A 56,534-nucleotide genomic window follows, 5' to 3' on the forward strand; every position below is an offset into this window, starting at 1 on the left:
AGCAATCGAACGAGACGTTCAAGCAATCGAACGACACAATCAAGCAATCGAACGAGACGTTCAAGCAATCGAACGACACAATCAAGCAATCGAACGACACGATCGAGCAGTCGCTGACCTTGATCGGCAATTGGCAGAACAAAGGGAATTAGGCAGAGAGACCGACGCCAGGTTGGCCGCTCTCAGGATAATCGTAGAGCGCCAAATCAGCGATCATCAATAGCACCGGCACTCGAATCGACCTAAGATCACCGACTTGAAATCGCGAATCAGCCTGTCAGTTGATTTGCGTCTCGCTTCCCGTGCTTTGCTCGCGCGGTGGGAAGCTATCAAACGCTATTTGGAGGTTGCTTGAGAAAAATCCTCACCGTCAACTGTCTGCTTCTAATTTTAATCCTTCACGTTCCCTCCCCCGCCATCGCAGCCGGGCGAGTCGACATCATCATCCGCGGCGGGACCGTCGTGACGATGGACGGGTCATCGCGCGTGATAGAGAACGGCGCCGTTGCGGTCAAAGGCGAGCGCATCGTCGCCGTGGGGACCGCTGCGGAGGTCGCCGCGAAGTATGCGCCAGCTCGCATTATCAACGCCGCGGGCAGGGTTGTTATGCCGGGCTTGATCAACACCCACACTCACGTGCCGATGGTGTTGTTCCGGGGCATAGCCGACGATCTTGTCCTGATGGAGTGGCTGCAGAAGTACATCTTCCCCGCCGAAGCGAAGAACGTCGATGAGCAATTCGTTCGCTGGGGCACACGGCTCGGGTGCCTCGAGATGATTCAAGGCGGGACCACGACTTACGTCGATATGTACTACTTCGAAGACGCGATCGCCGATGAGACAGCCCGCGCGGGAATGAGAGCGGTGCTTGGCGAAACGCTTATTGACTTTCCCGCGCCCGACAACAAGACCTGGGATGCGGGCATGGCATACATGGAAAAGTTCGCAACGAATTGGAAAGGTCACGCGCTGATTACTCCGGCGATTGCTCCGCACGCGGCGTACACGGTGTCAACCGATCACCTGAAGCAAGCACATTCGTTCTCGGAGCGGTTCGGGATTCCGCTGCTCATTCACGCTGCTGAAGACCCCGCCGAGGTCAAAACGATTCAGGAACGGTACGGCTCAAGCTCAGTTGCTTATCTGGAGCGGATAGGCTTGCTAGATGAGCGAGTGATCGCAGCGCACATGATTTGGCCGACTAGTGACGATATCGGCACGCTCGCGAAGCGGAGGGTAGGGGTTGCGCACTGTCCGCAGTCAAACATGAAACTGGCGGGGGGAGCCGCTCCTGTGCCACAGATGCTCAAAGCGGGAGTAGCGGTCGGGCTTGGAACTGACGGCGCGGCTTCCAACAACGACTTGAGTTTGTGGGAGGAGATGGACACGGCGGCGAAACTTCACAAGTTGACTTCAAAGGACCCGACGGTGATCAACGCCCGCGAGGCGCTCGAGATGGCGACCATACGCGGCGCGCGAGCGATTCATCAGGACAAGGAAATCGGGTCGCTGGAGTCCGGCAAGCGAGCTGACATAATAATCGTCGGGATGTACAGCGCTCACCAGACTCCGCTGTACAACATCTACTCGCAGCTCGTGTACGCGACTAAGGCCTCGGATGTTGAAACGGTAATGATTAACGGCAGGGTCGTGATGCAGAATCGCCGGGTGTTGACCATCGATGAACGCTCGGTGCGGGTGAAGGCCAACGAGTATCGCGACCGAATCCGAAAGAGCGTGGCTGCTCAGTAGTTCGAGACGCCAAGTCAACGGTAAACGCAGGTATCCTGGGATCAACTAGGATGTTGGGCCTATAATGTAGCGGGCCGAACCGAGGAGGATTACCTTATGGAATACCCGGTGATCGTCGAGCAGAAAAACTGTGTTTGGCGAGCTGTGATTCCTGCGCTCTCTGATCTCAGCGCCGAAGGCGCATCCTATGATGAGGCCGTCCAAAAGGCCCGGCAAGCGGCTGAGGCTTTTCTTTCGAAAGTCAGGATCACGACTATTGAATTGAATGAGCCGAATCCAGAATTGCGACGCGGCAGTCCAAAGTCAGTGCTGAAGGCATTAGGAAAGTTCAATGGTGATGAAGAAGCGATGCGACGGCACATCGAGGAAATCTATTCCGAACGAAGACGGCAGCGTGAAGAAGCCGAGCGCGAAGCTGAATAGGCTCACTTGATGAAGCTCTATGTGCTGGACACAGACATAGCCGGCTTCGTGCAGCATGAGCACCCGACTGTCCTCTCTCGTATCAACGCTTTGCCCGATGCCGATACTCTTGCGACCACCATCATTACGATTGCCGCCATCACGCTCTCGGTCAATGGCATTCTGGTCACACGGAATGTGGTGGATTTCGAGCGCATTCCCGCTCTGCGGGTTGAAGACTGGACGCAGTGATCAGAGGTCGTCTGCAAACAAGCTAGAGATGGAAAGGAAGCGTCAGGAATACTTTCCCGGCCTTACTCAGAGAACGCCGGCTCTCCAGTCCATCGGCTCACAGCCCTAGCTTCGGCCAGAGCTGATCGATTCTTCGCTTTACCTCTTCGCTCATCCTGATCTCTTTCGGCCACGGGCGATCGAAGCCTTCTGACTTCCACTTGCGCGTTCCATCAATTCCCATCTTCGAGCCGAAGTTGGGCAGCCGCGCCGAGTGGTCCAGTTGATCGACCGGGCCGAGCATGAATTGAATGTCACGCTCCGGATCGATGTTGTTCAACACTCGCCAGGCGACTTCGTTCAGGTCGCGCACGTTCGTGTCGTTGTCCACCACGACGATGCACTTGGTGAACATCGCCTGAGGCAGCGACCAGATTCCATTCATGATCTTGCGCGCGTGACCCGGATAATCTTTGCGAATCGACACGATCATCAGGTTGTGAAACACGCCCGCGAAAGGCATGTGATAATCGGCAACCTCGGGGAACTGACGCTGCATCAAGGGCAGATAGATTCGCTCGATGGCTTCACCCATCCAGCAATCTTCCTGAGGCGGCTTGCCGACGATGATCGTCTGATAGATCGGTTTCTTGCGATGCGTGATACAGGTGACGTGAAAGACCGGAAATTCGTCTTCAAGTGAGTAGTAGCCGGTGTGATCGCCAAAGGGCCCTTCGGTCCTCAGCTCTTCGGTGTCAACGTAGCCTTCCAGCACTATCTCGGCGTTAGCCGGGACCTCGACGTCGACGGTCTCGCAGCGGACCATCTCGACCGGCTTCTCGCGCAAGAAGCCGGCAATCATCATTTCATCCAGGTCCTCGGGCAGCGGCATGATCGCCGCGAACACAGTCACCGGATCGGCTCCTATGGCCACTCCTACTTCGAGCCGCCCTCCGCCGCCGCGTTTCAGGTTTCGAAAGTGTTGCGCGCCGTGCTTGTGAATCTGCCAATGCATGCCGGTGGTCTTCTCGTCGTAGACTTGCATGCGATACATCCCGCAGTTGCGCTTGCCGGTCTCCGGGTTCTTGGTGAACACCAGCGGCATCGTGATGTACCGCCCGCCGTCTTCGGGCCAACACTTGATGATCGGAAGGTCGAACAGCGAGAACTTCCCTTCCCTAAGTACGCGCTCTTTACACGGCCCGTCTTTGACTATCTTGGGAAACATCTTTGCGAGATCGGCGAGGCGCGGGATCATCTTGATCTTCTCGATCAGCCCTTGAGGCGACTTCACGTCGGTGAGTTCCGTGATGCGCTCGGTTATCTCGCCGTAGCCGGTCACGCCCAGGGCGATCATCATCCGCTCGCGGCTGCCAAGCGCATTTATGAGCACGGGGATCGAATGGCCGCGAACGTTTTCGAATAACAACGCGGGACCGCCCTGTTTGGAAACGCGGTCGGTGATCTCGGCTATTTCAAGATCGGTGTCGACCTCCGCGCGTATGCGCTTAAGGTGACCGCGCTTTTCGAGAATGGAGATGAATTCTCTCAGGTCTTCGATCGGCATAGATTAACAGTTCCGGCTGGGTTGGAATTGCAGAGCGTAACACGCGAACTGTGGGAAGACAAATTCTGCAAGTGTGAGCAAGCAGGGTGAAATCAAACGAGAGACTCTGACTGAAATCTCACCTCAAGGCGAGTCACGGCTTATACGAGCGATCGAAGGTTTTGCGTCAGGGCTGTCTCCCGTTTGTGTCAGCTATCACAGAGCATTGATGAAAACATCGGCTGTACTATATAGTCTCCGACCGCTCCTGTTCCGACTGTAGTGACTATCGACCGAAGGGAGGATCGAATGATGCAAATCAGTGAACACGGCCTCGAACTGCTGAAACAATGGGAAGGCTTTGAGCTCAAGCTCTACAAAGACTCAGCCGGGCTGCCGACAATCGGTGTTGGTCACCTCCTTACTAAGTCCGAGCTGACATCCGGTAAGATTCTGATCGATGGTTTGCCGGTACAATACTCCGGCGGTTTGACCGACCAGCAGGCGCTTGATCTGCTGAGTCAAGACGTCAAGCCCGCGGAACAAGCTGTTAACACCGGCGCCAAGGTAGCTCTCACTCAGAACCAGTTTGATGCGCTCGTTTCATTTACCTTCAACGTTGGAGTCGGAGCTTTCACGGGCAGTACTCTTTTGAAAGTGCTCAACCAGAGCCAGTACGCCGGAGTGCCGGATCAATTGCGTCGCTGGACTCGATCTGGCGGCCAGGTCGTGCAAGGGTTGGTCAACCGCAGAGAAAATGAAATCAAACTCTGGAACGGTCAGATCTAACCCGGCCGCTTGATGAGGTTCTTCGTGAACCAATCATTGACCTGAGTTGCTGTGCGAGGAGCGCTATGAATAAGGGAATGGCAGGCTTCACAATCAAGAGTCACTTTGATGGCCGCGACCCGGTTGTTCGGGATATTTACGACCGGGTGGTGAAGTCATTGAAACGGCTCGGTCCCCTCACCGAAGACCCGAAGAAGACTTCCATTCACATTGTGAATCGCACAGCGTTAGCAGGAGTGGCGACCAGAAAAGGCCACCTCGTTCTAACCATCAAGAGTGATCGAAGAATCGCAAGCCCGCGCATCCACAAGTCGGAGCAGACGTCGGCCAGCCGGTTTCATCATGAGGTCAAGCTCAAATCTCCAACGGAAGTAGATGACGAGCTGGTGGGCTGGCTCGAAGCCGCCTACGCACTGAGCGCCTAGAGATCAACAACCCGAATGGAATCGTCTTGCGCAATCGGGCAAACCTGACTGACAATTCTTTAAGCCGCGAGCCCAGAGCTTCATAAAAGACTGACGAAGGATTCTACTACGCTTGACGTATATCGAGAGGAATCTATGAAAAGACTAACCACAGCATTCTTTTTGCAGGCAGTGTTGCTTGTCGCAACGCTCGCGCCTATAACGCTGGCGCAAAATGGTCACAGGCAGCCTCCACTCGCCAGGAAGGCGCCGCACGCGACCGAGATTCACGGCTACACGCTTAAGGATGATTACTTCTGGCTTCGCGAGAAGAAGAATCCCGAAGTCATCAAGTATCTCGAGGCAGAAAACGCCTATACCGAAGAGGTGATGAAACCAACGAAGGAGTTTCAAGAAGCGCTTTACAAAGAGATCCTCGGCCACATCAAGCAGACCGATTTGAGCGTGCCGTCGCGCATCGGCGAGTATTACTACTATTCGCGAACGCAAGAGGGCAAACAGTATCCGTATCAGTGCCGCAAGAAACGCAGCCTGGAAGCCAAGGAAGAAGTCTTGCTCGACCTGAACAAGCTGGCCGAAGGTCACTCGTTCCTCGGGCTCGGCGGATTCCGGGTCAGCGACGACGGCAATTTGTTAGCCTACTCGACAGACACGACCGGCTATCGCCAACACACGCTTCACGTAAAAGACCTGCGCACCAGTCAAACGTTGAGCGAGAACATCGAACGCACCGGCTCGATCGTGTGGGCGAATGACAACAAGACCCTCTTCTATACAACTGAGGACGACGTTTCAAAGCGTTCGGATAAGTTCTGGCGGCACGTGGTCGGCAGCGACAAAAACGACTTGCTCTACGAAGAGAAGGATGAGCTGTTCGACGTCGGCGCCGGCCGCTCGCTCGACAAGAAAGTCATCTTCCTGGGTTCGTACGCGAAGACTTCGAGAGAGATTCGCTACTTGCCCGCCGACAATCCCACAGGTGAGCTCAAAATAGTTCTTCCGCGTCAGGACGGTCACGAATACGACGTCGATCACTACAACGGGCAGTTCTACATCACAACCAATAAGGATGCGAAGAACTTCCGTGTTGTCACCGCGCCCATCAACGATCCGTCCGAGAAGAATTGGAAGCCGTTCATAGCGCATAACCCGAAAGTGAAGATCGACGGCCTGGCTACTTTTGCCAATCACCTGGTTGTGTCCGAGAAGGAAGGCGGTCTCAACTACCTGCGCGTGATTGACATGAAGACCAGGCAATCGCATCGCATAACAACCGACGAAGCAGATTACGCGCTGTTCTTAGCCGGCAATCCTGAGTTCAACACAACCACCGTACGCTTTAACTATCAATCGATGGTGACGCCGTCCTCGGTGTACGACTACGATTTGAACACGCGGCAACGCAAGCTCCTCAAGCAGCAGGAAGTGTTGGGCGGCTACGACGCGAAGAATTACGAAGCCAGGCGCATATGGGGAGTCGCGCGCGACGGCACGAAGGTGCCGATGTCGCTGGTCAACAAAAAAGGTGTGAAGTTCGATGGCTCGGCGCCGATGCTGCTCTACGCTTACGGTTCTTACGGCGCGTCGATGGCTCCGACGTTTTCATCGAGCCGGCTGGCCCTGCTCGATAGGGGAGTAATCTTCGCCCAGGCATACATTCGCGGCGGCGGCGAGCTCGGCGAAGAGTGGCGCGAACAGGGCCGAATGATGAAGAAGCTGAACACGTTTTATGACTTCATCGACTGCGCCGATTACCTGGTGAAGAACAAGTACACGTCGGCTAACAGGTTAGTGATTCAGGGCGGCAGCGCCGGTGGATTGCTGATGGGCGCAGTCGTGAACATGCGGCCGGATTTGTTTAAGGCAGTCGTGGCGCAAGTGCCCTTCGTCGACGTGATGAACACGATGCTCGACGCTACGTTGCCGCTTACCACCAGCGAGTACACAGAATGGGGCAATCCCAACCAGAAGGCCGCGTTCGACTACATGATAAAGTACTCGCCCTATGACAACATTGCGGCTAAGAACTACCCGGCGATGTTGGTGCACGTCTCGCTCAACGACAGCCAGGTGCCGTATTGGGAAGGCACGAAGTTCCTGGCGAAATTGCGCGCAACTAAAACGGATAAGAATCCGCTTTTGCTGAAGGCTAATATGGGCGCGGGTCACGGCGGTGCGTCGGGCCGCTACGATGCGTTGCGTGAGACGGCTTTCACCTATTCGTTCATGCTCTGGCAAATGGGCATCACCAAGTAGACAAGCTCGGTAGGTAGCGTGCTAGGGCGCCCATCTCTGGGCGCCTTTTTCTTTTCGTAATTCTCCTCCCCACGAATTCCGGTTTTGTAAAAAGGCTCTTTTAACGGCAACAACGCGAACACCCTCCCGGCCTGCCGCTTCGATTTAGCTCCCTTTCTCCTCTTGACGCTTGGTCAGACTAGGATAAGATTCTCACTCGTTGGGAGAAGACAAGGCCGCTTGTCGGTGTTAGACCGGCACCATCCAAAACATAGATCCGAGAACTGGATTCATGACAGACCGACAAACCAGGTTTGACGCGAAGACCGATATCGACTTTCTGATTATCGGCGCGGGCGCCGCGGGCGGAATAGTCGCCAAGGAATTATCCACAGCGGGATTTCGCGTGGTCGTGCTCGAACAAGGACCGTACATGAAAGAGCCGGAGTTCGAACATGACGAGCTGAAATACATGCGGCGACACGCGATCACCAACGACTACGCTCGCCAACCCAACACATTTCGCAAAACCGAAAAAGAGAAAGCCACGCTGCAGCCCGCCTTGACCTATGGCCGCATGGTCGGCGGCGGCACGGTGCACTTCACGGCGAACTTCTGGCGCTTTCATGAAATTGATTTCGTCGAGCGCAGCCTCTTGGGACCGATAGCCGGAACGGCGTTCGCCGACTGGCCGATCACCTACGCCGAGCTCGAGCCGTATTATACGAAGGCCGAGTGGGAGCTGGGCATATCGGGACTCGCGGGAGCGAGTCCGTTTGATCCGCCTCGCTCGAAGCCCTATCCTCTTCCTCCGCTTCCGATCAAGTCCTCCGGCGTGCTTGCCGAGCGAGGCGCGAGGAAGCTTGGATGGCACGCTTTCCCGGCGCCTATGGCTGTGATCTCCCAACCGTATCGCGGCCGCAGCGCTTGCCTGCACTGTGGCTTCTGCGAGCACTTCGGCTGTGAAGTAAGAGCCAAGTCGTCGACGCTGGCGACCGTGATCCGGGAAGCAGAGGAAACGGGTCGTTGCGAAATTCGCCCAAACAGCTACGTGCGAAAGATCGAAACCAACAAGTCGGGGCTAGTCATCGGTGTGATCTATTACGATGAAACCGGCCGCGAAACCTTTCAGAGCGCCCGGTCAGTTGTGCTCTGCGCAAATGGAGCCGAGACTCCGCGCCTGCTGCTCTTGTCGAAGACATCTCTATTCCGGCGCGGTCTCGCGAATTCGAGCGGCAAAGTTGGAAAGTATCTGATGTTCAACGGCCATGCTTCAGCCTCGGCGTTGTTCGAGCACCCGCTAAACGAATTCAAGAGCGTCGCGGTGAGTAGAGTCATTCACGACTTTTATGACAGCGATCCCAAGCGCGGGTTCTACGGGGGCGGCGGAATGGACATGCGATTCGTCTCTTACCCGGTCGGTTTTCCTCTTCGAAATCTGCCACCCGACGCACCCACGTGGGGTCGCGAGTACAAGGCGCTGCTCAAGGAGCACTACACCCGCACCGTGAATGCCGTTGGCCACACGACTTCTCTGCCGGTAGAAACAAACAGCATCTCCCTCGATCCGCGCGAGAAAGATGCATGGGGACTCCCCGCGGTGCGCGTCACCTACAAAGACCATGCGGAAGACATGAAAACGATGCGGTTCTTCCAGGACCGCTGCAAGGAACTTCTGGATGCGGCCGGAGCACGGAAACTGTGGAGCCGCCCGGTGAGAGAACAGTCGTTTGGATTTCACTTGCTGGGCACGTGCCGGATGGGCAATGACCCGAGAAGCTCGGTCGTCGACAAGTATCATCGCGCGCACGACGTGCCTAATCTTTTCATATGTGATGGAAGCAGCTTTGTGACCTCAGGCCGCGGGCAGCCGACGTGCACGATACAGGCGCTCGCCTACCGCGCATCGGACCACATCATCCGCATGGCCAGGAACGGCGAGATTAAGTCGGCTCTCTGAGCGATGCGATTAGCTCTAACGGTCGCTGCGAATGTATGACCCCAGACCAAGACGGACCAATCCACATGGTTTACGAAGAACGCCTTCGCGCTCGTCGTCAACCTGGTGGTTACGGTCCTTACAACAAAAGGAGACTACATGAAGAGTATTCGATCATTTGCCACCATCGCAGTTGTTATGTTTGGGTTGGTTCTCAACGTTGAAGCCGGGCAGAAGAAAGAACAACCAAAGACCGGCCCGGCGCAGTCAACCGGGACTTCGGTCGAGTATTCGAGTGCAGCCGGCAGTTCAAGCCGCCCGTTGTCTGAGTTTGTTCGCGTGGGCAACGTGATTTATCTATCAGGAAAGCTCGGCACCGATAGCACCGGCAAACTGGCGGCCGGAGGCATCGCCCCGGAAACAAAGCAGACTCTCGAGAATATTCGAAGCGTGCTCGAGAAGAACGGCTCCTCAATGGACCAGGTCTTCAAATGCACCGTGATGCTCGCTGACATGAAGGAGTGGGGAGAGATGAATTCGGTCTACACCACGTTTTTCAAGAAAGAACGGATGCCGGCGCGCAGCGCATTTGGGACCAGCGGCCTCGCGCTAAACGCGCGCGTTGAGATTGAATGTATCGCACTAATGAAATAACCCGGGAGCGCGGCTGCGTGTGCAGTCGCCAAGCGCCGTCACGAAGTCAGAGCGAAGACAATCGAGACTAAGTCTCCCGCGACACATCTACCAGCGCGTGCGATGGGTCGCCGAGCTTTATCTTGATGCTGCAGTGTTGGTCGACCGCTTCGCAATCTTGTTGATCGTTTCGCTTAGTTTGATGATGCCTTCCAGATCACGACTGGCTTTCAGTCGAAGCGCAGCGTCGTTGGCCGAACTAAGGCGAAAGACAGGGCTGCCAAGGAAGCCATTAATCAAGCGGCTCAGTTCGGGCAGCATCGACGCGAGATGATCAGGATTCTCATCGTATCTAATCTTCTCGCCCTTATCGGCAACCTGAAGAAGCGGAACATTGTACTTGATTCGAGTTGCGCGATTCTTCAGATCGGCTGTCGCGTCGGAGAGAGTCTTATAGTCTAGCGAAGGCGCTGATGAGAGGGCGGCGATCTTCTCGACGTTGATCGAGTGCAGCTTTTCGAAGTCTTCGCTCAACTGAGTCTCCCGTCTCCTGCGGACGAATGCAGCCTGGGCCTCGTCATCAGGGACCGCTATCAGACCCAATTCGCGAGCTCGCTGGTTAATCGCCTCGACCATCGCCCGGGCCTTTGGCCTCTCCGCCGGGTCAACAGCCCTGTTAGACGGCTGCTGCTGTTGAGCGAGAATTGATTGTGCCCCGACAAGAACGACAAGAGCGACGAGAGCGGCGACGAGAACCGTAGCGGCGTACGCTTTTCTGGGCTCCTTCATTGTGGCAGCCTCCGGAACTAAAAGATGTGCAGCGAGTATAAACGGTGTTATGTAACTTCTCAATGACGTTCATGACATTTTGGCGCCCGAAAGACTTAGGAGCCGCTCGGCGATGCTCTCGTTCGGTCCACGGGTTCGCGGACTCACCCGTGGCTTTGTTCCGCCATCCCTCCGGGGTTCACTCCACCTTCTGCCCTTGACCAGCAACATCGACCTCGAACCATCGGGCGTTGTATTCTAAGAAACATCCCCACTGAAAAGGAGAGGCATTCGATATGCGATCCGCGAAGATCACCCTAAGCATCCTCAGCACTCTTGGCGTCTGCGCCCTGGCGCAACCAACTCCTTCAAAGGCGCCTACTCAAAACAAACGCATCGTGATTGCTGCGAGCGCCCTGCTCGATGGCCAGGGCCGCGTGCTCCGCAACACTCGCATCGTGATCGAGGGCTCAAAGATTGTCGCAGTTGACCCAAAGGCCGGCCCCGTAGACTACGACCTGCGTGGGCTGACCGTGTTGCCGGGCTGGATTGACGCGCACGTGCACATTACCTGGAGCTTCGGCAAGGATGGGAAAAATGCGGGCGCGGGAGAAACAACACAGGAGGCCGCGTATCGAGCAGCCTCGAATGCATGGGTGACGCTGATGGCGGGCTTCACGACGGTCCAAAGCGTGGGCTCGCCCGCCGACATTCCACTGCGCGATGCCATCGCGAAAGGCGCACTCCCCGGCCCGCGCATCCTCACGGCCGTCGAGCCGCTCTCCGGGCGAGGCGAGCAGACCGGCTCACCGGATGAAATCCGCGCATACGTGCGGAAACAAAAAGAAGCAGGCGCTGACCTGATCAAAATCTTCGCGTCGCAGAGCATTCGCCAGGGCGGTGGGATGACGCTCTCGCAGGAGCAATTGAACGCGGCCTGCGATGAAGCGAAGAAGCAGGGCCTGCGCACGCTCGTGCACGCTTACAAAGGTGCTGTCCGTGCCGCAACTCTTGCCGGGTGCACAGAGATTGAGCACGGTACTCTGGCCACCGACGACGATCTGAAATTGATGGTCGAGAAGGGAACCTACCTGGATCCGCACTGTAGGCTCGTGATCGAGAACTACTTGCTGAACAAGGAAAAGTATCTCGGCACACCCGGCTACACCGAAGAGGGTTTTGCGGCGATGGAGAAGATCCTGCCGATGAACCATGATCTGGTGCGACGCGCGGTGAAAACTCCGGGACTGAAAATTGTCTTCGGCACCGACGCCGTAGCGGGCGCGCACGGGCGCAACGCTGAGGAGTTCATAGACCGCGTACGCGACGGTGGAATCGACCCAATGGCGGCGATGGTCTCGGCGAACTCGCTCGGGGCGGAAGCGCTTGGGATGGCGGATCAGATCGGCTCGATCGCGTCGGGCCTGCAGGCGGACATCATTGCGCTCGATGGTGATCCGTTGAAAGACATCACGGCCGTTCGGCGCGTGGTATTTGTGATGAAGGGCGGCATTGTTTACAAGAACGCCGCGCGCGGGAAGACACATTGATGCTCGGTGATATGGAAGCTGAACTCTGTTGGCGGCCCAAGCGTGAGCCGCGTCGTTCATCATCTAGACCGTCGTTCTTCCTTCACGAGCCGGACCTCCAGTTTGTATCCTAACGCCCTGGCATATCGCCGGAGCGTGGCGATCGATGGAGAATGCTTTGGTGCGGCGGATTCCAGGCGGGCGATCGCCGACTGCGTTGTACCGACGCGCGCGGCGACTTCCGCCTGCGAAAGGCCCGATTCGGCCCTTGCCTTGAGTACCTCATCGAGGAAAGCGAATTCCTCGGCGAGATCGTCGTACGCCTTCTTCACTTTCGGGCGCGCGAAGGCGCGCGCCTTGAACTGCTTTAGAGTGCTAGTCATGTTTCACTTGTGGCATTCCCAAATCCGGCCCGAACGTCTCCATTCTCTCGGCATATCGTAGAAAGCGCGCAAGCAGTCCGGTTGGGAGAGCGAGGATCTCGGCCTCGACGCGCTCGTTGTAGAAGGTGACGTTCCAGGTCACGGGCGCAGTATAGCATATCCGCTATGTATGCCGAGCCGCGAAGAACGACAATCCGGCCGACGGACCAGACGCGATATTCCCTATGTCCGTGCCGGGCTGCGCGTCTGCCGTTGCCGGGCAGCGAGAGAAGGGGTTCGAGAGGGTTGAGACTTTGTAGATGGATGAGAAACTACTGACACTTACCGATCAATTCTCTCCCGCATTGGTGCAAGCGGCAGCGATCTGCTCCGGACTTGGCGACAAGACCGCGCGTTCGAGCTATGCAGAAAAGCTCTCGCCGTACGGGATGACAGGCTGCTTTGGATTAAGGTCGATCCGAGATTCGATAATCTCCGCGCGGATGAGCGCTACGAGGGACTTCTACGTCGTATGAACCTTCCGAAAGAGGCGAGGTCGCTTCGCCCGCCTGCCCTTATGTCAATTTCGCCCTCCCTCGACGAGAGTTGTCTATGAAGTGACTTTACCTGTTTCGCGGGTCAGCGACGCGAATATCTTGAGGACAATATCGGCAAACCAACATTGGCGCTGATAGAACTCGAACGCGAATAGCACCGTTGCAGCAGCAGTCCCGATCAGAGCAGACCACTTAACTCCACAGGTTGATATCAGGGCATTGGCTGTAAACGTGGGATGAACGAAGATCGACAGGAGCGACAAAAGGAAGAGAACAAAACAATCCAAAGCATTCATGCGAGCCATTTTTACCCGCGCGTGCCGCTCCAATAAGTCATTGGCGATCGAGGGATGGTTTATCTTTATCCAATATATCAAGGTCCAGTAGTTGCCGCGGCGTTTCTCAGAAAACTCCTCCAATAAGGCGAATTCTTTGAGCAGTCCCTGATAATCAAAGAAGAAATCCCGAGCAGTTCTTGGCTGAAGAGTTCTTACAACAAAGCTCACTGGCTTTCGGATAGCGTGATAGGACGCAACGCTTATGAACTCGCTGTATACATATACGGCGCTTAGAACGGATGGCACAATAGCCAGCTGTCCCGCCAACTGCAACGATTTCCAACCGGCCACGAGCGCAGAGAGATCGAGGAATAAGATTGAAGCCAGGGAGAAGAACAAGATACCCGTCGATAGGTAGGCAAAGACATTATATAGAGAATCCGGAACAAATCTCGTGGAGGCTTCCGGCGAGGTCGGAACGACCATGGCTCTCACCTCCTTAGGGTCCTTAGCGAAGTCAACTGAATCTGAACTTCGGATTTTCTAACTCTACGTAGGGTCTCTCACGCGTGAGTAGGATTCTATCATGAATAAACCAACTGTCCCTGGGATAAAAATGGCCACTATCTCGGCCGAGTGAAAACTCCCGGAAAAAATACTTGATTTCTTCGCGCAACGTGGTGGCACGCAGCCGAAAGGTCCGTGCGATAACCGCCACCAATTCCTCAAAAATATACTCCCCAAGCTTGAAGTCATAGCTGAAGCTGTGGCGGATAAAGTAGTCTCGCTCGTTCGAGGCGCGATCAATACACTTATAGGGTTCCGATTTGAATTGGCATTGAAGACCCAATGCTCCCCGGATTGTGAGATCCTTTTCCAACCCCTGCAAGTCCCGCATCACAACACCCTTGAACTGGTACTGGTCGTCAATGGCCAGCAGAAGATTCTGTGCATTGAATTCGGGAATTAGACCGAGATCAAATACAAGAAAGCAGTAACCTCGAAGCAGCGGCTCAATGAGGCCGCGTCTAAGTGTCTCCCAGGGATGTCGATAGTCGCCTAGCAACTGAACGAGCAGCAGTGGATCACGCTCGCTCAGAGTGTCTTGCGAGAATAGCGAGAAGAAAGGGATCAGAAACGATTCTCCAAGAAATGGGAGCGGTTTGGTCGTCCTAAAGATGCAACCTACTTCTTCGGTTCCTTGCCTGGCCGCGCAGGTTTTCACGAGTGCGAATGGCTCCGGGAGAAATGCAAAGCCTGAGGGAGCAGAGTCGCGGCTAAAGCAGATTACGAGTTCCTCGGAAATCTCCGTGCCCGCCACAGTTTTCATGATCGGCAGCTTGCGATCAACTCGGCCTAATATCCCATCGTAGTGGAGCTTAAGATAGAGCGGAGGTTGATGACCGAGGCAATATACAGTTCTCCCGTTAGCAGTAGGAACGACAGCCACGGTATCCAAAACGCGCGTCGGCTCAAACTCGTAGAGATTCAACTCGGCGACCAGTTTTCTTTGCATATCGGGGTGCAAGGGGAATAGAACAGACTGAGAGCCGCGGAGAAACGTACTGGCTATGTCCTTAGACGCTTCACCGAATATCAATACCTCATCCTGCGAGAATTCATACAGAGGTAACTGAAAAGTGGCAACGCCGCCAATCGGTGAATACATGGGCGATGTTGAGAATGCCTGTGAGAATCCGCTCGGCGATCCCTTATTAACGTATCGCTCCATATGCAAGAGCGAGGCTATGGGGTCGTTGCGTATTGTAGACAGGAGCAAGGCAAGCCTCCTAATTGCGACGAGTAGGGTCAGAGATTGGGTTCAGGCTTGCAAATAGCAATTCGGGAATCGCATCCCCAGTTCAACTCGCGTAGGCATTACTACGCAAATATCGAGCAGGTAAATTGCAATTTGCGCACCTGACTCATGTGGTCCCCGGACCCCCGCCCGTTTATGACCCCCGGTGTTCGCTTAATTGCTCTGTGCTGTTCTTTGGTCAGGAACTGCCAGATTTCGCCGATCGAAAGATTGAGTCGACGAGCCGACTACAACTGGATGTGACGCGCGCTAAGACCTTTATTTGCTCCCGGCACGAAGGGACAGGTGATTCGTGAGGATAGTTCATTGAGTGATCAACCTCTCCCCAAAGTTCTTCGGCGAGTGTTCTTACTTGAATCTCACAAGTAGCCTTTGTGCTGCTGTTTGATTCAACCACGTAGTGCACGCTAGTGTATAATGTCGGACTCTTAACCGGCCGAATGCCAACACCTCGAAAGAACTCGCGGGTCTCATCATCCCAAGTGCGTGCCTTGGGTTCCTCAAACAGGGGAAACTTATACTCGTCGAAAACCGCGCGAAGTTCGCGATCAATCGAAATGATCTGTTCCGTGTGAAGGTGAAGGATTCGGAAACCGACGAGATCAGTGATCCGATATAGCAGATTCTTTTCCGAGATTGTAAACGGTCGCTTCTTCAGTTTCGCATCTCGCAGTTGGCGGAGAAGCTTGTCTTCAAGGTGAGCAGGATCCTTGAGTCGTCCCTTCGTTGAATGTACCTGCGCCATCAACTCCTGGGAGCCGAGAATCGCATCACTGAGTTGCTTAAGCATGACTTCGAGAAAGCTTCGATTCTTGACGTAGTGAGCCACCAGACCGCTGATAAGCTTCCGATCCGCTTTGGTGATTGTAATCCCGACCTTTGGCATTTGTTATTGGCCCGCGATTCGCGAAATTATTTTTTGAGCAAATTGCCGGAACGCAACAGCAGCCTCATCCTTTAGGTACTGCGTGCCTCCTTCAACGTCGTTCATCGCAAGTCCTTGTTGCTGAGCCAGGTTGGCTAGCGTCGAAAAATCCTTAATCTGTCCTAATTTGAACTGGCTGGGTGATCCCGGGGCAAGGTCTTCATCAATCTCCTTGAGGACCTTTGCGACATCGCTATAGCTATGACGATCTAACACCCGCGCGTATTCCTTATAGCCACTTGAAATGTCTCCACCATACATTCGAAATCGTTGCAAGACATAGCCAAGGTAAACTGGCCGTCCGCCCAATTGCGGGACATCCTTGGGTGCCAACTGGGAGATAATCTCCCAATCTTTAATCCAATTGGCGATCGAATGTCCTAAGGTCTTAAGTGCTCGCGTCGAAAAATAGTCGCATGCGCCAGGTACAATGAAGTAATCACAATCCATGAGAATCGCTCTATTAAGCGGCCCAATATTAGGTCCAACATCGTAGAGTACGAAATCGGCACTCAAGATGTCTGCGCAACCGTCTACAAAAGTCGACAGCGCCGTCGTTTCGACAAAACCTCGGATCTTTCTTTGAAGGCAGTCAATCCAAGACTGCTGGAGGTCAAGTTCGTATTCTGAGAGTCGAATATCCCCCGGTAGAAGGTAGATGCCCTCCGATCGCTCGTAGGGCTTGATGAGTTTCGGTGCTTTTCCTTCTTCAATAACCGGACGCAGAGCCGACCAAATTGTCTGTCCGCTGTTGCCTTCCGACTCATCAAGCCACTTGTCAACAACATCTGCCTCAACCAGGTATGAGGTTAGATTGCATTGCGGGTCTGAGTCGACCAAGAGTACAGTCTTGCCCAGATCCGCTAAAGCAAAGGCAAGATTGACCGTCAACGTAGTCTTTCCAACCCCCCCTTTATGATTGAAGAGCGTTAGTCGGAATGATTTTCTTCGAGAGTGCCTGTTGGCCGTCATGACGAGACGCTTCCCTTTCGGGCAATTTTTTGTTTCTTGCTGCTACGTCTCGGCCGAAGTGTGCGGATCGCTTCCCACGCCGCTGCTCTGTCCGGCAAGAGCTCAACGAATTTCTCCCCGGCGGCAGTAATCTGTTTGTTTCCTTTCGTCGCTGGTACCAAGAGGCCACGGCTCCTTGCGTTATCTACTGCCACCGCCGCGTTCGAGAATTTTGGTTGTGCCGCTTCCGTATTAAGGGTGCTGATATCAACCGTCTTAAAATGTGGAGCGTTCCGATAATGTGTGAGGTAGTACGCAAGACAAGTAGCTCGCTCTACGTCGGTCGTCGGCTCCTTATCTCGCAAAAACTCCTTCGGCGACAAAGACCGATCACGTGAGAAATCTTGCTCTGAGACGGTTCGCGAGGGGCGTAAGGTGTCTGCATCGCGCGGTGTAGCCCCATGTTGAGGTTGTAGTCCGAGAAACGTTTGTACTGATTGAAGCACCCGTCTCTGGGCATCTGGTTCAAGTTGCTTAAGGGCTCCGACTATCGTCGATAGCACGTCAAAGTCGTCCACGCTGCACCTCCATTTCTAGAGAGACGATACCAACTCAACCCGAATGCGTCTAGCCCGGTGAGTCAATGATAACTTGCTACGTTCGTTCTAAGTAACTTCTTAACAGGTTTCCTGGCCTACTTTGAGTTGGTGACCGGAATAGAAGCAAGTTCTTAAGCCTCTCGAATTCAATGTGCCTGCCAGACACCCGTCCCTCGATGCTGCGTCCCTGGCTCATCAGACGCTATCGTCCCGCTATGGCGCGGATGGAGGAGGGACGCGACGTTTCGTCGCCTGCTCAAACGCATACGCAAGCTCAATCAGCCGAGGCTCGCTGCAGGCTGTCCCCGTGAAGCCCACTCCGAACGGCGAAGGTTTTGGAGCGAAGCCTTCGGGGAACGGCGGGGACGGAGGGGTCGGTGCGTTCGGAACTAAGCCAAACGGTACGATCACTGTCGGGTAGCCCGGCTTCGCTGCGATTGCCGTACTGCTCGAACTCACCGCTTGCTATTCGATATGCCGATAAGGTGTGGGAGTGAAAATAAGCAAAGCTCTAACCAGCGATTCGCTTTTCAGCGTCACCTCATTGTAGCTCGAAGCTTGCGTTGAACTCGTGCCGGGAGCTCGATGATCTCAAATCCTTTGGCGCTGTAGAGGTAGTCTTCGCCGGATTCATCAACGATCCGTATGTACCCCTCGGGGTCATTGGCTTCCGGCCGAAGCACCTGGTATACCTTGACGTGAAAGAGGAATCGAGGGTCAGGCGTGCGAATTGCAATTCTCACGCGCATAAACCGAAAACCGCGAAGGCCGACTTCGGATGATCCACCCAATAGATGCCCTGCCGCCGTGCGGCGAGTGAGTAATCTCAACCCATGATTTCTACTCTCAAATTCTTGCCCAAGGCTTTGGCGTACTTTTGGATGGATAGTCGACAAACGTATGTCTTCGGCGTGATTCTCTATTCTCGAAATTGCCGACCTCTTAGTTCTCAATCTCCGTGCAACGTCATCTTGAGTCATCCCGGCTTTCTCGCTCGCTTGCCTGAGCAGAACCCCGACTTTGAAATTGGAATAGCCAACCTCGAAGCCTTCTGCGAATTCAGGGTCCAGCCGCTTACGTTTCTTAACGTATCTTTCAAGATCGCTCATTGATCCCTGCTCTGTTGTAGTCCGCGACATTGAGCTCCGCGCTTTGGGTTGCGTTAGGCGATCAGCAGCAGCGTGCGAGCCGCGCCTGACGGCGCCCGACGGCCCTGCTCCCAATCCTGAAGAGTGCGAACCGATACCCCGAGCAATGTAGCGAAGCGCTCTTGCGAAAGCCCGGTCTTTTCGCGAATGCTTGCGACACTGGGAAGGTTCACCACGCGTCCGTGCTGACCGCTCCTAATCTCTCGCAGGCCTTGCAGGATCTCGCGTCCGATGTCTCGCTTTGCGTTAGCCATTCTCAATCTCCTTCCGGATTCTTCGAAGGACCTGCGCTGAAATGTTTTTGATGACGTTCTTCGGATACATTCCGCTTCAACTCCGTAGGAGTGTCCTGTCTATAGAAACCGCGCTGCCGAGATTCCGCGTCACTCCGTAGGAGTGTCCTGTCTATAGAAGATACGCGTTTCGATCAGATAGGAGACTCCTACGGAGTCAAACCGGAATCTGGCGTGGGCGTTTCTACAGACAGGACACTGCTACGGAGTTGAAACGCCGTCGCATTTTCACCCTGTTGCATAAATTCGACGCAACTTCTCCATCGGACGTCGCAGCGAGCGCTTGCGCCTGAGCATGTCTGACCACAGGTCGCCGACTTCGGCGATGCGGCTGGCCATCGTCCGCAGCGTGAACGTCCGTGGGCCGACCTCGCCGCGTTCGAGCTCCTCCCACATGCATGGCGCGGACACGGGCGCGCCAGCCTTCGCGCGCACGGCGTAGGTCGCGGCGAAAGTCGCGCTGTAGCCATTGCGTCCGGTGTCGATGAGGATGCGCCTGCCACGGTCGGCCTTGCTGAACTCAAGTGTGAGGTTCCGCGGATCGCGCTTGATAAGAATCGAAGCAACCGTGTGAGCGAATCTCCCCACCTCGCCAAAGCCGGCCTTGCCGTCGAGCGGGACGACTATGTGGAACCCCTTCGAGCCTGATGTCTTCACCCAGGTTGGCAAGCCCAACTCATCGAGAAGATCCCGAAGCCCGAGCGCTGCGGCGCGCAATACATCAGGTTCATCAACCGACGGGTCGAGGTCAAAGACGCAGATATCTGGCTGGTAAAGGTTCGGCGCGCGAGACGTCCACACGTGAGGTGTGATGCTGTTCTGGTTGGCGAGCCAGAGCAGCGATCGCGTATCGCGGACGACTGGATGATGCACCGTCCCGCCCTTCTTCGGAACCTCGACGCGCTTGAGCCATTCGGGGAAACCCCTCGAAACATCTTTCTGCATAAAACCCTTCTCGCCAATTCCGGCCGGGTACCGCTCCATCGTGACCGGACGTGAGCGAATGTGCGGCAGCATGACGGGCGCGATGGCTTCGTAGTAGGACGCGAGCTCGCCCTTGGTGATCCCGTCATCCGGAAACAGCACCTTCTCGGGATGGGTTATCAAGACGTCTCCCTCACGATCTCGCGTGCCGGCTTGTCGTAGCGGACTCCCAGCAGCCGCGGATGGCGGAGCTTGCCGTGCACCGTCCATTCGATGAAGGCGACCTGGACGACCACCTCGGGGCGCACCCAATGCGCGCGGACGCGCGGCAGCCCGACGGACTTAGTAAACGGCGGCTTCGCAATCTCGAGCGCATTCAGCCTCGCGCGGAGGTCCAGCAGCAACTTCGTGTCGAAACCGGTTCCGATCTTCCCAGCAAAGACGAAGTGGTCACCCTCGAAGTAGCCGATCAACAGCGCACCCAGACCGACGCGCCGGCCTTGCGGATCGGTGAAGCCGCCGACGACTAGCTCCTGCGTAGCTTCACACTTCATCTTGAGCCAATGCTTCGAGCGGCGATGCTCATACTGCGAGTTGCGCCGTTTGGCAATGACGCCTTCCCAGCCTTCGTTGCAGGCTCGCTCCCAAGGCTTTTCATCCGTGAGTGACTCAACGCTGGACAGTGGCGAGTGGAGCGGCAACTCACTCAACAGCGCGCGACGCGCGTCGAGGGGCAACGACGTGACATCGCGGCCCTCAAGCCACATGACGTCGAACACGTGGTAGGTGACCTCTCCCTTGCCCCATGTGACTTCCCCGTCGAGGACCACGTCGTGCATCGGCAACTTCGCGATCGCCTCGACGACGAAAGGAATGTTCTGCGGCAACCGGTTTCGCGAGAACAGTCGGACTTGCGGTCCCTTTTTGAACGCGAGCAAGCGAATGCCGTCGAACTTTCGCTCGAAGATCCACTCCGGGCCGGTGAACCGTTCCTGTGTGAGGGTCGCCGCCATCGGCTCGACCCATTCGGGAAAGGAGATCGTCATGTGAACCATCCTTCGGGGCGACGAGTGAACGATGCAGACAACCATACCCGGTGCTGCCAGTCTTCGGAATCCCACCAACGCAGTTGGTGGATCGTTCATACACTACCTACAAAATGCTGAGGCAAAAAGGCTAGGTATGAAAACATCCACCAACTGCGTTGGTGGGATTCGGCCGCACCTTGTCCGTGTAGGCTGAATATGAACGATCCACCAACTGCGTTGGTGGGATTCGGGCGCCGCGCTTTGTCCGTGTAGGCTGAACATGAACAATCCACCAACTGCGTTGGTGGGATTCCGAAATCACGCTGTTCGTCACAATCACGGTGACTGACTACTCGTTACTACTTCTTCGTGATCTTGAAATCGCCGGGTTGGTTGCCGCCGCCGATCACGCGGCCTGTGGCACTGCCTTCGAGGACTGTGCCTTCAAAGACAAAACGGACAACGATGCCCTCGTCCGCTACGTCTACTTCGAGCTTCATGGCGCCGGTCTTCGGATCGAACGTTCCTGTCTTGATCTCGCCAGGCAGCGGCGGCCCCGTGACGGGGCCGGAAACGGCGGACGTTCCGTCGAACTTCAGCTTCATAGTGATTGGATACCGAGTGGTTTCGTTCAAGCCCATGTCTCCCTTCCAAGTTCCCGAAATCGGATCCGTCGTTGGCGCGGGCGCCGAGCTGACCGGAGGCAGTGCGCCAGTCTTGTGGTATTGGTCCAGCAACTCCACGATCTCTTGATGTCCCCTCCGAGTCGCCCACGCGAGCGGAGTGGCCCACGGTGGATCATCGGGCAGGTTTAGCTTTGCGCCGCGGCTCAGAAGAAACTCGACCATGTGGGTCCTCCCGGATTTGGCCGCCCACCCCAATGGCGTCGAACAGATGTCCTCATCGCGAGCATGCAAATCGGCTCCGTGGTCGATGAAGATCGCGGCTTTTTCGAGATCGCCCGACCTTGCGCAGTGATGCAGCGGCGTGATTCGCAGCCAGTTAGAATGGTTCGGATTCGCGCCGCGCTCGAACAAAAATTCGGACAGCTCTCGCGTCTTGGCTTCGCCGGAGACGCGTTTGGCAAGATCGGGCTGATGGTGAAGCATCAGGCGAACAAATGCTTCGTGCCCATTGCCTGCGGCTTGCGAGAGCGCGTGAGGGTCGTCTGCCAGCGCCGGGTTGGCCGCGAAGATCGCAGCCGCTGTCTCGACATCGCCGTAGTGCGACAAGATGTCCACGGATCGGGCGGCGCCGTACGAGCAGAGCAGCTCCACCATCCTCTGATCGCTGTTAAGCAGGGCGATGCTCAGAGCGTCAGCGGAACTTTCGACTTCCGGACTCGGGTAGGCGCCCTTCTCCAGCAGGAGCTTGGCGATCTCGTAGTGTCCGCTGTAGACCGCTGAATACAGCGCGTGGCCGTGTGGCGCGATGCCTTCCTCGGGCAGATTCGGATCGGCCCCGCGCTCGAGCAACAGCTTCACGATCTCGATATGCCCGCGGGCGGCGGCGTTCTTCAGCGGCGCCCCGGAGCCGAGGTAGTACGTGACGTATTCCGAGACGCGGTTGGCGAGCGAGGCGTCTTGATCGAGCAGTTCTCTCACTCGTTTCTGATCGCCGATGTGCGAGGCGGTGCAAATGTCGACGTACGCGCCGCGCGCGCGCAGGTGCTCGAGCACATCTCGCGGAGTGGTCGCGATGTCTTTGGGCACATCGCGCCAGCCTCGATAGTTGTAATCCCCGTTGGTGAGCTGGATCGGGCGCGCGCCATCGAAGCGCGCTGCGTTGATGTCCGCGCCGCGCGCCAGCAGCTCGTCGATCATGTCGATCTGTCGCGTCATCACCGCCCAATGAATCGGCTGATTGCCGCGCTCATCGCCAGCATGCAGAAGCTCGGGCGAGGTCTCGAGGAGGTTCCGCACTTTGGGCAGATCGCGCTTGCGGATCGCCGCGGCGATTGGTTCTCCTTTTGTTGAGGCGCCGTGCTTAGTCGTGTAGGTGGTCTCCAGCAACTTCTGCATCTCGACGTATCCGCGATCGCGACAGATGTCGAGAAGGCTGTCGCCCACCGCCAGGCTCAGCGGGTCGGCGCCGTGCTCGAGCAGGAATGCGGCGACTTCAAGTTGGTTCGCCCGAACAGCGAAATAGATCGGCGTGCGATACGCGTGATGGCAGCGCACGATCGACGGGTCATTGTTAACCAGCCGTTTGACGGTATCCAGGTCTCCCGCAATGCAAGCGCAGAAGATCTCCCAGACATCGGAGCCCGTGCCGGTAGACCAGAGCAGCGGTTTATTCTTCTTCAGTTCGTCAGGCTGAATCATACGCTCGACCTCGCGGGCAATTTTTGATTGCTCGGCGGGCGCGGAGGCTGCAAATGCCCCTGCTACCGCACCCGCGAATTCTTAATTCGTTTTCTCAATTGCACTCACGGTTTCATTCCGTGCCGCCGCAGCAGTTCATCGACACGCTCGTTGCCGGTGGGAAAGTCGGAGTCGGTCTCGTAGACCTTCGCGCCGGCGTCGACTAACATCTGCACGATCGCGAGCCAGTCAGTGTCGGAGTCTGGCCAACGGTACACGGGGTCGCTCTGGCCGACAGCCCAAATCGCGCAACCGAGAACGGTCCCGCCGTAGTTGTTCTCGGATTCGAGCGGAGCCTTTCGCTCCAGAAGGAACTTGATCGTGTCCAGGCGTCCGCCAACCATCGCCCAGTGCAGGCCGGTCATTCCGTGGGCCTTCGTGCCCACGTCGAGACCCCCTTGATTAATGTCCAGCAGGAACTCGGCGACGCGGGTGTGGCCATACTCGCAAGCCCACATGAAGCCCGATTCCATCTGCGCTTTCGTGGCGGTGGGTTTCAAACTGCCGTCTTCGTTGAAGAAGCTCTGAACGATGTCGAGGCGCCCGACTCCTGCCGCGGATTCGAGGTCCAATCGCGCGCCGCGCCTGGCGAGAAAGTGGGCGGCCTCAGGGCGTCCGTTGGCGAGGCAGCCATTGACGAAGCCCCATCCTCCTCGAATGCCATCGAGGGCCGCGCCGGCGTCCAGCAAACTTTCCATCAGGGCGATCTGCACACCAGCGTGCGCCGGATGAATGCTCGTCGCCACCAATCCCAGCGTCGTTGATCCGACGCGCTCGGGATAGCGTGTCCGAACCGACAGCGACGAGCCGTACGCGAGATCCGCGTCGACCTCGGCGCCAGCCTTGAGCAGAGTCTCCGCAATCTCAACGGCGTTCTTCGGAGTCTTCTGGCGGAAATCCTCGACGCCGTTGGCGGCGACGTAGTGAAGGAGAGTCGCGCCATGCTCGCGCGCTGAACGCGCTCGAATCAGTTCCGGATTCTCGTGAAGCAACCGTTCGAGTGTGGCCACGTCGCCGGAGACTACAGCATCAACTGCAGCTTCGAATTGTGAGTCCGGAGAATTTTCCGTGTTGATTGCGTGGATGTACCCCGAAAACGTGAACCAATTCTCGAAGCAGTGCGAGTCGGCGATGAGATCTTGTGCATCGCCAAGCGCAAAGTCGGCGCTTTGGTTCTCGGAGCCCCGCAGTCCGCGCAAGCGCTGCGCGATTCTCGCGCGCAGCTCTTCCAAGGTCAGGGGGCGCTCGAACGCGTAATGCTCCTTGATGCGCTGCAACGCATCGGAATCGCCTGAGTTGTAGGCGTTGACGACGTCCTCCGCCAGCTTCTCGTATTGCGTCAGGCTGGGGCGAGCGGGCAGTTCCCTGGCGTCCATGTGTCGACCTTCCTACGTTCCTTGTTCCTTCCTCTGGGCCTATGCTTTTGCGATCTGCTCGAGATAGTACTTTAGCTTCGACAAACTTCAGCTTGTCGATTGGTCGCTGAAGCGTCGCATTCGGCTCGTCGCGACAAACTGAAGTTTGTCGTCCCCCTCCGGTAGGAGGGCCATGTTTATAGACCCCGCGTGGAGATCCGACCGCCCTCCGGTAGGAGGGCCAGCCGCTGGCTTACCAGCGGAGCTACCGTTCACGCATGATCGCGCGTCCAAGCTTGAGAAACCGTTCGCCCTCTCGCGATGTCGTCCACGACAAGGATCAGTTGATGATCGTGGTCGCTATAGAGGACCTCGATGTTGACGCCCGTCTCGGCCATCCGGCGTGAGATCTTGCCGAGCTGGCCTGGTTCAGTTTGGTTCAATCGTTGTATGAGCACCTCTCGCTCATCCAAGACCTGGATGCCTGCCGCTTCGAGTGCCCTGCGTGCCGCCGCACCATCCTCGAAGAGAAAGTGGGCCACACCGTGGCCGTTGACTACGAAAGCGCCGCCGCCCTCAATGCTAACTCCGGCGCGACCCAGAGCGTCGCCCATCTCGGCCAACGCGCCCGGCCGGTTCTCAAGCGCGATCGTTAAATCCTTCATGATCGTCTCCTCAATAGATTGATAGGGCTAGACGTTTGCGTCATCCGATCTGCTGCTTGCTCGCCTCTGGCGCTAGAGCTGAACGGCAACGATTCGAAAGCCGATGTGGTCGTGCCGCCGCTCCGGCTCGAACCGGAGACGAAAGGCCGAACGGCAAGGCCAGCCCTCATCGGCCCAGCACCCGCCCCGGCGCACCCGGGAGATATCGCCGTGTTCGCTTTTCGAAGCCGAGCTCTTCGCCGAATACAAGTCGGGGTCCACACCCCCGGGTAGCTTCAGGTGATACCAATCCAGCAGGAGGACGGCGACCCAGCCTCTTGCTCTACGGCTATTCGATAAGCTTTCTCGCGCAGAAGTCAAAACCATTCTCTCGGCCATTCTAATTTTGACGTTCACCAAGACAGTAACAGAGCCCGTCCGGCGCCACTACGAAAAACACTTTGAAAGAAGTTTCTCCGTGTTGGTCGATGCTGAAGCCAGCCTCTTCTCTTTCCTCCGGCGCCTTCCGCCCAGTCCAGCTAGGGTGCGTAGTTAAGCCATTCGACTTCAATTCCTCGAAGGCTGCTTCGGCATTATCAACTTCAAAGAAACATCCTTCCTGGGCCGGGTCGCCTCCATTCTCTGCCAGGCCGATCTGAATGCCATCCCTGGCGAGGACAACAGACTTACACGGCGAGTCGTTGCGTGATACAACCTGGAACCCCATTATCGTTTCGTAAAAAGGAATGGCCGCTTCGACATTCTCGACAGGGAGGTTCATTGCGTCGTCGGCATACGCCCAGGCGGTGTTGAATACTGCATTCATTCTGATCTCCTCGCGTATAGCCTGCTACTCCGGATTCACGACCCCATGGGTAATCTGGTCCTGGTACGCAGCACTGTCGAAGTGGCCCCGCGACTCGGCAATCAACCCGTCACTGCCGAATCGCCACACCTCGAATCCACTGATGCGAACCTGCTTGCCCGTTCCGCCCGGACCGGTGTTTGTCCCGATAAGCGTCCAGTGATAAATCGCGTGGTCATCTTTCCGGAGTAAATCATCCATGAGTACTCGCAAGTCCGGGAAGTCAGTCATGAATCCCTGAGCGACCGCAGTGATAGCCTCACGCCCCACCGCCGGAGGCCCTTCATTAACGCTGAGCGAGCCATCTTCCGCATAAAAGGCGGCTACGCGGGCAGCGTCCTGGCTGCACCAGGCGGCGGTATATGCTTCAGCGAAGCTGCGCAAACGGTCTACGCCTGAACTCGTCATACTTGCTTCTCCTTCGATTTCATCTAACACAGCTACTCTACTCGTTCCCAGGTCAGCTATTTTCAATTTGCCTGCCTTCCGGCATTCGTCTCCCTGAGCAATCGGTCCATTTCCTTCTGCATCCCGCCGAGCGCCTTCTCCGAGCCCGGCTGATTGATCAGGTTCTTCATCTCATAGGGATCGGTTTTGAGATCGTAGAGCTCATCCATCCCTTTCAGCTCGAGATAGTGAATGTACTTCCAGCGCCCAGTGCGCACGGCCTTGTAGCCCATCTGCACTATGCGCGGAAAAACGCGGTCAGAATGGTATTCGATCAGAAACGAGTCTCGCCATTTGATCTTCTCGCTTTTCAACAGCGGCACCAGAGAGCGTCCCTGCATATTGCCGGGTACAGGGACTCCGGCAATGGAGAGCAGAGTCGGGGCAAGGTCAATGTTGAGCGCAAATTCGTTCCGCACCATGCCCGCTTTGATCATGCGCGGGTAACGCACGAGCAACGGCATGCGAATCGACTCCTCATAGGCCAACCGCCGTTCGACGCTCAGGCCATGTTCACCGTAAAAGTAGCCGTTATCGCTGGCAAAGACGATCACGGTCTTGTCGAGTTGGCCCGTCTCTTTCAAGGCCTTGAAGATTTCGCCGACGCCGTCTTCAATCGCCATCAGCGAACGCTGCCGTCCGAGGATGGCTTCGTCGCGTGTGCCTGTGTTTGCTCCGAGTGGAGGCAGGTTGCCGATTTGGCGCTGCAAGGCGGGTTTGCCTTCCGGTGCGCGATTGTAATTCGGTCGGCGCGGAACGGTCCTGCCCGCGTACAGATTACGGTGTCGCTCGGCGGGGATGAACAGCTCCGCATCGGCAACGTTGACGCTCCCATCGTTATTCTGGGTCACTTCGGGATGGACCGCTTTGTGGGCCAGATAAATCAGGAACGGTTTGTCGTGTCCCCGCTTGATGAACTCCACGGCATAGCCGTTAAGAATATCCGTGATGTAGCCGGAGGGCTTGACGGCCTTTCCGTCATCGTTGATGTCGGGATCGAGGTACGTGCCCTGCCCCTTGAAACTCACCCAGCGGTCAAAGCCTGGTCGCGGCGAGTCATCATTGCCCATGTGCCATTTGCCGATGAAGGCGGTTTCGTAACCCGATTGATGCAGCAGCAAGGGAAAGGTCGCGAGCCTATGGCTGGCAGCAGAGCGGTCAACGTTGTCGGTGATGCCGTGGGTATGTGCGTATTGCCCCGTCAGAAAACTTGCGCGGGACGGCGAGCAGAGCGGGGTGGTCATAAATGCATTGCGGAACCTCGCACCTTCTCTTGCGATGCGGTCAATGTTGGGCGTTTTGATGAACGGATGCCCGGCAATGCCCAGCTCGTCCCAGCGTAGATCGTCTATCAGGATGAAGACGATGTTAGGCCGGGAGTCGCTCGCCTCACCCGAAGGACGCCGGCTTATCAGTCCTGATGGGAATACCAGTAGCAAGGAAAGCAAGAGCATGGGAAACCACATGGCGCGATACTCCCTTTTTAGTAGTCCGGCTATTTCTTCGTTTCAGCACAGTGCTTCGTGAACTTTCAGGGTGTCTGTGTATTGCACAAACTTGACGGCTTTACCCTCTCGCACCATCCACACATGTGCGAAGTTTGCCAGAAAACTCTTGCCGGTAGCTTTGTACTTTCCGCTGTACTTCCCTAGCACGACGACGATATCACCCGCGTCGATGAATTCATCGGGTACGGCAGCATACCCGTCCCATTCTGTGCCCAACTTCATGAAAACGCCTTCAAGCACGGCATTTGGTCCCTTGTACGTCCCACCATATGGAAACCCTTCCGCTTCGGTCCACTCAATATCAGCGCTTAAGAACCCCAGTACTCCGGGAACATCGCCCTTGGCAAATGCCTCATAAACGCCTCGAACTCCATCAAGATTACTCATTCGTTTTTCCCCTTTCTTCCTATCCTATTTGATTTCGGAACGCGCCTATCGTTTCAGTAGCCGCCCGGCCAGATTACGCGCCACCGTTTGCTCCAAACACCGAGCTGGGTTCGCTTGGTTCGTTGTTACTTTGTGTGATGGCGCCCTGGCGAAGCCGTCAGGTTCTGCCGCCCTGCTTTCTGAAGCCCTCAAAGACTGTTTGACCGGTTGATGTGTCGGTCTTTGCGTCCGTTTCCATATTCGTTCCCTTCGATCACGCTTATCACCGACGTTAATGCCGGGGCATTGGTCAAAGGTGACGTCCTTTACAACGCTTGATCTCAGGCGAGCACCACGCGGTCACCTGTTCGCATCGTCCCCGGCGCTTCGACCACGGCATACACGCCCGCGCAGGGGAATTGACCGGCAGCTCCGACTTGAACCTTGTTGTGGCGAATCAGAGTCCGCAGGACGTCGGTGTCATTCGGGAGTTCGGCTTGGGCGAGCGTCGTCATCACACATCGCGCATCGGGGCGGGCCACGCTCAGGCGCACCGCGTCGCCGATCGCGAGCTGGTGGCCGATCCAGTCGTTCTCGACGAACCCAGCTTCTGTGGCGCCGACGATCACATTCATCCGGAACCGGCGCTCGTCGAAGCGTGTCTGAGGCCGAAGCTCGCTCAACTGCTCGAGAGTGGACGTCGTCAGGACGGACACCGGGAACAGGTCGAAGAACGACCCGACGGGCACGGGTGAAGCAAGACCAGCTTCGGCGAAGAAGGCCGAGCCGAGCTTCTGCTCGACGACTGTGTCTCGATGGCCTGCTGGGTCCAGATCCTCGACGTCGGGGTGGTACTGGTCGATGGTGAAATCTTCCGGTGCGGACCGAGCCAGCGTGACCTCTCGTCGGAAGTACGTTGATAGCACGCGGTCTACATCACTGGAGTCGCTGGTCACCGACGTGCCGTCCGGCAGCGCGATACGCACTGGTGGCAGCTCGCGGCCCAAACGTGGCGGCTCGACGAATGCGGCCCGACAGCTCAACACGCCGGGAAACAGCCTCACGCTCTTCGCGCTCACCACCTTGCCTGTGTCCGCGTCGATGAGCGCATAGGCGCGGTCACCAACGAGACCTCGCTCCGTCAGCTCCGCTTGCTCGAGCCGCTCGCCCGTCATGGACTTGACCGGGAACCTCCACAGCCCAGCCACGGAGCCGACTACTCCGTTCGTCGCCATTTCTTCCTCCTTCGCAGCACTTGGTATTCGTTCGTCGTCACGACCCACTGCTCGACCGAGAAGCCGCATACTCTAGGCGGAGTCGAGCGGATCTGACCAGCAGGCGGCCTAGTTCTACACAACAACCGATATTGGGCGCAACGACCTTACGACGCGCATAACGCGCGCGTCAAGCTCCGCCACATCCACACCTATGCCAAGAGATGAAACCGCATGAACTCCAGTATCTGTCTGATAATCTCGCGAGACGTCTCGCTATCATGCATCACGTCAAACGCGTGAGGCGCGGTCGCGTGATTCGTGAATGTGATCGGCAGATTGCAAGTCAACGCCTTGGCCACGAAGCGGTCAAGCGTTTCGTTCAGGTGAGGCATTTCGTCTTGACCTGCTCTCACTATGAACAGAGGCAGATCCCGTGGAAGTTCATTTACTGATTTTCCGGCGCACGGATTGACGAACCCAAACCTCTTCGCCGACTCAGCCGTACTGGTGTACCCTTCAAGGTCCAGCATCACCCCATAGCACAGGACAGCACACTTCAAATATTCCCGATCTTCGTGCATCAGGACCGATAGCGCGTTCGGAACATTGCCGGAGCAGGCCCACACGCCAATCCTGTTCTCATCAATTCCCAAAGAAGCGGCGTTCTGCCTGACATATTGAAGCAACGCGTGTATATCTGCTGCTGGCCCTGTAGCGGAGTACGTGATTGCCACCATCCCTGAGGCAGCCGTCAATTCCGCCCACGAGATGTACGATTCCATTTCTTTGAGCTTGCAGCCGAGCATCTTCTGAAATCCCACATCAGAATATCCAGACACAAAGACTACGGCGGGTATCCGCGCTCCACTCTTCCAGTCAGGTGGATGGTAGAGATCCATTGTTAGAATCCCTGCATCGGTTACTCGGTATTCAATGTCTCGCCGAATTGTAACAGCATCCATGCCGGGGATTTGGTAGACGACCCGTTTTTTCGTTATGTCATCGTGCGGAGTTTCTTGGCTCAATCTATGTTGCTCCTTTGCCGCTGCTTCGGCACTATCAACTTGAAAGAAACATCCTTCCTGGATCGGGTCGCCTCCGTTCGGCTAGAAATATCTGAATGCCGTCTCTACTGGCTCCACGGGTTTCGGTTTATAGCCCAAGTGCAGAGCCTTCATGCTGGCCGCACTCGCTCTGATTGATCAACCTCTCCAATCACCTTGTCCAGTTTGTCCAGTTCTGAGATTACTCTATCCCTCAGCACTCCTATTCTCTCCACATAGCTGTCGTGCTGCTCCTCTAGCTCTTTGACAATCTCTGACGCTCTCAGCAGTTCCAATACTCTTGGATCCTCGCTGTTTGATTTCGCCTCCTGCTCTGCCCTCGCTCGCCGAGTCTCTGCCTCTCCCTTCCTGTGATCTAGTAAGTGAATCTCATTCGTAAGCCAGTTTAGTTCATAACTGAGAGGCTCCGCGATGCCGAATTCCAATTCACCAATAGCTCTATCCAACTTCGATCTAGACATTGTGTGACTACAGCCTGGTCTTTCTGCACGCACCTCAGGGCTGCACAATCCGACTCGCTTAAAATCACCTGGTGTACCTGGGCTAAACACAGGCTGCTTTGAGTCGGCTAATCTAACGATTCGCTCATGCGTCATGCGGCATTTCACGATGCTCATAGCTGCGATTTCATCACGAAGGAAGCTGAGATAACTCTTGCGAGATTGTTGTGTCATGCTTTCTCATCGACCGTATGGCTTTACCAGCACCGGCTCCTGACGGTCCAACATGAATTACGCGGGGAACGACGCCACCAGATTCGGCGTAGTTCTTCCCGCCCCTGTTTCAAGTTCCGATCGAAGTGAGGGATGTTCCTGCTCGACCCTCGAGTGGAATGCACAGCCGCGACACCGCGCCCCGGCTTGCGTCTATTTCCCGTTATCCATGTGCCAGCCCGGATTTACCCACTGCCCTTTGCGCAACACGAATACCTCGGTGACGCGGCCGCTTTGCTGAGAGCGCTGGCCGCCAATCTCCAGCTCGTAAGAATAGTTGGAGTACACGACCGCGGTGTAGCCATAGACTTGAATTTCGGTCTTTGGAAACTCCAGCCTGATAAGCTTGCCGCCGCCTTTCGCGAACTGCGCCGAACCCTCGAAGATCGACTTACGATTCGACCAGGTGTTGTCTCCTGCTTCGATGGCTACCGTCTCCTCAGGGATCAGCTTTTCGAGCGCCGCCCGATCGTTCGAGAAGTACGCCCGCCAGACGGCTTCCCGCGCCTCGAGCAATCGCTTTTTCATTTGATCGCCCAGAGACCTCGGCGTCTGGTATTGCTCCTCCGCCGATTCCGGATGAAGCTCCGTATCGCTGCCCGTCTGGATCCACTTGCCATCTTGCTTGGTGTAAAAATCCGCGATGCGAAGTGCGCGCTTCATGATTCCGTTTGGTGTGTTCGACTCGACATCAGCGGTGAAGCATACGAAGGCCGCATCACCCTTGAAGATCATGTCGAACTCGCGCATCTTGTAGCTTTTCATTCCGTATGCGCTCGCCGGGTCGACGTAGACGTTGTCCATATACCCGCCGACTCCGCGAATCATGGTACGCGACCCTTCGAGGTAGCCAAGCCAGTTCTGATGGTGGGTGGCGCGCAGCTTGGCGGCGTCTTTATTGATAAACGCCTGGAAAATGCTGTCGATGTGCGCGCGGATCGCCTCGCGGTCAGCCGTGCGATCATCCTGCGGCGCCGCTTGGAGCGTTGTCGCGAGGACAAGTAACATTGCAAATGTGCGAAGTGCCATGGATTGTCCTTTCTTAGGCCCGCCTGCCAATTCGAGAGAGTCGCCCGCAAGAGTGAGCGGGGCGTATACTACGACGGCTTCAGCTTGGTGAGCAAGCCAAAGGCCCGCGCTTTGCGATGCCTCGTTGGAGGTTTCAACCCTGAAGGGGTTGCATATCTCAGCCCAGAGTTGCTGTACTCAGCTACTCTGAGTGATGAGGCCGGCCCAACGAGGCGCCGGTTGTTGGCAGCAACACTGAAGGGGTTGCTGCCTACGGCAGCCATCACCCCAGACGACGTTTGATTGTAGATCGTTCGAGTCCGACGGGCGCAACCTCGTTGGGTTTGGGAACAAATAGCGATCCGGTAACCCAAGGTAGCCGAGTACGGCAAACCTTGGGCTGCGGGACGCAATCCCGTCGGGATTGCCCTTGAATGTCCAAACATCAGGAGAGGCACACGAATGAGCGAGGAACATAACGCAATGAGTAGAATGAGACGTTCTCTGGCGGGGCTGGCACTGGCTGTGAGTATCATAGCGCTCGGCACGACAATCTCGCATACCGGAGAGGCGGCGCGCTTAGCTCGGCAATCACGAGCCAGCGCCCGCCTTATCCTGATAGTCGTTGTGGATGGGCTGCGTCCCGATTCGATCAACCGCGAGGACACGCCCACGCTTTTCCGGCTGCGTCAGGAAGGCGTGAGCTACATCAACTCGCATTCGGTATTCCCCACCGTCACGCGAGTAAACTCCGCCGCTATCTCGACGGGCACCTACCCCGATGTCAACGGGCTGGTCAGCAACTCGATGTTTGTGCCCGGTGTGCATCCCAACCGTGCCTTCAACACTGGCGACTACCGCCAGTTGCTAAAGCTGCGAGAGGCAAGCGGCGGGCGCTTGCTCTTTGCGCGTAGCCTGGCCGAACGCCTCGTCGAGCGCGGCATCCGCTTCGCCGCTGTCAGCTCGGGGTCGACCGGCAGCGCATTGCTCTTGAATCATCGAGCACCTGAAGGCATTGGCGTGCTGGTCAACGGCAACTTCGATCCGGGCAGGCGCGTTGCTTATCCCGACGAGTCCAATGCCGCCATCCTTTCACGTTTCGGTCCGGCGCCCACCGAAGAGGGCAGCTCATTGGTCGACTGGTCGGACCGAGTGCTGCGCGAGTATGTCCTGCCGGAGTTAAAATCCGAGGTGGTGATCGACTGGCAGACCGAGCCCGATGGCGCGCAGCACAGGCACGGCACGGGGTCGCCAGAGGCCCGCAAGGCGCTGGCCAATAGCGACCGCAACCTCGGGCTGACGCTCGCGAAGCTGCAGGATCTCGGCCTGGCCGACAAGACCGATCTGATAGTGCTCTCCGATCACGGCTTCAGCTTGCACAACTTTAGGGTTGACGCAACGAGAGCGCTGATCAACGCGGGACTCAAGGCCACCGGCGAGTCGGACGACGTTGTGTTGGCCTCCAACGGGCAGTCGGTGCTGGTGCACGTCAAGGGTCGAGACTCTCGGCGGATCAGAAAGATCGTTCGCTTCTTGCAGGCACAGGACTGGGTCGACGTGATCTTCACTGCCGGGCGAAAACCCGCCACCGCGACAGGCGGACAGCTCGGGCGCGAACGCGCGGCGACACGAGAACAGTTGGGCCGCGGGCGCAAAACAGGGGATGAGCTGGGAGGGGTTTCAGGAACGTTCTCACTAGGGCTGATTCGGCAGGCGAACGCCGAGCGCGGTGCGGATATCCTGTTCACCTTGCCGTGGAGCTCGGAGGTCAATGCGTTTGGCATGGCGGGTAAGCACTACACGGATGGAGGCGGTAACACCGGCCCGCTCACCGGGGCCGCCAGCGGGCATGGAGGCATGAGCCCGTGGCTCGTGCGTAACACCCTGATACTTTGGGGCCCCGACTTCAAGCACGGAGTTACCGTTCGAACCGCCGCCGGGAATGTCGATATCGCGCCTACCATCCTGGCTCTGAAAGGCGTTAGCGGCGGCGAATCGCTCGATGGCCGGGTGCTCGCGGAAGCGCTGCGAGATGGACCCGACGAAGAGCAGATTCCATCTGAAACACATGTCTTGAGGACTGAGACAGTAGGCCGATACCGCGCGGCGGTTCAGGTCACCGATGTCGGTTCGCACCGTTACATCGATAAGGGCTGGCGAATCCGATAGCTCCTCCCTGAATCCGTCAAAGCTCTCGGTTAGCCGGTCTGCCCGGAAAGGCGGCGATGGTGTTAGTCGGTTGAAAACGCTTCTGAGAAAGTCCTGAGTTGCTGTCGAGCAGCGTCCTCCTCTCGCTCGCTGGATCGGGGCGATGCTGTAACGAACGCCCACCAAGGCGACTGGTCCTCATCACTGACAAGCGTGATAAACCGGTGAACGAATTCCAATTCTTCTTCAGTACAAAGAGCCCGCAGATCGCGCCCCAATAAGAAGGCGCTGGCCAGGCTGTATTCTAACCCTGCATTGGTGATCGCTTCAGTGAATACTCGATCGCTATCGGCCTGGTACTTCGATAGCAAAGCGCGGATATGAAACAGATCCTTGCGTCGACGCTGCGGGTCATCCATAGAACGCTATGATCTTAAGGAGCATCAAGACAACAAGAGGAATCACGCGTAGCACGAGGTCGTCCGCCACCGTAACTGGCTGCGCTTCGGAGAACGCGTGATCAAGGCCCTCGAGACTCATCGTTAGCTCGCTTTTTGGCCAGGTAAACCGCTTTGATTCGCGCAGTTTCATTCCCGCTGGAATCAAATCCAGCAATGCTCCGCGCTTGCTTCGCCAGCGTTCTTCACGCTTTGGTTCCTGAGCCCAGCCCAATGCGGACAATTCTGCCTGCAATTTCGCGAAGTCAGCCAAGTCCAGGGCAATCGCGAAATCGATGTCGCCGGTTTTGAGCTCGTCATCGGAGAAGTGGAGCTGGTAGGCAATCGCACCGACAATTACTAGGTCGGCGTTCATTCGCTTGCAGAGTTCATTAAGATCCCGCAGATCATCTATCTCAGCCTTGCTCAACTCGATCACTGCTTAGAAACTCCGCTTTTAGTTGTTCCGCCGCCTCGTGTGCTCTGGGATCGGAAGAGTACATCAGCTCGCAATAGATTAGCCACGGATGAGCAATCGTACTCCGGCGAATCTGTTTCCAGAAAGGCACAGTGCCAAACGCGCGGAGAAGAATCAAAGGGCCGTTCCTGTCGGGCAACACACGAAGCTCGCGAAGCGTCGCTTCGGCGAGAGACTCTACGAAGATAGGAATCTCTGCGCCCTTGTAGAAGCGCTGAAGTTCGAATGCCGCGGGTCCGCCCGTAAGCGACCATCTCAACGACGCTTTTGCGAACGTGGCTCGAATCTTTCCCAGGAATTGCTCTGTGGATGACTCGGCCGCTCTGAACCGGTTGATGAAAAGCTTCGGCCGCAGCGCTTGTTCGTATGCGCGTAGTAGTTGACTCTCAAGCTCCTTGCCATCTCTAAGGTGGAAGGTGCGGGTTAGGATTCCTTCATCGACAAGCTGCTTTCTTATCGTGGCCACATTGCTCTTGCCGACGCCAGAGGCTTCAGCAAGTTGCCTGACGGTCCACGTCGGCGCCTGCTCGTACGCAGCAAGAGCAAAGAGGAGTTGCCCCTTTGCCGCGGTCATAGCTTTTGCTTCTTTAGCTCTTTGCTGTTCGCGTCTCCCGACAACGGTGCGGCCGTAGCTCTTTCCAAGCGTCAGGTGCACATTGCCGGCTCGATCTACGAAGCTAACCCCGGCATCGATTAGTTTCTCGGCGGACGGCGCGGGCACATATCTGGCGAGAAGGAGCAACGGGCGGCGATCCTTCTCGGCATAGTGTTTTGCTTGAGTGATCAGGGCATTGATATGAGCGCGGTCGAGGTAGGAATTCCTGAGTTCAATGTAAAAGGCGAAAGTGCCTTTAGGCGTGCCAATGCGGAGCAGGCCATCGACATTCCGGCTTTCTTGCTTGAAATCCGCAGAGAGTTCGACGCGTTGAACAAAATCGAGCGCTCGGAGTCGTTCCAGGTATGGACTTAGTTGCTTGTCGGTGAGGGTCATTGTCCGCGATTGTAGCGTGTCCATTAGTAATGGACAAGGCAACACTCCGGACACCAAAGATACTGGAGTTACCGATCGCCTGGCGGTTACGCCGCGACGCAAAGGGATGAACGACGCGTTCGCGTGTACTCGAGCATCCGCACTGGCCGAGCCGCAGTTACAAACGAAGATGTTTACGGTTCACATGCCGATACCGCTTTACTAACCAGTTTCTCGCGTGTAGTCTAGGACTTCGCTTCTGCTTGGCTCTGCGCTGCGTGCCTGCGCGTCTCGGGCATTGATGCGAGTATGCCATCTTTAATCGCTTTGATTGTGTGCTTAGCTGCTTCTGGTTCTCGATGGTTCCAAAGCGCGCAAGACTAGATACTCGGAACGTGGTTTCCCAACTGCACACCATCATTGGCAATCAAGCATGCCAAGCATCTCATTTTGATGTTCGGATTGGCTGACATTGATTTCCTGTTACGATCGCACGTTGTCAACTACGCCAGCCGTACAAGATGAACGATGACAATTCAAAAGCAAGAATTCTATGAAGGCGCGGCACTTCACCAACTGGCTCGTCGCGGTGGGATTGCCAGTCTTAGATACGAACCACCATTCTTCATTGTGAACGGCGATGTCATAGTTTGCCTCAAGTACAGCACCAAGAACCGCAGTCCTTGGGCCTTTACCTTTACATCCGATGAACAGGTCTTGTTGCGCAATCGCGCAAAAGGCTCGTCCTTAGTCATCGGTCTGATCTGTGGTGCCGATGGAATAGCTGCGATTCCTTACAAGTCCTATCGAGAAATCGCAGCGCCGAGGAGAACTGCACTACACGTTTCATGCTACCGACGGCACGGGCAACATTACGCAGTCTCCGGTCCTGATGGGGAACTTGCTCGAAAAGTCGCTCCATCCTTGTGGCAACGCATTCTTGAGAAGTGAGGAGTGTATGAATCATCGCGACCAAGTAGTTAATCTCTTGATGAAGCAGATTGGCAATCCGGAAGAGGTCGAGGAAATCCGAGTCACCGCCCAGGAAGTGGCAGAGCTATGGGTAAATCCAGTAGGTGGCGGGAGCGAGGAGACTAACGGCCTGATTTATGGCCTGATCCAGAGTGGCAAGACTGGTGTTCTGACCGTCACTGGGGCCATTGCCGCCGATGAGGGATATCGGACCGTTCTCATTCTGACATCCGACAACGATCCTCTTTACGAACAAACCTTGGGCCGAGCCCGAGAAGCTTTTCCGGGTATGGATATTTTGGGCAAGGCAGACATCAAAGATTGGGGGTCCTTCATTCAGCGAATCAAGGTAGGAGCCTGCGCTATCATCATGACAAAGAACGCAGGTCACTTGGGTACCCTGATTGAAAACTTAAAGAAGGGGAATGTGGGGGAGCTATCCTGTCTCATAATCGACGACGAAGCGGACCAAGCCAGCCTAAACACGCGCACAAAGAAAGCTGATGGAACGAGGAGCGCCATCAACCAGAAGATTCTAGAGCTGAGAAGCTTCTTCGAGAAAAACACCTACCTGCAGGTTACCGCCACGCCGCAAGCACTCTTCCTCCAACCGACAGGTCATGAGTTTCGTCCCAAGTTCACTGTGCTTAGTCATCCGGGTGCCGGGTATGTTGGGGGAGAAGAATTCTTTGGCGAGAACTCCACCCTTGTACGTGAATTTCCTCTCGATGATATCGGGGCCTTGACCTCATCGTCACAGCCCAGCCCAACAATGAATATTCCAATGTCTCTGCTCAAGGCACTTGACACATTCATGATTGGCGCGACATACAAACGCCTTAAAGATGTCGACCAAAATTGTGCCTTCCTCTGTCATGTCAGCACAAGGAAAGATGATCACCGCTATATCGAAGCCTTGCTTCGCAAGTACAAGATTGATCTTGCTTCTGGCACCAAGGCTGGGACGCCAGCGCTACTTAGCCGCCTAAAATCTGCCTATGATGATCTGTTGACGACCCATCCAGAGCTGAGCGACCCGGGCTTCGACGAATTGGTGAAGGCGATCATCTTCTATTCACCTGGAATCGCTGTCAAGCTCGTCAATGGTGAAACCGATGAAGATGTCGCCGTACATTCTCCGTATAACCTTTTCGTTGGCGGCAATAAGCTTGGCAGAGGTGTAACGATCAAGAACCTACTAGTCAGCTACTATGGGCGCAACCCCAAGAAGCCTCAAGCTGACACCGTTCTTCAACACGCGCGGATGTACGGCTATCGCAGGGCAGACATCGGCTTGTTGCGACTGTTCTTACCAAATGAGTTGCACACGGTTTTCAAAGCCATTCATAAGATGGAACGCGGCCTGCGAGATATCATTGCTCAAGCGCCAAGTGAAGAGTTTCGTGGCGTGTATATCGAGAGCTCATTAAACGCCACTAGACCCAACGTGCTGGTTCCCGGAGCCATCGGTGTATATACAGGAGGTGGGTCGTATAACCCCGCCCAAGTGATACGCGATGCTACATCCGAAGTTGCAACCGGACGCCTCAACGAGATGCTAGCGGACGTACCAAACAAGCAATACAAACGGATCCCTTTGGAAGAACTCCGGCAGATGATAGAACTCACAAAGCCAGACGAGAGCCAATCAGAGCGGGTATGGGACCCAGTTGCTGTGGCGGAAACGATTTCACAGTTCGCGACGCTGCGAGACCAAGAGGAGGGATATGTCTATGTGGATCGAGGTCGCGAACTTAGAGAAAATCGTCGCGAGACCCGAGGAGTTCTATCAGGCGGTGAGGCGGCCAACGTACCTGACGACCGACTCACTTTGTTTCTCCTAAGGACCAAGGCGGAGAGAGGAATGAGCGAGGCTTGGTGGCCTCAGATTCGGTTCCCTAAAGGAAGATACGCATTTGCTTTCGCGCTTTGAGGCCTTAGCCGGGCCGGGAACAACGGTAATCCGCACGTGTAATGCGACAACGTGCGCCTAATGCCTACGAGCGGCTTCCCACGGTGCTCAGCTTCAATTAGTTCGATTTTTTGAAATGGCGTCTACAGTTTTAGAGTCCGCCCATTTACTCTCGCAGAACCATCAAGCTCCCCTGTATTGATATCCGCTGTTCCCAAGTGCTCACCGTGGGCGGAGAATACCTCGATATGAGCTGATCCTCCCGGGTGACCTTCGTCGACATAGTAGAGTCTGCAGGTTTCCATTTCCTCAAAAACGCGCCTGAAGCCCCGGCGTTCAATCTTGCTCGTGGCCCGGAATCGATCCGGCAATTTTAGTAAAATAGTCTGAAAGTCTTTCGGAGCGACGGCGGACGCAGGATCGTAATATCCTCTCTGTTCGGTGACCCACCTTCTGACCAAAGATAGGGAGGATAGGCATCGCAACTCAATCTGTTGCCGGGTTCTGTCTTTTGACACGGAAATCTGATATCGATCTTGGAACGCGGAATCCTCTGCGCTGAGAAGAGAAGCTTCCAATCCGTTATCTAGAATTTTTCGCTCCGCAGCTTCACAAATAGAGTGATCTTGTAGTGCCAGAACCGGTTCGTGGCAGGTGTACTGGTCGATATCATTAGAGAGCCTTTCGGGTCTCCAGCATCTGTAGTATCGCTCGCCAAAAACAAGCTCTCTAATTAGCGCTCGGACGTCCTTTGGTAGACTTAGAGCGTTAAATTCTCTTGCGAAGTCAGCAGTGAGGAAGAAATGGCTGTCTTTAAAAAGAATCGTCCCCTCTCTCGCTAGTTCCTGAGCGGCAAGGAGGAAGAAGTTTAAAGACGCTTCTGAAGCCCCGTGATCCCCTAGACTATGCTCATTAAGGAAACCTATCATGCTATCCGAGAATAACGCTCAAATCGTTGTCGAGCTGATCGAAAAAGCCATCGGGCCAAGTGGCGATATCCCCTGATTCCGAAACTGCTATCTGGGTTACTGAAGGCTCGAAGGCGTCCAAGGGTTTAGCGAAAAAGAGAAAGCGGACCTTATCAGGAGTTAAGATTGTTCGTTTGACCATCCGCCGAATGCCATTCAGGACATGCTCGCTGTGAGTTTCGACAAATACCTGGGTTCCTCCAGCTGCAACGCGTGCCAAGAACTCCCCAATCATCGACTGCGCTTTGGGATGAAGATGTGCTTCAGGATTCTCAACGATTAAGACTGTATCGCTCGTCGCAGCCAAGCCTGCCACTATTACTCCAAGTACAAAAGACAAGCCAAATCCGGTATTGGTCGGGCGAACAAATAGGCTTTGACCGGTTTGCTGTCTTTGGAGTGCTAGTCCTAACCTAACTTGGTCGGCCCGACTATAAATCTCTGACTCTCCATCGAAGCCCGGAAAGAGTCGCGCCATCCAAAGTGCCCATTGGTACTGTATCGTTGGGTATTCCTTTTCATCTGAGCTTTCCAGCACGAGTATGCTGTTGGTAATCTCTGTTTCTCTAAGCTCAGAGGCAATGATGTAAGGAGCGTTCTCACCGTTCTTGCCAACACGTAACGGATGCCCTTCATCAGGAGATATCTGAAATACCTTTCGGGGACCAACCCGCTCCGCATGCAGATAGTTGAAGGGTTCTAAAAAAAGCCCCGAAGTCAGCGCTCGTTCCTCGATTAAAGTATCGCTACGAAGGGGCAAAGAATAATGCGTTCGGTACTTTTCGAATTCGCCACTTTGCAAATGGAGCACTTGGTCTTGTTCAGAACCTCTCAGTATGATTTCTATGGAATCCCCGTCCGGATCGGCGCAATAGACCTCTCCACTGGTGCCCAAGTCCACCAAAGAGCCGTTTAGTTTGAGCGTTCCGCGGGACAGACTGCCTGATTCCCACGATTGTCGGACCGCCAGGAGGCTCTGAATGACGGTGGACTTTCCTGCGCCATTCATGCCCGCAAGCACGTTGATCATCCCGAGGTCCATCGTCCGAGACCTAAAACATTTAAAATTAGTAAGGGTGATCGAGGCGATCATTCTAATACTTTCTCAACTGCACTATGGGCGCGCTGGAAACGTGTCTTCACCGAATTCACGCTGCCTGTGCCTGCCGATAACGACCTAACGTAGTCGGGATCCGAAAACATCTGGAAGAGGCTTGAAAGGATCTGGTCTTTCCGTTGGCGCAAGAGTTTCAAGTCGTAGCCCTGAAGAACATTTGACCATGACTCAAAGAGTGCTTTATTGATCGGCGCTCTTCTATCGGTTTCCAGGTTGAACTTGCGGAAGGCCAGTCGACCAAAGATCTCAAAAGCTCGATTCATTGCCTCGCGAAAGCTTAGGTTGAGGAGCATCACCTCAGAGTTGGACATACAGTTTATGTCCGCCATCGTAGCTGAAAGGAAGGTATTTAGATCAGATTTCAAGTATTCGCTGTAGGGATGAATATGGAATGCTGCGTATCGCAGAACGCACTCACGAGCATCCATCCGCGTATCGCTTACGCCGCCTCCAGTTGCCTCCAGGAAATCCTCAGATTCGGCCAATGTTCTTAACAGCCTAGTAGCCTCCCCTTGAAAGAGTGCGTGACGAATTTCCTGAGCGGTGAGCACGAGTCCACCAGTATTGATTCTATAAAAAATTGTAAACTTTACCTCTGGCGGCGTCTCCGGGCGGATAATGAAGAGCGTCACCTGAGTGTCTTCCAGATCGCGTCGCATCCCTCTCGGTAGTTCATCAAAGGTTTTCCCTTCGGCGGACTTGAGGTATTCAAGCCGCTCAAGTCGAAAGTTCCTTTCGGTTACAAAGTCCTTGAGAGTTGAGAGTCGCTGCAATCCATCAACTACCACCCAGCGATTTGCATCTACACCATCGAAGTAAAATGCGGGTAGAGGAATGCGTAAGAGCGCAGATTCAATGAGCCGCGATCTTCGAACCGGATCCCACACTAGATTGCGCTGGAACTCAGGATCTAGAATGATTTCGTTGAGGGATATCTTCCGCAGCACTTGAAAAACCGTCATTGGTTCGCGATCAACTTTGATTTTGGTCGGATCGAATGGCTCTGTGATTGATTCGTCGCCTTCGGAGTTTTCGCTTTCCACTCCCAGTGTCGCTAGTTCGATGCCACCATCCGCACAGATTTCCAGGAAGACATCGTCGTCAATTCTGCGCACAGCATTCTGCGCATTGTAGAAGGGAGCCAACTCGCGTGGCTTTCCATTTTCAGCGCGGCCAGGAACGGTTATGGTGAAGGGACGATAGTTCAGAATTTCAGCAAAGAACTGATCAGGATTGTCCGGGTCGGCAATCACGGCTCCTACTTCACCGTAACCAAAGTATTCACCTTCGCCGGACTTTTTCGGTTCGTAATAGACGAATTCGATCGCTGGCAGCGTTAGGAAGTTGAAATATTTCCTTGGAAAATGGTAGCGAGTGCCGATCTGATCAGCATAAGCAGAAGCTTTACGATATTGGGCTAAGACGAGCTTGGTTTTCTGTTGCATTATCTAAAGATAGGATTCTGGAACATCTCTCTTAAAGATCATAGTCCAAACAACGCACGACTCTCCGCGTCACCTTCTTCGGGTCTCTCAATTCATGTTGCCAGACCCTGAGTATTTGCCAGCCTCGACGCTTTAGCTCTCGATTGACAAAGCGGTCTCGATTCCTATTGCGCGTGAGTTTCTCCCTCCAAAAGGCCGAGTTGGTTGCTGGGATGGTGCCGTGGCTTCGGCACCCATGCCAAAAACAACCATCTACAAAAACGGCCAGTCGCTGCTTGGGAAAAACAAAATCTGGATTGCCTAAAAGCGCAAAGTGCCTGCGCCACCCGCTGATCCGACGTTCGCGAAAAATATTTAAGAGCCGAACTTCTGTCGAGAGATTGCCTCGGCTCTTTACGCGAGACATTATCTCTGAGCGTTTTTCTGCATCAAAGACATCGGCCATCAGATCCCTCTAACGCTTGAACAATTTTAAGCGCATGCCGCCGTATGAATTCTGGAGGTAAGGCGTTGCCTATCATCTCAGCCGTCGCAATCCTGCCACGTTCCAGAGAAAAAAAGTACGACGCCGGGAAAGTCTGAAGCAGTGCAGCCTCGCGCAATGTAATGGCGCGGTTTCGTGTTGGATGTAAAAAACGTCCCTTTGAAGGATTGAAGCAGCCGGTTGTAATTGTAGGGGCCACTTCATTCCAGCTCATGCGGCCATAGACATCTTTGAAACCGTCGCAGCTCTTATGACACTTCAGCTGTTCTTTCTTTCCGAGATCTAGGCGACTTCCTCCATTTTTCGGGATCAGCCTAATCCTGCGTTTAACTTCTTCCGTTCTTTTCTCTTTGTAATTGTGAAGGGGGTCTCGCTTAGCTCGTTTGCCCAGCTTTCGGAACGCATCGCGAACGACCGGCTTGCAACGCGCTTGTCGACCGAATGGTATCTTGGTTCGATGACCAGCCAACAAGATGAAGCGGCGGCGCCGTTGGGGTACTCCATATTCTGCAGCGTTGAGAACATCAGCAGTGCAGTCGTAACCGAGTTCTTTTAATTCAGAGAGCACCTTCTTCATTCGTCGGTCTTTTGCAAGGCCTGGAACGTTCTCCAACATTACGGCCTTGGGTCGCAGGTTCCTAACAAACTTCATAAACTGGAAGATAAGATCATTTTGAGCGTCGTCAATAATATAACTGCCATTCAGCGTTGTGATGGTGGAGAACCCTTGGCAAGGCGGGCAGCCAGCGAGAAGATCCAGTTGACCTCGCTTCAGCTTCAGTTTACGCATCACCGCCGCAACGGAGACGTCGCTTATATCCTTCGCCCAAACAGTTACTCGCTTGTGATTCGCTTTATACGTGCTGACTGCGAGAGGGTCGATTTCGACGGCGCCAATAACGCGAAAACCCGCCTGCTTGAGCCCCAACGTAAGGCCTCCGCAACCTGAGAAAAGGTCAATAGCAACCGGCTTCGCCATGCTCCCGATTCTGAAAGCTTTGTCAAGAAGCGTCAAGACGAATTCCGCTAGATGAAATTTGCCCACTGTTTTCAAAGCTTCAGAGACACCAACCCGCTCTTTCTACGAGGAAGCTTCGACGCTTGAAACGAATCTGTGCCGGCTGGGCTCACCGCGTCTCAAGTAGCTTCGCACTCTCAACCCGCGAGGCGGCCTACAGAACAGGAGTGCTGGGTCTACGCCTCCTTCTTGTCGTCGCTCGCTGCCGGCGCGACAGCGAGCCCCGGCCTCGCATACTGATCCAACCCGAATCCAAGAGTAATCGTCGCCAACAGAATCGCCGACGAGAAGAAGTACGGCGACGATACTCCGATCGAATCGAAGGCCCAGCCGAAGAACAACGGTGCGATGATGCGAGCCACTCCGCCATACGTCTGTTGCATTCCCATATACAAGCCGCGTTCTCTTTGAGAAATGACTCGTGACAGAAGCGCCGTGACGCACGGAAACGTAAAGGCCGTGCCCAGCGGAATCAGCGCTACGGCTAACGCCAGCATCCCCAGGCTTCGCGAGAGCGGCATCCCGAGAACGCCCGCGGCCAGGAGCACGAGCCCCAGACGCGAGAGCCTCGCCTCGCCGAGCCAATCGACCGCGCGCCCTAAAAGCAGCACGCGAGCGAAAACCGCAATTGACCCGATATACATGAAGAAATAGCCTATCGTCTGTTCGGTGACTTGAAAGCGCGCGTTCAGGAAGAGCGCGAGCACCGAAAAGCTTCCCTGAAAGGCGCCAATGGCAATCGCATAAATCAAGATGAGGCGCGACGCGGGCTCGCTCGATCGCGAGATCACGCGCCAGATCGCCTGACGCGAGGTAGGGCGTACGTAGCCTTCCTGCGGCGGCTCGCTCGAATCACGAGACTCGGTCAGATAGCGAGCTGCGAAGATCATGTTCAGCAAGCAGAGCCCGGCCGCTATGATTCCAGGCCCCGCGCGCCCCATCAGCAACGTCCCCGGCCCCGGCATCAGATCGCGCTTGCCTAATGCAATCGCGAAGGAACCGAGCACCGGCCCCAGCGCTACACCGAGATTGGTTGTCGCCGAGAGCCATCCGAGCGCTCGCGCGCGATCCTTTGGATTCGTCGAGTCGGCTACGTAAGCCTGGATCACGCCTACCGTGCCCCCGCCCGCGCCCTGCACCAAGCGCGACAGGAACAAGAGGAGCAGCGAGTGCGCGAAGCCGAAAATCAGATACGCGATTCCTGCTGCGCCTATCGCGATCAGCAGCGTGGGCCGGCGCCCCACTCGATCAGAGAAGCGGCCCCACATCGGCGCGCTTATAAGTTGTGCGATGGTGAACGAGGCGACAATGAATCCGGAGATGGTCCCGATTCCAAAGTGCAGCCCGAGTACGTCGATCCCCGGCCCGCCGAGTTCCTTTACGTAAAACGGCAGGAGCGGAATGATCATCAACAGCCCCAGCATGTCTACGAATGCCGTCGCCATGAGTGTGAACAGCTTGGCGGGGATCTTCCGGACTTCTTTCCACAGAACGTAGAGAAGTGCCATCGCGATCGCGCCGAGCAACACGCGCACGACAGGCGATTGGAAGGAGTGGGCAATGTCTTGCTGGATTATCATTAGACGCGCTGTCTTCGGTTCTCCAATACATTTGCTCGGTTAGCGTCGGGGCATGTGACCACTTGGACTGGGCATGATGCAAACGCGTTAGAAGCGGTTCTTCATCTGTATGGTCGATTGCGGGATCTAAGAAGACAGTTGGGTTCACCTGGCGGGGCATTCTTCAATAGAGATATTCCTCTGCGTTCCTCCGCGTCCTCTGCGGTTTACTCCGGATGCATTTAACCGCAGAGGACGCCGAGGAACGCAGAGGAGAAGTGGCGGCTCAAGCTTCGACGATAACTTTGAAACCTCCGTAGACCATGCGCTTGACGTCGAAGGGCATCGGCACCCCCTCCATCATCTTTGCCATGCGGGGGTCTTTCATCACTTTCGCGTTGACGCGATCGCGATGCGCGCGCGACTTGAACACTATCCACGAGAACACCGCCGTCTCGCCGGGCTTGAGCTTCATTGTCCGCGTGAACGAAACGCCAAACTTCACATCGAGGTCGTCGCCTACGCACTCCCGGTACTCGAGCGCGCCGTGCTCGCGCCAGATTTTTCCAGCCGCTCGCGAGATGCGGCGGTAGAGCTGCACGTTTTTCGTGGGGACCGGCAACACGAATCCATCAACGTAGTTCATAAATCCTCCGTAGTAGTTTATACCTGGAAAGAGGTCAGGTAGCTTGTCCGCAGTTGATCATCCACGGGATGCCGAACCGATCGGTAACCATCCCAAAACGGACGGCCCAGAAGGTCTGCTGGAGCGGCATCTGAACCGTTCCGTTCTCTGACAACGCGTCGAATATGCGTTCTGCCTCTGCCGGATCGTCGATTTGGATCGATACACAAAAGCCTGTTGGTTTCACATCGCGATCAGGCGGAGCGTCAGCCCCCAGCAGTGCCGTCTCTCCGACAATCAGGCTCGCGTGAATGATTCTATCGCGCCATTCTGATGGCACTTGATCGGCCATCGGCGAATCACCATAGGTCATCATCGTTTGGATGTTCCCGCCAAGACACTGCTGATAGAACTTGAACGCAGCATCGCATTGGCCGTTGAAAGCGAGGTATGGACTCAATTGCATAGTGGACTCCTTTGGTTATTAGTAGGTTGCTGAAAAAAGTCATCCGATACCACGGGCTTCAGAGACTGTGCGAGACCTCCGGGAATCCCACCCACTGCCCGTGGGTGGGATTCCCTGACTTTTCGCACACTATCTGAAGCCGGTGGTATCGAAGAAGCGCGGCCCGTTTCAAACGTACTGCTGCCGACTCTAGCCGCCGGCTATCGCACCTACGACCAGAAGAGGCTCTGCGCCACTGGCGACCGCTTCCGGTAGCGCGGCGTCCGGCGGTTCGTGTGATAGATCTTCCTCGCAGGCGAAGAACCTCAGGAAGGGCCGGCGCTGCCCGGTGACGTGGTCGCGGATCGTCCCTCGCAGCATCGGATAGCGCGCCTCGAGTGCGTCGAGCACCGAACGCAGCGTAACCTGACCTTGAACGTCGAGCTGCACCTCGTCGTCGACCTTCGCCAGAGTTCGCAGATGGTACGGGAGCTCGACTCGGATCACGGAAGCACCTGGACTTCTACCGACAGCACGGGCGGAAGATCTCGGACGATGGCAGCCCAGTTGTCTCCGGCGTCGGCCGATGCGTACACCTGCCCGCCGGTTGTGCCGAAATACACGCCGCACGAATCAAGCGAGTCGACAGCCATCGCGTCGCGTAGCACGTTGACGTAGCAGTCGCTTTGCGGCAGACCTTTCGTGAGCGCTTCCCACTCGTTTCCACCTGTGCGGCTGCGGTAGACTCGCAGCTTTCCGTCGGGCGGATAGTGCTCCGAGTCGCTCTTGATCGGGACAACGTAGACGGTGTCCGGCTCGTGCGCATGAACGTCGATCGCGAACCCGAAGTCGGTCGGCAAGTTCCCGCTGATCTCGTGCCACGAATCGCCGGCGTCATCGCTGCGCATGACGTCCCAGTGCTTCTGCATGAACAGCACGCCCGGGCGGGACGGGTTCATCGCGATGCGGTGAACGCAATGACCGACCTCCGCGGTCGGGTCGGGGATGTACAGCGAATGCAGCCCACGGTTGATCGGTCGCCACGTCTCGCCGGCGTCGTCGGTTCGGAAGGCGCCCGCGGCGGAAATAGCGATGAAGATCCGGTTGGGGTCACTCGGATCCAGAATGATCGTGTGCAGGCACATCCCACCGGCGCCTGGCGCCCAGTTGGGTCCCGAGCCGTGGCCGCGCAGTCCGGCGAGCTCCTGCCACGTCTGGCCGCCATTCGTCGAGCGAAACAAGGCGGCGTCCTCAACCCCGGCGTAGACCGTATCGGGATCAGTTAACGAGGGTTCAAGATGCCAGACTCGCTTGAACTCCCACGGACGCAGCGTGCCGTCGTAAAACTGATGCGTGGTAAGCGGCTTGCCGGTTTCCGCAGACGTGTCGTAAACGAACTTGTTGCTCTCGCCTTTGGGCATGCCCTCCGGGGTAGTGGTCGGTTCGCCTGGCGGTGTTCCGGGTTGGTGCCAGGTTTTGCCGCCATCGTCCGAACGTTGAATGATCTGGCCGAACCAGCCGCTGGACTGCGATGCATACAGCCGATTCGGATCAGCGGGCGACCCTTTGACGTGGTAGAGCTCCCAGCCCGCAAAGTGTGGCTCACTGACGTCCCACCGTTCGCGTTTTGCGTCCGCCGTTAGGACGAACGCGCCCTTACGTGTACCGACCAACACCCTTACTCCGCTCATACATTTGCTCCTTTCTTTCTTGGTTCATAGTAAGAGTTCAGAATACAAGAGTTCAGAGTCGTTCCCCCAATAAACAGATGTCCCGCCACATGAAGCCAGGTCTTACCGTCGTTGCCGAAGAAGTCTCCCGGAATGCTGTAGATGTTGTCAGTGCCGGTGACGATCGCCAGCACAATCGCTGGAACGATTATCACTTATGCTTTACCAAAGCCTCTGCAAGCTTGTCGAGACACTGGCTCAAGCCGGCTTCGGACATCTCGCGCATTTGGCCCACCGTCCAGCCGTATTCGGTGGCGGTCAGTTCAGTCTTGTCGCCAACGCGCTTGAAAGCCAGGGCGCTGGGTATTTCTCTCGGGAAGTCTGGGGGCATGCCCATCGTAGTAGGATCAATTCTGTTGCCGTCTTTGTCGGCCAGGCCCTGGCTGAACTCGATCAGCTTCATGGGCACAATCTTCTTGTAGACGCCAGCGGTGTAGAAGTCTTGACCACCTTGAAATTCTTTCGGCGCGCGCATGTGGAACAAAAATTTGCCGCCTTCACGAAAATCTATTTTGCATGACGGCGAGGTAAAGCCTGTTGGACCCCACCAACGCATGACGTACTCGGGATCGGTCCAGGCTTTCCATACCAGCTCGATCGGGGCGTCGAAGACACGTGTAATGACGAGATCGCGTTTCTTTACATTGTCTGCGGTATTTTTGCCCTGTACCTTCACGGTCGGCCCTCCGGTCTCAGCCCTGGTGGAATTGTCGCCTCCCACGATGAGAGCCGACGCGGCAAGCACGCCGAGCACGGCGAGCGATGGGTTGTTCATTGTCTTCATAGCGTAGTCTCCTTCGAATGGTTCCTAGTCCCAACTGCGAAGTCCTCATTGACGGTCCCGATAACTCCTGCCCGACTCGTTCTCCGCGATGCGCGCCTTGATAAGCTTCCTCACGAGTGCGGTGGGAAGCGGTTCGCCGGGCGCAAAGCGGATGGAAGCTTTGCCGAGTTTGTAGCCCTTGAGATCAACTGCGTGCGCGCGCGTCACGTTCGTGCTCATGATGTGAAAGGTGCAGAGGCCCTTCGACGCCGCGAAGCCCACCAGGAGTCCGTGGTGTTTGTAAGCGGGGATCTGATAGCTGATGACCTCGGTGGCCTTGGGCGCCGTGGCTTTGATCGTCTTGCGAAGCTTCTCGAGCGCGGTCCGCACATCTTCCGGCACGGCCGCGAGGTAGTCGTCTACCGTCTGAACCCCCGCGCTTTTCTTCGCGGGCTTAGCATTAGCAGCTACTTTTTTCATGAGAAATCCTCCCTTATTGTTGTTGTTGCAAATCATTCAGACATAGTCTCTTTGGTTTAACCCGGGACAGTCTCATGCAGCCGCGTATTTGGACTGCGCCGCCTATTCCTCATTCAACGACTGTCTCATGCAGCGGCGCTTTGTCTTTTGGCGAACACTCGACCAACAGATTGTGTTCTGCGGTTCCTCTCTCCACATCAGAAAAAGCGCCGCCGCTGCCTGAGAGCGTTCTTGTCTGACCAATAGGCGGCGCAGTCCAAATGACCCCCTGCCAGACAGCCCTTTCTCAGATGTTCGCGACATGATCGCGATAGATGCCTGTGGCCGCGGACCATGTCGAGGGTCAACCAGTGACTCTCTCGTGCAGCGGCGGCGCTTGTCTTTTGGCAACACTCGACCAACAGATTGTGTTCCGCGGTTCCTCTCTCGACATAAGAAAAAGCGCCGCCGCTGCCTGAGACGGCCCTTGATCGACGAATCAGTGGCGAGCCCGGAATCGTTGTGAGAACCTGGGTCAGCGATGCGGCGTCTGCCGCCAGCGGCCGTAGGCAATGAACGCCGCCAGGAGCCCCACCACCAGCGTGATCAGCGCCACTGCTACACCACCGCCCACCAGGTTGGTCACCGTCGCACCGATCATGATGATCACCAGCCCTGCGGCCGCAAGCGGTGTCAGGCCCGGCCGCATTCGCAAGAGTCCGGGGAGAATCAGGCCGAGGGCGCCGAGCACTTCGCACACGCCGATAAACCGTAAGAACAGAACCGGGATCGGCACCGGTCCTTTTAGCGCCTCGGGCGGCAGGACCAGCTTCGCTCCACCGGCAAACAGAAAGAGCAACGCGAGCAGCACCTGAACGATCCACAACGCGTAGGTCATGATCGGTCTCCTCGTTGGCGACTCGTCGCCGTCTTCCGGCGCGGCCCGTGTTTGGATTATTGTCCGTCATACGCTTGCTTCAAAGTCTTTATGTCAATCTTATCCATTTGAAGCATTGCCTCCATGACGCGTTTCGCTTTCTCAGGATCTTTGTCTTGCAACATCTCAATTAGGATAGTGGGATTGACTTGCCATGACAGACCATATTTGTCCTTTAGCCAGCCGCAACTTGATTTTTCTCCGCCTTCAGAAAGCTTCTCCCACAGCTCATCTATTTCTTCCTGCGTGTTACTGTCCACGCTTAACGATATGGCTTCCGTGAAGGTGAATTGCGGACCACCGTTTAGAGCAATGAATTCAAGTCCTTCGAGCTGGAATGCCATGGTCAATACTGTTCCCTTCGGACCAGGCCCTGCTTCTCCACAACAGGTAACGCTCAAGACCTTTGAATTTTTGAAAATAGAAACATAAAACTTCACGGCCTCTTCCGCGTTGTTGTCGAACCACAAGAATGGGGTAATTTTCTGCATGTCATCTCCTTTTTGTTTGCAATCCTGGGTTAACGTTTCTGCCCATTTGCTCGCGTACTACTTTTGCGGCAGGCCCGCGAGCTCGATCACTGGGCGGATCTCGACTGTGCCGATACGCGCACCTGGGATTTGTCCGCCAATGTCGATGGCTTCGTCAAGATTCCCGGCGTTGGTAAGGAAGTAGCCGCCGAGCTGTTCGCGCGTCTCGGCGAAGGGCCCATCGGTCACGAGCCGTTTGCCCTCGCGACCCCGGACGCAGGTCGCTGTCGAAGCTGCGTGCAGCGGGGCGGCGTCTAAATACTGCCCGCTCGAGTTGATCTGGTTTGCGAGTTGTACGGACTCCTCGCGCATTTGCAGCAACTCGGTCTCGCTCAGCTTGCCGAGGACCTGTTCGTTGTGGTGAACCAGCAATATGTATTTCATGTTTAGCTCTATCAGTAAGTCGAATAGCGAATGTACGGATCGACACTCCGCCAGGAAATATTCATGAATCTTTGCTAGCGATCAAATCGGCAAGAAATCCGCGCAAATCCGTCGAATCCGTTTCATCAGTGGTCTAATGCGTTCGGAGGAATCGCTTTGCTAATGCCGCACAGACCACGGATGACGCTGATCCGACCGATTTGCGCGGATACCTCACCAGCGAATTGTCTGTTAACACGCCACTAATCCTCCGGCAAACCCGGGATCTCCAGCACCGGCCGGATCTCGATGGTACCCATACGCGCTACCGGAATTCGTTCAGCGATACCCATCGCCTCGTCGAGATCCCTGGCCTCGATTAAGTAGTAGCCGCCCAGTTGTTCGCGCGTCTCCGCAAACGGACCGTCTGTCACGAGCCGTTTGCCCTCGCGCACCCGGACGCTGGTCGCCGTCGAAGTCGGGTACAGCGGGCCGGCAGAGAGAAAGTGCCCGCTCGAGTTGAGATCTTGCGTAAGCAGCGCAGACTCCACGTAACAGTGCTCCCGCTCGGTCTCGCTCAGGGCCTGCTCGTCGAGATAAACCAGCAACATGTATTTCATAGCCTGTGCCTCCATCAGTAAGTCGAATGGCGCGTGCCGGGATCGACACTCCGCCTGGAAATTATTTAACATCAGGTATGCTCCCAGAAGCCAACGTCGCGGTCGAGTCGGTTTATCGCTCTGATTGGGGCCGGATCGTCGCCACGCTTATTCGCCTCTTCGGCGACTTTGACTTGGCCGAAGAGGCCGCTCAGGAAGCGTTTGCAGCCGCTGTAGATCAGTGGCGCGACTCCGGCGTCCCTGAGTTTCCACGCGCATGGATCATCCAGACAGCTCGGCACAAGGTCATTGACCGCCTACGCCGGCGGACGCGGTTTGAGGAAAAACTTGAATCGTACGCCGCGTCCGGGTTGAGCCGGACCATCGAGGAGCCGGATTACTTCACGGACGAGATTCCCGACGATCGGCTTCGGCTGATCTTCACCTGCTGTCATCCGGCGCTTGCGCACGAGGCGCAGGTCGCACTGACACTCCGCACGCTGGGCGGCCTGGAGACGGACGAGATCGCGCGGGCGTTTCTTGTGCCCGCGGCGACGATGGCGCAGCGGCTCGTGCGCGCCAAGCGGAAGATTCGAGACGCAGGCATTCCATACACAGTGCCTGAAACCAGTGACCTGCCCACTCGGTTGGACGCGGTGCTTACCGTGATCTACCTGATCTTCAATGAAGGCTATGTGGCGACTCGAGGCGAGCCGCTCGTGAGGGCTGATCTCTGCGCAGAGGCCATTCGACTTGGACGTCTCGTGAGAATGTTGATGACCCCCCAACCGCCGTCGGAAGCGACTGCTCTCCTCGCTCTCATGCTACTTCACGATTCGCGTCGCGATGCCCGCATCGATGAGGCCGGTGATCTTGTCGTTCTGGAAGAGCAGGATCGCAGCCGCTGGGACGAGCGGCAAATCGCCGAAGCGCTTCCGCTGGTCGCTGAGTCTTTGCGCGGCGGGCCTGGTCCGTTCGCTGTGCAGGCGGCGATCGCTGCCGAGCATTGTCGCGCGGCGCGAGCCGAAGATACGGATTGGGCTCAGATCGTCCGGCACTACGATCTTCTTGAGCGCCTCCAGCCCTCTCCCATTGTGTCGCTGAACCGGGCTGTGGCGGTCGCGATGGCGGAAGGCCCCGCGCGCGGGCTCGCGCTCATTGATGCGCTCTCGGCAGCCGGCGATCTCGACGGCTACCACCTGCTGCATGCTGCACGTGCCGATCTGCTGCGTCGGATTGGATCATCAGTAGAAGCGGCGAAAAGTTACGAGCAAGCGCTGGCGCTGGTCACCAATGAAAGCGAGCGCCGATTTCTGGAGCGACGTCTGCGTGAGGTTCAGCCTCCGCGCATCCATTGAATGGTTGTCGATCATCTCTCCGTTCGCTGCGCTGATGGCAAACTGCGGTTCAGGGTTCAGGGTTCAGAGTTCCGGGTTTAGCCGAAAGTTTATTGTAGTTAGCTCTTCGGGACATCGGCTACGAGCTTCTGCTAAAGGGCCGGACTACGAACTCTGAACCCGGAACCCTCCTCTGGATTTGATTTGAGAGTACACAGTCACGAAACGCGACCTTCGCGAATCATTGCAACGTTGCGATAGCTCCGAATGCTCGCGAAGAACTACGGCTTGAGATCAAGCGACGCTTTGCCGGTCTCGACGTCGAACGGCACCGAGCTATGCTCATGCGTGACCATCCACTTGCCGTCGATCTTGCGGAAGCAAACGGTGGCGCGCCACCACATATCGATTTTCCCTCCGTCTGTCCGAGTTCCGTTGACCCGGTTGAGGCTATGGCAGAAGGCCACGTCATCGCCCGCAGTAATGTTGAGGTCGCGAAGCTCGTAGCCGATTGGACCTTGGAACGAAGAGAACCACTCCTCCGCGCGTTTTCTACACGCATCCAGTCCGATTTTTTGCAGTGTGGTTACGACATCGAACGAAACGATGTCCGGCGCGTAGTTGGACACCGACCCGTCGATGTCCTTGGCGCGGACTGCCCGTGCCTGATCATCTATTAGCTTTCGGATCTGGGCCTCACTGGTTGCTTTGCTATTTGTAGCGGTCATGTCTTTTTTCCTCGGTTGAAAGACTGAAGTCTTGGTTGACCCCAAGTCGGTCCGGCACTCAGGTGCGAAGTCGAAGAGGTTCCCAAAGCGATTTGTTGAATTGAAGAGTCGTGCCTTGGCCGCCCGGCCGGCACAAGCTGAGTTTTGTTGTCCATGTCATCCGATTCTGAAGGCTCATTTCTTGCGCGTCGCGGCGGCCTCTTTGGCAGAACGCGAGCGCGAAGCGCCCGAGCGCTTGGCTGCAGCGCTTCGAGCGTGGCGCGATAGCGCCGTTTTGGATGCCGCGCTGTGGCCTTCACGCTTTAGCTTACGCGAGGCTGCGCGCGAGCGCTTGGCCGACGTCTTTCCTTTCCCAGCGCTCCTTCCTTTGCGAGTGTCGCGCGCAGCTTGTTCTCGTGTCTCTGTGGACGCGTTCTTCGGAGGAGGAAGCTTAACGCCGGCCCGGCGCGCTTTGGATAGTCCGATGGCGATAACTTGTTTGGCTGAGCGAGCGCCGTGCTTGCCCTCGCGAACATGTTCAATTTCTTCTCGGACGAACTCTCCAGCTTGTGTGCTTGCGGCTCTTCCTTCACGCTTGTCCTTCTCTGCGCGTTCCAGTGTTTCCTTGTCAGGCATAATTCTCTCGTCTCCCTGGTCCCCCGCAAAACCGCACGAGGAATCCGATACATGCGCCAAGCACGTCGGAGATATCGCTGGAAGATCGGATAGAGATACCTGAGTCAGAAGCGATAAGAATTCCTCGTGATTCATTCATAGACTGTTTAGACCGCGCCACGCATTCCCAAAGGTGAATCAGCGGCGTTCATTTCTTGCCGATGCAGTAGAGATGCTTTGAGCCGCGAATAAAGAGCTTGCCCGCGCCGACGGCTATCGAAGCATAGACCGGTTCGCCGAGCGAGTTGGTGCGGAGGACTTCGAACACGGGACCGGCTTTGATGACAAAGGTATCACCATCTTCACTCGTCAGCAGGATCTTATCGTCGAAGGCCACGGGCGAAGATGAGAACGTGGCGGGCACTGGCACGCGGCCACCTTCATATTTGACCTCGCCGGTCCTGGCTTCGAGACACGTGATGATGCCACTGTCTGTCATCAGGTAGAGGTAATCGCCATACAAGATCGGGGATGGCACATAGGCCGTACCCTTGTTGTATTTCCACACGACATAAGGTGTGCCCTTGAGATTGCCGTCACCGCCGAGACGAATGCCTATCGCGAGCTTTGGCTGTCCCGACGAGCCTCCCGAAACGAAAACCATGCCGTGACCTGTCACGGCGCTCGGAATCGCATGAGAGATGACGCCTTCCGAGCGCCATAGCTCCTTGCCGGTCGCCGGATCATAAGAAACAGTGCTTTCAGCGCCGCTCGCAATCAACTCCGTTCGCTGCGGCGTGTGAACAAGCACCGGCGTCGCCCAGGTTTTGCGCTGAGTGCGTGGCACGCGCCACATTTCCTTACCGGTGAGCTTGTCTAGCGCCGCGATGAAGGAGCCCGGCCCCCCGTCTTCTTGATCGCATTGCAGGATCACCAGATTCTCGTAGAGCACCGGCGACATGCCATTACCCATCCCCATCTTGGCGAACTTGCCCAGCGATGTTTTCCAGACCAGTTTGCCGTCGAAGTCGTAGCAGTAGACTCCCTCCGCATCGAACAGAGTCCACACGTACTTTCCATCGGTGACCGGCGTGGCCGAAGCGAAAGTATTTTTCCGATGCCGGTCGTCGTAGACGGTTCCTTCGTAGGCAGTTTTCTCCCAGAGAACCTTGCCGGTCTCACGGTCCAGGCAAAGGACCTTGATCGTATAGCTATGATCTCCGCCGGCGCTGT

59 protein-coding genes (1 of these 59 running past the window's edge) are annotated in these 56,534 nt (G+C 56.0%); 14 read left to right on the top strand and 45 right to left on the bottom strand.

What is annotated here, in order from left to right:
- Positions 1-351 precede the first annotated feature (351 nt).
- The 3 genes from AABO57_19925 to AABO57_19935 all read left to right on the top strand — a co-directional run bounded on the left by AABO57_19925 (position 352) and on the right by AABO57_19935 (position 2,406).
- The gene (locus tag AABO57_19925; GenBank protein ID MEK6287994.1) at positions 352-1,752 is read left to right on the top strand and encodes an amidohydrolase; all 1,401 of its coding nucleotides are present in this window, start codon (positions 352-354) and stop codon (positions 1,750-1,752) included.
- 96 nt (positions 1,753-1,848) lie between these two features.
- Complete coding sequence (locus AABO57_19930; GenBank protein MEK6287995.1) at positions 1,849-2,175, top strand: hypothetical protein; 327 nt, start codon at positions 1,849-1,851, stop codon at positions 2,173-2,175.
- A 9-nt stretch (positions 2,176-2,184) separates the two neighbouring features.
- Positions 2,185-2,406 carry a hypothetical protein gene (locus AABO57_19935; protein ID MEK6287996.1) on the top strand — a complete coding sequence of 74 codons (222 nt, stop codon included), beginning with the start codon at positions 2,185-2,187 and terminating at the stop codon, positions 2,404-2,406.
- 97 nt (positions 2,407-2,503) lie between these two features.
- Here the strand turns inward: AABO57_19935 and AABO57_19940 are convergent, their stop codons facing one another.
- Positions 2,504-3,952, bottom strand: coding sequence for a menaquinone biosynthesis decarboxylase (locus AABO57_19940; protein ID MEK6287997.1), 1,449 nt, complete (start codon positions 3,950-3,952; stop codon positions 2,504-2,506).
- Between the two features lie 291 nt (positions 3,953-4,243).
- Between AABO57_19940 and AABO57_19945 the strand changes: the two genes are divergently transcribed.
- The 5 genes from AABO57_19945 (at position 4,244) to AABO57_19965 (ending at position 9,973) form a co-directional block, all read left to right on the top strand.
- Positions 4,244-4,720: a lysozyme gene (locus AABO57_19945; GenBank protein MEK6287998.1), complete on the top strand. Its 477-nt coding sequence runs from the start codon at positions 4,244-4,246 to the stop codon at positions 4,718-4,720.
- 65 nt (positions 4,721-4,785) lie between these two features.
- Entirely contained in the window at positions 4,786-5,145 is a 360-nt protein-coding gene (locus tag AABO57_19950; GenBank protein MEK6287999.1) for a DUF5655 domain-containing protein, read from the top strand.
- Positions 5,146-5,280: 135 nt separating this feature from the next.
- Positions 5,281-7,401, top strand: coding sequence for a S9 family peptidase (locus AABO57_19955; protein MEK6288000.1), 2,121 nt, complete (start codon positions 5,281-5,283; stop codon positions 7,399-7,401).
- 271 nt (positions 7,402-7,672) lie between these two features.
- A complete protein-coding gene (locus AABO57_19960) occupies positions 7,673-9,340 on the top strand; it encodes a GMC family oxidoreductase (protein ID MEK6288001.1) in 1,668 nt (555 codons plus the stop codon).
- 138 nt (positions 9,341-9,478) lie between these two features.
- Positions 9,479-9,973 carry a RidA family protein gene (locus AABO57_19965; protein MEK6288002.1) on the top strand — a complete coding sequence of 165 codons (495 nt, stop codon included), beginning with the start codon at positions 9,479-9,481 and terminating at the stop codon, positions 9,971-9,973.
- Between the two features lie 117 nt (positions 9,974-10,090).
- On the opposite strand, the gene AABO57_19970 is transcribed toward AABO57_19965, so the two are convergent.
- Positions 10,091-10,741: a hypothetical protein gene (locus tag AABO57_19970; GenBank protein MEK6288003.1), complete on the bottom strand. Its 651-nt coding sequence runs from the start codon at positions 10,739-10,741 to the stop codon at positions 10,091-10,093.
- Between the two features lie 275 nt (positions 10,742-11,016).
- Between AABO57_19970 and AABO57_19975 the strand changes: the two genes are divergently transcribed.
- Positions 11,017-12,270: an amidohydrolase family protein gene (locus tag AABO57_19975; protein MEK6288004.1), complete on the top strand. Its 1,254-nt coding sequence runs from the start codon at positions 11,017-11,019 to the stop codon at positions 12,268-12,270.
- 59 nt (positions 12,271-12,329) lie between these two features.
- On the opposite strand, the gene AABO57_19980 is transcribed toward AABO57_19975, so the two are convergent.
- On the bottom strand, positions 12,330-12,632 hold the full coding sequence (locus AABO57_19980; protein ID MEK6288005.1) for a helix-turn-helix transcriptional regulator: 303 nt from the start codon (positions 12,630-12,632) through the stop codon (positions 12,330-12,332).
- Between the two features lie 299 nt (positions 12,633-12,931).
- On the opposite strand from AABO57_19980, the gene AABO57_19985 reads away from it, so the two are divergent.
- Positions 12,932-13,147 carry a hypothetical protein gene (locus tag AABO57_19985; protein MEK6288006.1) on the top strand — a complete coding sequence of 72 codons (216 nt, stop codon included), beginning with the start codon at positions 12,932-12,934 and terminating at the stop codon, positions 13,145-13,147.
- Between the two features lie 74 nt (positions 13,148-13,221).
- Here AABO57_19985 and AABO57_19990 read toward each other — a convergent pair whose 3' ends face one another.
- The 20 genes from AABO57_19990 to AABO57_20085 all read right to left on the bottom strand — a co-directional run bounded on the left by AABO57_19990 (position 13,222) and on the right by AABO57_20085 (position 32,704).
- The gene (locus AABO57_19990; protein MEK6288007.1) at positions 13,222-13,932 is read right to left on the bottom strand and encodes a hypothetical protein; all 711 of its coding nucleotides are present in this window, start codon (positions 13,930-13,932) and stop codon (positions 13,222-13,224) included.
- 31 nt (positions 13,933-13,963) lie between these two features.
- Complete coding sequence (locus AABO57_19995; protein ID MEK6288008.1) at positions 13,964-15,115, bottom strand: hypothetical protein; 1,152 nt, start codon at positions 15,113-15,115, stop codon at positions 13,964-13,966.
- A 328-nt stretch (positions 15,116-15,443) separates the two neighbouring features.
- Positions 15,444-16,151, bottom strand: coding sequence for a RelA/SpoT domain-containing protein (locus tag AABO57_20000; protein ID MEK6288009.1), 708 nt, complete (start codon positions 16,149-16,151; stop codon positions 15,444-15,446).
- A gap of 3 nt (positions 16,152-16,154) precedes the next feature.
- Complete coding sequence (locus AABO57_20005) at positions 16,155-17,162, bottom strand: AAA family ATPase (GenBank protein MEK6288010.1); 1,008 nt, start codon at positions 17,160-17,162, stop codon at positions 16,155-16,157.
- 1,114 nt (positions 17,163-18,276) lie between these two features.
- Positions 18,277-18,849: a helix-turn-helix domain-containing protein gene (locus tag AABO57_20010; protein MEK6288011.1), complete on the bottom strand. Its 573-nt coding sequence runs from the start codon at positions 18,847-18,849 to the stop codon at positions 18,277-18,279.
- 53 nt (positions 18,850-18,902) lie between these two features.
- Positions 18,903-19,142: a helix-turn-helix domain-containing protein gene (locus tag AABO57_20015; protein MEK6288012.1), complete on the bottom strand. Its 240-nt coding sequence runs from the start codon at positions 19,140-19,142 to the stop codon at positions 18,903-18,905.
- Positions 19,143-19,409: 267 nt separating this feature from the next.
- Positions 19,410-20,288: a non-homologous end-joining DNA ligase gene (gene ligD / locus AABO57_20020; GenBank protein MEK6288013.1), complete on the bottom strand. Its 879-nt coding sequence runs from the start codon at positions 20,286-20,288 to the stop codon at positions 19,410-19,412.
- Entirely contained in the window at positions 20,285-21,250 is a 966-nt protein-coding gene (locus AABO57_20025) for an ATP-dependent DNA ligase (protein ID MEK6288014.1), read from the bottom strand. Before AABO57_20025 ends, ligD begins: the two co-directional genes overlap by 4 nt.
- A 242-nt stretch (positions 21,251-21,492) precedes the next feature.
- Positions 21,493-23,457: an ankyrin repeat domain-containing protein gene (locus AABO57_20030; GenBank protein ID MEK6288015.1), complete on the bottom strand. Its 1,965-nt coding sequence runs from the start codon at positions 23,455-23,457 to the stop codon at positions 21,493-21,495.
- Between the two features lie 104 nt (positions 23,458-23,561).
- Positions 23,562-24,872: an ankyrin repeat domain-containing protein gene (locus AABO57_20035; GenBank protein MEK6288016.1), complete on the bottom strand. Its 1,311-nt coding sequence runs from the start codon at positions 24,870-24,872 to the stop codon at positions 23,562-23,564.
- Between the two features lie 251 nt (positions 24,873-25,123).
- Entirely contained in the window at positions 25,124-25,516 is a 393-nt protein-coding gene (locus tag AABO57_20040) for an amino acid-binding ACT domain-containing protein (GenBank protein ID MEK6288017.1), read from the bottom strand.
- A 72-nt stretch (positions 25,517-25,588) separates the two neighbouring features.
- Positions 25,589-25,894, bottom strand: a complete 306-nt coding sequence (locus tag AABO57_20045) for an SUMF1/EgtB/PvdO family nonheme iron enzyme (protein MEK6288018.1) — start codon at positions 25,892-25,894, stop codon at positions 25,589-25,591.
- Position 25,895: 1 nt separating this feature from the next.
- Complete coding sequence (locus AABO57_20050) at positions 25,896-26,321, bottom strand: VOC family protein (GenBank protein ID MEK6288019.1); 426 nt, start codon at positions 26,319-26,321, stop codon at positions 25,896-25,898.
- Positions 26,322-26,345: 24 nt separating this feature from the next.
- On the bottom strand, positions 26,346-26,768 hold the full coding sequence (locus AABO57_20055) for an ester cyclase (GenBank protein MEK6288020.1): 423 nt from the start codon (positions 26,766-26,768) through the stop codon (positions 26,346-26,348).
- Between the two features lie 62 nt (positions 26,769-26,830).
- The gene (locus AABO57_20060; protein ID MEK6288021.1) at positions 26,831-28,273 is read right to left on the bottom strand and encodes a sulfatase; all 1,443 of its coding nucleotides are present in this window, start codon (positions 28,271-28,273) and stop codon (positions 26,831-26,833) included.
- 42 nt (positions 28,274-28,315) lie between these two features.
- Positions 28,316-28,702 carry a nuclear transport factor 2 family protein gene (locus AABO57_20065; GenBank protein ID MEK6288022.1) on the bottom strand — a complete coding sequence of 129 codons (387 nt, stop codon included), beginning with the start codon at positions 28,700-28,702 and terminating at the stop codon, positions 28,316-28,318.
- Between the two features lie 320 nt (positions 28,703-29,022).
- On the bottom strand, positions 29,023-29,964 hold the full coding sequence (locus AABO57_20070; GenBank protein MEK6288023.1) for an MOSC N-terminal beta barrel domain-containing protein: 942 nt from the start codon (positions 29,962-29,964) through the stop codon (positions 29,023-29,025).
- Positions 29,965-30,107: 143 nt separating this feature from the next.
- On the bottom strand, positions 30,108-30,923 hold the full coding sequence (locus AABO57_20075; GenBank protein ID MEK6288024.1) for an alpha/beta hydrolase: 816 nt from the start codon (positions 30,921-30,923) through the stop codon (positions 30,108-30,110).
- A 149-nt stretch (positions 30,924-31,072) separates the two neighbouring features.
- Positions 31,073-31,423, bottom strand: a complete 351-nt coding sequence (locus AABO57_20080; GenBank protein MEK6288025.1) for a hypothetical protein — start codon at positions 31,421-31,423, stop codon at positions 31,073-31,075.
- 405 nt (positions 31,424-31,828) lie between these two features.
- A complete protein-coding gene (locus AABO57_20085; protein ID MEK6288026.1) occupies positions 31,829-32,704 on the bottom strand; it encodes a nuclear transport factor 2 family protein in 876 nt (291 codons plus the stop codon).
- Positions 32,705-33,166: 462 nt separating this feature from the next.
- Here AABO57_20085 and AABO57_20090 point away from each other — a divergent pair, with 462 nt between their 5' ends.
- Positions 33,167-34,852, top strand: coding sequence for an alkaline phosphatase family protein (locus AABO57_20090; protein MEK6288027.1), 1,686 nt, complete (start codon positions 33,167-33,169; stop codon positions 34,850-34,852).
- Between the two features lie 390 nt (positions 34,853-35,242).
- On the opposite strand, the gene AABO57_20095 is transcribed toward AABO57_20090, so the two are convergent.
- Together AABO57_20095 and AABO57_20100 are read right to left on the bottom strand one after the other, a co-directional pair.
- Positions 35,243-35,698 (bottom strand): hypothetical protein, encoded by a 456-nt coding sequence (locus tag AABO57_20095; GenBank protein ID MEK6288028.1) that lies wholly within the window; start codon positions 35,696-35,698, stop codon positions 35,243-35,245.
- Positions 35,685-36,737, bottom strand: coding sequence for a type IV toxin-antitoxin system AbiEi family antitoxin (locus AABO57_20100; GenBank protein MEK6288029.1), 1,053 nt, complete (start codon positions 36,735-36,737; stop codon positions 35,685-35,687). Before AABO57_20100 ends, AABO57_20095 begins: the two co-directional genes overlap by 14 nt.
- A gap of 507 nt (positions 36,738-37,244) precedes the next feature.
- On the opposite strand from AABO57_20100, the gene AABO57_20105 reads away from it, so the two are divergent.
- A complete protein-coding gene (locus AABO57_20105) occupies positions 37,245-37,667 on the top strand; it encodes a hypothetical protein (protein MEK6288030.1) in 423 nt (140 codons plus the stop codon).
- A 7-nt stretch (positions 37,668-37,674) separates the two neighbouring features.
- Positions 37,675-39,621 (top strand): Z1 domain-containing protein, encoded by a 1,947-nt coding sequence (locus AABO57_20110; GenBank protein ID MEK6288031.1) that lies wholly within the window; start codon positions 37,675-37,677, stop codon positions 39,619-39,621.
- A 122-nt stretch (positions 39,622-39,743) separates the two neighbouring features.
- Here AABO57_20110 and AABO57_20115 read toward each other — a convergent pair whose 3' ends face one another.
- From AABO57_20115 to AABO57_20195, 17 genes are all read right to left on the bottom strand, one after another.
- Positions 39,744-40,529 (bottom strand): hypothetical protein, encoded by a 786-nt coding sequence (locus tag AABO57_20115; protein MEK6288032.1) that lies wholly within the window; start codon positions 40,527-40,529, stop codon positions 39,744-39,746.
- Position 40,530: 1 nt separating this feature from the next.
- Complete coding sequence (locus AABO57_20120) at positions 40,531-41,661, bottom strand: DUF3696 domain-containing protein (GenBank protein MEK6288033.1); 1,131 nt, start codon at positions 41,659-41,661, stop codon at positions 40,531-40,533.
- Positions 41,658-43,130 (bottom strand): DUF262 domain-containing protein, encoded by a 1,473-nt coding sequence (locus AABO57_20125; protein ID MEK6288034.1) that lies wholly within the window; start codon positions 43,128-43,130, stop codon positions 41,658-41,660. The genes AABO57_20120 and AABO57_20125 overlap by 4 nt, the downstream gene beginning before the upstream one ends.
- 31 nt (positions 43,131-43,161) lie before the next feature.
- Positions 43,162-43,575, bottom strand: a complete 414-nt coding sequence (locus tag AABO57_20130) for a very short patch repair endonuclease (protein MEK6288035.1) — start codon at positions 43,573-43,575, stop codon at positions 43,162-43,164.
- A complete protein-coding gene (locus AABO57_20135; protein MEK6288036.1) occupies positions 43,559-44,659 on the bottom strand; it encodes a DNA cytosine methyltransferase in 1,101 nt (366 codons plus the stop codon). Before AABO57_20135 ends, AABO57_20130 begins: the two co-directional genes overlap by 17 nt.
- A 149-nt stretch (positions 44,660-44,808) precedes the next feature.
- Positions 44,809-46,212, bottom strand: a complete 1,404-nt coding sequence (locus AABO57_20140; GenBank protein MEK6288037.1) for an MFS transporter — start codon at positions 46,210-46,212, stop codon at positions 44,809-44,811.
- A 265-nt stretch (positions 46,213-46,477) separates the two neighbouring features.
- Complete coding sequence (locus tag AABO57_20145) at positions 46,478-46,837, bottom strand: DUF1428 domain-containing protein (GenBank protein ID MEK6288038.1); 360 nt, start codon at positions 46,835-46,837, stop codon at positions 46,478-46,480.
- A gap of 34 nt (positions 46,838-46,871) precedes the next feature.
- Complete coding sequence (locus tag AABO57_20150) at positions 46,872-47,282, bottom strand: VOC family protein (GenBank protein ID MEK6288039.1); 411 nt, start codon at positions 47,280-47,282, stop codon at positions 46,872-46,874.
- Positions 47,283-47,471: 189 nt separating this feature from the next.
- Positions 47,472-47,768, bottom strand: coding sequence for a MoaD/ThiS family protein (locus AABO57_20155; GenBank protein ID MEK6288040.1), 297 nt, complete (start codon positions 47,766-47,768; stop codon positions 47,472-47,474).
- Positions 47,765-48,952, bottom strand: coding sequence for an exo-alpha-sialidase (locus tag AABO57_20160; GenBank protein ID MEK6288041.1), 1,188 nt, complete (start codon positions 48,950-48,952; stop codon positions 47,765-47,767). The genes AABO57_20155 and AABO57_20160 overlap by 4 nt, the downstream gene beginning before the upstream one ends.
- Complete coding sequence (locus tag AABO57_20165) at positions 48,949-49,146, bottom strand: hypothetical protein (GenBank protein MEK6288042.1); 198 nt, start codon at positions 49,144-49,146, stop codon at positions 48,949-48,951. Before AABO57_20165 ends, AABO57_20160 begins: the two co-directional genes overlap by 4 nt.
- The gene (locus AABO57_20170; protein MEK6288043.1) at positions 49,143-49,775 is read right to left on the bottom strand and encodes an SRPBCC domain-containing protein; all 633 of its coding nucleotides are present in this window, start codon (positions 49,773-49,775) and stop codon (positions 49,143-49,145) included. The genes AABO57_20165 and AABO57_20170 overlap by 4 nt, the downstream gene beginning before the upstream one ends.
- Positions 49,776-49,820: 45 nt before the next feature.
- The gene (locus AABO57_20175; GenBank protein ID MEK6288044.1) at positions 49,821-50,234 is read right to left on the bottom strand and encodes a DUF1801 domain-containing protein; all 414 of its coding nucleotides are present in this window, start codon (positions 50,232-50,234) and stop codon (positions 49,821-49,823) included.
- A 514-nt stretch (positions 50,235-50,748) separates the two neighbouring features.
- Entirely contained in the window at positions 50,749-51,111 is a 363-nt protein-coding gene (locus tag AABO57_20180) for a DoxX family protein (protein ID MEK6288045.1), read from the bottom strand.
- A 56-nt stretch (positions 51,112-51,167) separates the two neighbouring features.
- Positions 51,168-51,641: a VOC family protein gene (locus AABO57_20185; protein ID MEK6288046.1), complete on the bottom strand. Its 474-nt coding sequence runs from the start codon at positions 51,639-51,641 to the stop codon at positions 51,168-51,170.
- Between the two features lie 57 nt (positions 51,642-51,698).
- Entirely contained in the window at positions 51,699-52,064 is a 366-nt protein-coding gene (locus AABO57_20190) for a YciI family protein (protein MEK6288047.1), read from the bottom strand.
- 242 nt (positions 52,065-52,306) lie between these two features.
- Positions 52,307-52,663: a YciI family protein gene (locus AABO57_20195; GenBank protein ID MEK6288048.1), complete on the bottom strand. Its 357-nt coding sequence runs from the start codon at positions 52,661-52,663 to the stop codon at positions 52,307-52,309.
- 77 nt (positions 52,664-52,740) lie between these two features.
- Between AABO57_20195 and AABO57_20200 the strand changes: the two genes are divergently transcribed.
- Positions 52,741-54,000 carry an RNA polymerase sigma factor gene (locus AABO57_20200; protein MEK6288049.1) on the top strand — a complete coding sequence of 420 codons (1,260 nt, stop codon included), beginning with the start codon at positions 52,741-52,743 and terminating at the stop codon, positions 53,998-54,000.
- Between the two features lie 260 nt (positions 54,001-54,260).
- On the opposite strand, the gene AABO57_20205 is transcribed toward AABO57_20200, so the two are convergent.
- The 3 genes from AABO57_20205 to AABO57_20215 all read right to left on the bottom strand — a co-directional run.
- Positions 54,261-54,707: a nuclear transport factor 2 family protein gene (locus AABO57_20205; GenBank protein MEK6288050.1), complete on the bottom strand. Its 447-nt coding sequence runs from the start codon at positions 54,705-54,707 to the stop codon at positions 54,261-54,263.
- A gap of 174 nt (positions 54,708-54,881) precedes the next feature.
- Positions 54,882-55,322 (bottom strand): DUF6496 domain-containing protein, encoded by a 441-nt coding sequence (locus tag AABO57_20210; protein MEK6288051.1) that lies wholly within the window; start codon positions 55,320-55,322, stop codon positions 54,882-54,884.
- Positions 55,323-55,509: 187 nt separating this feature from the next.
- On the bottom strand, positions 55,510-56,534 hold the 3' portion of the coding sequence (locus tag AABO57_20215; GenBank protein ID MEK6288052.1) for a PQQ-binding-like beta-propeller repeat protein. Its footprint extends 340 nt past the window's final position; only the last 1,025 of its 1,365 coding nucleotides appear in the window; the start codon falls outside the window, past its right edge; its stop codon occupies positions 55,510-55,512.

The organism is Acidobacteriota bacterium, from assembly GCA_038040445.1.
In the GTDB taxonomy this organism is placed as follows: domain Bacteria; phylum Acidobacteriota; class Blastocatellia; order UBA7656; family UBA7656; genus Onstottus_A; species Onstottus_A frigus.

Coding starts and splice junctions, on each gene's coding strand:
- AABO57_20125 (MEK6288034.1), bottom strand. CDS start 43,130: ATGCAACAGAAAACCAAGCTCGTCTTAGCCCAATATCGTAAAGCTTCT.
- AABO57_19995 (MEK6288008.1), bottom strand. CDS start 15,115: ATGTATTCACCGATTGGCGGCGTTGCCACTTTTCAGTTACCTCTGTAT.
- AABO57_20210 (MEK6288051.1), bottom strand. CDS start 55,322: ATGCCTGACAAGGAAACACTGGAACGCGCAGAGAAGGACAAGCGTGAA.
- AABO57_20160 (MEK6288041.1), bottom strand. CDS start 48,952: ATGAGCGGAGTAAGGGTGTTGGTCGGTACACGTAAGGGCGCGTTCGTC.
- AABO57_19985 (MEK6288006.1), top strand. CDS start 12,932: ATGGATGAGAAACTACTGACACTTACCGATCAATTCTCTCCCGCATTG.
- AABO57_20180 (MEK6288045.1), bottom strand. CDS start 51,111: ATGACCTACGCGTTGTGGATCGTTCAGGTGCTGCTCGCGTTGCTCTTT.
- AABO57_20115 (MEK6288032.1), bottom strand. CDS start 40,529: ATGATAGGTTTCCTTAATGAGCATAGTCTAGGGGATCACGGGGCTTCA.
- AABO57_20040 (MEK6288017.1), bottom strand. CDS start 25,516: ATGAAGGATTTAACGATCGCGCTTGAGAACCGGCCGGGCGCGTTGGCC.
- AABO57_20105 (MEK6288030.1), top strand. CDS start 37,245: ATGACAATTCAAAAGCAAGAATTCTATGAAGGCGCGGCACTTCACCAA.
- AABO57_20145 (MEK6288038.1), bottom strand. CDS start 46,837: ATGAACTACGTTGATGGATTCGTGTTGCCGGTCCCCACGAAAAACGTG.
- AABO57_19970 (MEK6288003.1), bottom strand. CDS start 10,741: ATGAAGGAGCCCAGAAAAGCGTACGCCGCTACGGTTCTCGTCGCCGCT.
- AABO57_19950 (MEK6287999.1), top strand. CDS start 4,786: ATGAATAAGGGAATGGCAGGCTTCACAATCAAGAGTCACTTTGATGGC.
- AABO57_20100 (MEK6288029.1), bottom strand. CDS start 36,737: ATGACCCTCACCGACAAGCAACTAAGTCCATACCTGGAACGACTCCGA.
- AABO57_20150 (MEK6288039.1), bottom strand. CDS start 47,282: ATGCAATTGAGTCCATACCTCGCTTTCAACGGCCAATGCGATGCTGCG.
- AABO57_20185 (MEK6288046.1), bottom strand. CDS start 51,641: ATGCAGAAAATTACCCCATTCTTGTGGTTCGACAACAACGCGGAAGAG.
- AABO57_19955 (MEK6288000.1), top strand. CDS start 5,281: ATGAAAAGACTAACCACAGCATTCTTTTTGCAGGCAGTGTTGCTTGTC.
- AABO57_20015 (MEK6288012.1), bottom strand. CDS start 19,142: ATGGCTAACGCAAAGCGAGACATCGGACGCGAGATCCTGCAAGGCCTG.
- AABO57_20035 (MEK6288016.1), bottom strand. CDS start 24,872: ATGGACGCCAGGGAACTGCCCGCTCGCCCCAGCCTGACGCAATACGAG.
- AABO57_20140 (MEK6288037.1), bottom strand. CDS start 46,212: ATGATAATCCAGCAAGACATTGCCCACTCCTTCCAATCGCCTGTCGTG.
- AABO57_20030 (MEK6288015.1), bottom strand. CDS start 23,457: ATGATTCAGCCTGACGAACTGAAGAAGAATAAACCGCTGCTCTGGTCT.
- AABO57_20005 (MEK6288010.1), bottom strand. CDS start 17,162: ATGACGGCCAACAGGCACTCTCGAAGAAAATCATTCCGACTAACGCTC.
- AABO57_20065 (MEK6288022.1), bottom strand. CDS start 28,702: ATGAGTAATCTTGATGGAGTTCGAGGCGTTTATGAGGCATTTGCCAAG.
- AABO57_19965 (MEK6288002.1), top strand. CDS start 9,479: ATGAAGAGTATTCGATCATTTGCCACCATCGCAGTTGTTATGTTTGGG.
- AABO57_20090 (MEK6288027.1), top strand. CDS start 33,167: ATGAGTAGAATGAGACGTTCTCTGGCGGGGCTGGCACTGGCTGTGAGT.
- AABO57_19980 (MEK6288005.1), bottom strand. CDS start 12,632: ATGACTAGCACTCTAAAGCAGTTCAAGGCGCGCGCCTTCGCGCGCCCG.
- AABO57_20045 (MEK6288018.1), bottom strand. CDS start 25,894: ATGGCCGAGAGAATGGTTTTGACTTCTGCGCGAGAAAGCTTATCGAAT.
- AABO57_20060 (MEK6288021.1), bottom strand. CDS start 28,273: ATGTGGTTTCCCATGCTCTTGCTTTCCTTGCTACTGGTATTCCCATCA.
- AABO57_20010 (MEK6288011.1), bottom strand. CDS start 18,849: ATGAGCGATCTTGAAAGATACGTTAAGAAACGTAAGCGGCTGGACCCT.
- AABO57_19975 (MEK6288004.1), top strand. CDS start 11,017: ATGCGATCCGCGAAGATCACCCTAAGCATCCTCAGCACTCTTGGCGTC.
- AABO57_20130 (MEK6288035.1), bottom strand. CDS start 43,575: ATGGCCGATGTCTTTGATGCAGAAAAACGCTCAGAGATAATGTCTCGC.
- AABO57_20085 (MEK6288026.1), bottom strand. CDS start 32,704: ATGGCACTTCGCACATTTGCAATGTTACTTGTCCTCGCGACAACGCTC.
- AABO57_20000 (MEK6288009.1), bottom strand. CDS start 16,151: ATGCCAAAGGTCGGGATTACAATCACCAAAGCGGATCGGAAGCTTATC.
- AABO57_19935 (MEK6287996.1), top strand. CDS start 2,185: ATGAAGCTCTATGTGCTGGACACAGACATAGCCGGCTTCGTGCAGCAT.
- AABO57_20170 (MEK6288043.1), bottom strand. CDS start 49,775: ATGAAGACAATGAACAACCCATCGCTCGCCGTGCTCGGCGTGCTTGCC.
- AABO57_19940 (MEK6287997.1), bottom strand. CDS start 3,952: ATGCCGATCGAAGACCTGAGAGAATTCATCTCCATTCTCGAAAAGCGC.
- AABO57_19960 (MEK6288001.1), top strand. CDS start 7,673: ATGACAGACCGACAAACCAGGTTTGACGCGAAGACCGATATCGACTTT.
- AABO57_20195 (MEK6288048.1), bottom strand. CDS start 52,663: ATGAAATACATGTTGCTGGTTTATCTCGACGAGCAGGCCCTGAGCGAG.
- AABO57_20205 (MEK6288050.1), bottom strand. CDS start 54,707: ATGACCGCTACAAATAGCAAAGCAACCAGTGAGGCCCAGATCCGAAAG.
- AABO57_20025 (MEK6288014.1), bottom strand. CDS start 21,250: ATGAACGATCCACCAACTGCGTTGGTGGGATTCCGAAGACTGGCAGCA.
- AABO57_19930 (MEK6287995.1), top strand. CDS start 1,849: ATGGAATACCCGGTGATCGTCGAGCAGAAAAACTGTGTTTGGCGAGCT.
- AABO57_20190 (MEK6288047.1), bottom strand. CDS start 52,064: ATGAAATACATATTGCTGGTTCACCACAACGAACAGGTCCTCGGCAAG.
- AABO57_19990 (MEK6288007.1), bottom strand. CDS start 13,932: ATGGTCGTTCCGACCTCGCCGGAAGCCTCCACGAGATTTGTTCCGGAT.
- AABO57_20120 (MEK6288033.1), bottom strand. CDS start 41,661: ATGATCGCCTCGATCACCCTTACTAATTTTAAATGTTTTAGGTCTCGG.
- AABO57_20055 (MEK6288020.1), bottom strand. CDS start 26,768: ATGACGAGTTCAGGCGTAGACCGTTTGCGCAGCTTCGCTGAAGCATAT.
- AABO57_20200 (MEK6288049.1), top strand. CDS start 52,741: ATGCTCCCAGAAGCCAACGTCGCGGTCGAGTCGGTTTATCGCTCTGAT.
- AABO57_19945 (MEK6287998.1), top strand. CDS start 4,244: ATGCAAATCAGTGAACACGGCCTCGAACTGCTGAAACAATGGGAAGGC.
- AABO57_20080 (MEK6288025.1), bottom strand. CDS start 31,423: ATGTCTAGATCGAAGTTGGATAGAGCTATTGGTGAATTGGAATTCGGC.
- AABO57_20175 (MEK6288044.1), bottom strand. CDS start 50,234: ATGAAAAAAGTAGCTGCTAATGCTAAGCCCGCGAAGAAAAGCGCGGGG.
- AABO57_20110 (MEK6288031.1), top strand. CDS start 37,675: ATGAATCATCGCGACCAAGTAGTTAATCTCTTGATGAAGCAGATTGGC.
- AABO57_20050 (MEK6288019.1), bottom strand. CDS start 26,321: ATGAATGCAGTATTCAACACCGCCTGGGCGTATGCCGACGACGCAATG.